At 43.5% G+C, this 53,105-nt stretch carries 45 protein-coding genes and 2 riboswitches; of the genes, 32 read left to right on the top strand and 13 right to left on the bottom strand.

Going from position 1 to position 53,105, the window contains the following annotated elements; all coding sequences use genetic code 11:
• Positions 1 to 728 precede the first annotated feature (728 nt).
• The gene (locus IEW67_RS08135; RefSeq protein ID WP_188632567.1) at positions 729 to 1,061 is read left to right on the top strand and encodes a hypothetical protein; all 333 of its coding nucleotides are present in this window, start codon (positions 729 to 731) and stop codon (positions 1,059 to 1,061) included.
• Between the two features lie 485 nt (positions 1,062 to 1,546).
• Here IEW67_RS08135 and IEW67_RS08130 read toward each other — a convergent pair whose 3' ends face one another.
• Positions 1,547 to 3,067, bottom strand: a complete 1,521-nt coding sequence (locus IEW67_RS08130; protein WP_188632566.1) for an AbgT family transporter — start codon at positions 3,065 to 3,067, stop codon at positions 1,547 to 1,549.
• Positions 3,068 to 3,262: 195 nt separating this feature from the next.
• Here IEW67_RS08130 and IEW67_RS18140 point away from each other — a divergent pair, with 195 nt between their 5' ends.
• Entirely contained in the window at positions 3,263 to 4,678 is a 1,416-nt protein-coding gene (locus IEW67_RS18140; protein ID WP_229671706.1) for an Rpn family recombination-promoting nuclease/putative transposase, read from the top strand.
• Positions 4,679 to 4,838: 160 nt separating this feature from the next.
• Here IEW67_RS18140 and IEW67_RS08120 read toward each other — a convergent pair whose 3' ends face one another.
• The gene (locus IEW67_RS08120; protein WP_188632565.1) at positions 4,839 to 5,891 is read right to left on the bottom strand and encodes a 2,3-butanediol dehydrogenase; all 1,053 of its coding nucleotides are present in this window, start codon (positions 5,889 to 5,891) and stop codon (positions 4,839 to 4,841) included.
• A 338-nt stretch (positions 5,892 to 6,229) separates the two neighbouring features.
• Between IEW67_RS08120 and IEW67_RS08115 the strand changes: the two genes are divergently transcribed.
• Entirely contained in the window at positions 6,230 to 7,636 is a 1,407-nt protein-coding gene (locus IEW67_RS08115; protein WP_188632564.1) for an MDR family MFS transporter, read from the top strand.
• A 52-nt stretch (positions 7,637 to 7,688) separates the two neighbouring features.
• Positions 7,689 to 8,297, top strand: a complete 609-nt coding sequence (locus IEW67_RS08110; RefSeq protein ID WP_188632563.1) for a phosphatase PAP2 family protein — start codon at positions 7,689 to 7,691, stop codon at positions 8,295 to 8,297.
• A 346-nt stretch (positions 8,298 to 8,643) separates the two neighbouring features.
• Here the strand turns inward: IEW67_RS08110 and chbG are convergent, their stop codons facing one another.
• Together chbG and IEW67_RS08100 are read right to left on the bottom strand one after the other, a co-directional pair.
• Entirely contained in the window at positions 8,644 to 9,351 is a 708-nt protein-coding gene (chbG, locus tag IEW67_RS08105; protein ID WP_188632562.1) for a chitin disaccharide deacetylase, read from the bottom strand.
• Positions 9,352 to 9,380: 29 nt separating this feature from the next.
• Positions 9,381 to 10,109 carry a GntR family transcriptional regulator gene (locus tag IEW67_RS08100; RefSeq protein WP_188632561.1) on the bottom strand — a complete coding sequence of 243 codons (729 nt, stop codon included), beginning with the start codon at positions 10,107 to 10,109 and terminating at the stop codon, positions 9,381 to 9,383.
• A gap of 393 nt (positions 10,110 to 10,502) precedes the next feature.
• On the opposite strand from IEW67_RS08100, the gene IEW67_RS08095 reads away from it, so the two are divergent.
• The 4 genes from IEW67_RS08095 to IEW67_RS08080 are packed head-to-tail and all read left to right on the top strand — an operon-like array spanning position 10,503 to position 13,790.
• Positions 10,503 to 11,819: a 6-phospho-beta-glucosidase gene (locus tag IEW67_RS08095; protein WP_188632560.1), complete on the top strand. Its 1,317-nt coding sequence runs from the start codon at positions 10,503 to 10,505 to the stop codon at positions 11,817 to 11,819.
• 29 nt (positions 11,820 to 11,848) lie between these two features.
• Entirely contained in the window at positions 11,849 to 12,160 is a 312-nt protein-coding gene (locus tag IEW67_RS08090) for a PTS sugar transporter subunit IIB (protein WP_188632559.1), read from the top strand.
• Between the two features lie 22 nt (positions 12,161 to 12,182).
• The gene (locus IEW67_RS08085; RefSeq protein ID WP_188632558.1) at positions 12,183 to 13,469 is read left to right on the top strand and encodes a PTS sugar transporter subunit IIC; all 1,287 of its coding nucleotides are present in this window, start codon (positions 12,183 to 12,185) and stop codon (positions 13,467 to 13,469) included.
• A gap of 18 nt (positions 13,470 to 13,487) precedes the next feature.
• Positions 13,488 to 13,790: a PTS lactose/cellobiose transporter subunit IIA gene (locus tag IEW67_RS08080; protein WP_188632557.1), complete on the top strand. Its 303-nt coding sequence runs from the start codon at positions 13,488 to 13,490 to the stop codon at positions 13,788 to 13,790.
• 143 nt (positions 13,791 to 13,933) lie between these two features.
• Here IEW67_RS08080 and IEW67_RS08075 read toward each other — a convergent pair whose 3' ends face one another.
• Complete coding sequence (locus IEW67_RS08075; protein WP_188632556.1) at positions 13,934 to 14,824, bottom strand: LysR family transcriptional regulator; 891 nt, start codon at positions 14,822 to 14,824, stop codon at positions 13,934 to 13,936.
• A 120-nt stretch (positions 14,825 to 14,944) separates the two neighbouring features.
• Between IEW67_RS08075 and hutG the strand changes: the two genes are divergently transcribed.
• The 3 genes from hutG (at position 14,945) to hutI (ending at position 19,078) form a co-directional block, all read left to right on the top strand.
• On the top strand, positions 14,945 to 15,907 hold the full coding sequence (gene hutG, locus IEW67_RS08070; RefSeq protein ID WP_188632555.1) for a formimidoylglutamase: 963 nt from the start codon (positions 14,945 to 14,947) through the stop codon (positions 15,905 to 15,907).
• A 44-nt stretch (positions 15,908 to 15,951) separates the two neighbouring features.
• Entirely contained in the window at positions 15,952 to 17,628 is a 1,677-nt protein-coding gene (gene hutU / locus IEW67_RS08065) for a urocanate hydratase (protein WP_188632554.1), read from the top strand.
• Between the two features lie 172 nt (positions 17,629 to 17,800).
• A complete protein-coding gene (gene hutI / locus IEW67_RS08060) occupies positions 17,801 to 19,078 on the top strand; it encodes an imidazolonepropionase (protein WP_188632553.1) in 1,278 nt (425 codons plus the stop codon).
• Positions 19,079 to 19,384: 306 nt separating this feature from the next.
• Here hutI and IEW67_RS08055 read toward each other — a convergent pair whose 3' ends face one another.
• Complete coding sequence (locus IEW67_RS08055) at positions 19,385 to 20,791, bottom strand: APC family permease (protein WP_188632552.1); 1,407 nt, start codon at positions 20,789 to 20,791, stop codon at positions 19,385 to 19,387.
• A gap of 718 nt (positions 20,792 to 21,509) precedes the next feature.
• Here IEW67_RS08055 and IEW67_RS18135 point away from each other — a divergent pair.
• The 9 genes from IEW67_RS18135 (at position 21,510) to IEW67_RS08015 (ending at position 30,088) form a co-directional block, all read left to right on the top strand.
• Positions 21,510 to 21,920, top strand: a complete 411-nt coding sequence (locus IEW67_RS18135) for a hypothetical protein (RefSeq protein WP_229671705.1) — start codon at positions 21,510 to 21,512, stop codon at positions 21,918 to 21,920.
• Complete coding sequence (locus IEW67_RS18130) at positions 21,917 to 22,642, top strand: aminotransferase-like domain-containing protein (protein ID WP_229671704.1); 726 nt, start codon at positions 21,917 to 21,919, stop codon at positions 22,640 to 22,642. The genes IEW67_RS18135 and IEW67_RS18130 overlap by 4 nt, the downstream gene beginning before the upstream one ends.
• 193 nt (positions 22,643 to 22,835) lie before the next feature.
• The gene (locus tag IEW67_RS08045; protein ID WP_188632551.1) at positions 22,836 to 23,660 is read left to right on the top strand and encodes a gluconate 2-dehydrogenase subunit 3 family protein; all 825 of its coding nucleotides are present in this window, start codon (positions 22,836 to 22,838) and stop codon (positions 23,658 to 23,660) included.
• A 15-nt stretch (positions 23,661 to 23,675) separates the two neighbouring features.
• Entirely contained in the window at positions 23,676 to 25,415 is a 1,740-nt protein-coding gene (locus IEW67_RS08040; RefSeq protein WP_188632550.1) for a GMC family oxidoreductase, read from the top strand.
• Between the two features lie 50 nt (positions 25,416 to 25,465).
• Entirely contained in the window at positions 25,466 to 25,660 is a 195-nt protein-coding gene (locus tag IEW67_RS08035; RefSeq protein ID WP_188632549.1) for a twin-arginine translocase TatA/TatE family subunit, read from the top strand.
• 226 nt (positions 25,661 to 25,886) lie between these two features.
• Positions 25,887 to 26,738 (top strand): sce7726 family protein, encoded by an 852-nt coding sequence (locus IEW67_RS08030; protein WP_188632548.1) that lies wholly within the window; start codon positions 25,887 to 25,889, stop codon positions 26,736 to 26,738.
• Positions 26,738 to 27,676, top strand: a complete 939-nt coding sequence (locus tag IEW67_RS08025; RefSeq protein WP_188632547.1) for a sce7725 family protein — start codon at positions 26,738 to 26,740, stop codon at positions 27,674 to 27,676. The genes IEW67_RS08030 and IEW67_RS08025 overlap by 1 nt, the downstream gene beginning before the upstream one ends.
• Entirely contained in the window at positions 27,676 to 28,752 is a 1,077-nt protein-coding gene (locus tag IEW67_RS08020; protein ID WP_188632546.1) for an RES family NAD+ phosphorylase, read from the top strand. The genes IEW67_RS08025 and IEW67_RS08020 overlap by 1 nt, the downstream gene beginning before the upstream one ends.
• A gap of 115 nt (positions 28,753 to 28,867) precedes the next feature.
• Positions 28,868 to 30,088 carry a threonine synthase gene (locus tag IEW67_RS08015; RefSeq protein ID WP_188632545.1) on the top strand — a complete coding sequence of 407 codons (1,221 nt, stop codon included), beginning with the start codon at positions 28,868 to 28,870 and terminating at the stop codon, positions 30,086 to 30,088.
• 77 nt (positions 30,089 to 30,165) lie between these two features.
• Here the strand turns inward: IEW67_RS08015 and IEW67_RS08010 are convergent, their stop codons facing one another.
• Positions 30,166 to 31,131 (bottom strand): LacI family DNA-binding transcriptional regulator, encoded by a 966-nt coding sequence (locus IEW67_RS08010; RefSeq protein ID WP_188632544.1) that lies wholly within the window; start codon positions 31,129 to 31,131, stop codon positions 30,166 to 30,168.
• 34 nt (positions 31,132 to 31,165) lie between these two features.
• On the bottom strand, positions 31,166 to 32,428 hold the full coding sequence (locus tag IEW67_RS08005) for a Gfo/Idh/MocA family protein (protein ID WP_188632569.1): 1,263 nt from the start codon (positions 32,426 to 32,428) through the stop codon (positions 31,166 to 31,168).
• Between the two features lie 206 nt (positions 32,429 to 32,634).
• On the opposite strand from IEW67_RS08005, the gene IEW67_RS08000 reads away from it, so the two are divergent.
• The 3 genes from IEW67_RS08000 to IEW67_RS07990 all read left to right on the top strand — a co-directional run bounded on the left by IEW67_RS08000 (position 32,635) and on the right by IEW67_RS07990 (position 36,730).
• Positions 32,635 to 34,311, top strand: coding sequence for a peptide ABC transporter substrate-binding protein (locus IEW67_RS08000; protein WP_188632543.1), 1,677 nt, complete (start codon positions 32,635 to 32,637; stop codon positions 34,309 to 34,311).
• A 342-nt stretch (positions 34,312 to 34,653) separates the two neighbouring features.
• A complete protein-coding gene (locus IEW67_RS07995) occupies positions 34,654 to 36,132 on the top strand; it encodes a peptide MFS transporter (protein ID WP_188632542.1) in 1,479 nt (492 codons plus the stop codon).
• An 82-nt stretch (positions 36,133 to 36,214) separates the two neighbouring features.
• A complete protein-coding gene (locus tag IEW67_RS07990) occupies positions 36,215 to 36,730 on the top strand; it encodes a superoxide dismutase family protein (RefSeq protein WP_188632541.1) in 516 nt (171 codons plus the stop codon).
• 301 nt (positions 36,731 to 37,031) lie between these two features.
• Here the strand turns inward: IEW67_RS07990 and ade are convergent, their stop codons facing one another.
• Together ade and IEW67_RS07980 are read right to left on the bottom strand one after the other, a co-directional pair.
• Positions 37,032 to 38,801: an adenine deaminase gene (ade, locus tag IEW67_RS07985; protein ID WP_188632540.1), complete on the bottom strand. Its 1,770-nt coding sequence runs from the start codon at positions 38,799 to 38,801 to the stop codon at positions 37,032 to 37,034.
• Between the two features lie 25 nt (positions 38,802 to 38,826).
• Complete coding sequence (locus tag IEW67_RS07980) at positions 38,827 to 40,149, bottom strand: NCS2 family permease (protein WP_188632539.1); 1,323 nt, start codon at positions 40,147 to 40,149, stop codon at positions 38,827 to 38,829.
• A gap of 189 nt (positions 40,150 to 40,338) precedes the next feature.
• Positions 40,339 to 40,442: riboswitch (purine riboswitch) on the bottom strand.
• A gap of 356 nt (positions 40,443 to 40,798) precedes the next feature.
• On the opposite strand from IEW67_RS07980, the gene IEW67_RS07975 reads away from it, so the two are divergent.
• Positions 40,799 to 41,449, top strand: coding sequence for a magnesium chelatase domain-containing protein (locus tag IEW67_RS07975; RefSeq protein ID WP_229671708.1), 651 nt, complete (start codon positions 40,799 to 40,801; stop codon positions 41,447 to 41,449).
• 68 nt (positions 41,450 to 41,517) lie between these two features.
• Positions 41,518 to 41,676, top strand: coding sequence for a hypothetical protein (locus IEW67_RS18125; protein WP_229671703.1), 159 nt, complete (start codon positions 41,518 to 41,520; stop codon positions 41,674 to 41,676).
• A 285-nt stretch (positions 41,677 to 41,961) separates the two neighbouring features.
• On the opposite strand, the gene IEW67_RS07965 is transcribed toward IEW67_RS18125, so the two are convergent.
• Positions 41,962 to 42,696, bottom strand: coding sequence for a glucose 1-dehydrogenase (locus IEW67_RS07965; RefSeq protein WP_188632537.1), 735 nt, complete (start codon positions 42,694 to 42,696; stop codon positions 41,962 to 41,964).
• Positions 42,697 to 43,209: 513 nt separating this feature from the next.
• Positions 43,210 to 44,259: a homocysteine S-methyltransferase family protein gene (locus IEW67_RS07960; protein ID WP_188632536.1), complete on the bottom strand. Its 1,050-nt coding sequence runs from the start codon at positions 44,257 to 44,259 to the stop codon at positions 43,210 to 43,212.
• 229 nt (positions 44,260 to 44,488) lie between these two features.
• A riboswitch (SAM riboswitch) is annotated at positions 44,489 to 44,585 on the bottom strand.
• A gap of 345 nt (positions 44,586 to 44,930) precedes the next feature.
• Here IEW67_RS07960 and IEW67_RS07955 point away from each other — a divergent pair.
• On the top strand, positions 44,931 to 45,503 hold the full coding sequence (locus IEW67_RS07955) for a YusW family protein (RefSeq protein WP_188632535.1): 573 nt from the start codon (positions 44,931 to 44,933) through the stop codon (positions 45,501 to 45,503).
• Between the two features lie 126 nt (positions 45,504 to 45,629).
• Here IEW67_RS07955 and IEW67_RS07950 read toward each other — a convergent pair whose 3' ends face one another.
• Positions 45,630 to 46,328, bottom strand: a complete 699-nt coding sequence (locus IEW67_RS07950) for a FadR/GntR family transcriptional regulator (RefSeq protein WP_188632534.1) — start codon at positions 46,326 to 46,328, stop codon at positions 45,630 to 45,632.
• A gap of 288 nt (positions 46,329 to 46,616) precedes the next feature.
• Here IEW67_RS07950 and IEW67_RS07945 point away from each other — a divergent pair, with 288 nt between their 5' ends.
• Genes IEW67_RS07945 through IEW67_RS07920 form a run of 6 tightly spaced genes read left to right on the top strand, consistent with a single transcriptional unit; the run spans position 46,617 to position 52,916 of the window.
• On the top strand, positions 46,617 to 46,913 hold the full coding sequence (locus IEW67_RS07945) for a YhdT family protein (protein ID WP_188632533.1): 297 nt from the start codon (positions 46,617 to 46,619) through the stop codon (positions 46,911 to 46,913).
• Positions 46,910 to 48,379 (top strand): sodium/pantothenate symporter, encoded by a 1,470-nt coding sequence (panF, locus tag IEW67_RS07940; RefSeq protein ID WP_188632532.1) that lies wholly within the window; start codon positions 46,910 to 46,912, stop codon positions 48,377 to 48,379. The genes IEW67_RS07945 and panF overlap by 4 nt, the downstream gene beginning before the upstream one ends.
• 13 nt (positions 48,380 to 48,392) lie before the next feature.
• The gene (locus tag IEW67_RS07935; protein ID WP_188632531.1) at positions 48,393 to 49,628 is read left to right on the top strand and encodes a M20 family metallopeptidase; all 1,236 of its coding nucleotides are present in this window, start codon (positions 48,393 to 48,395) and stop codon (positions 49,626 to 49,628) included.
• The gene (locus IEW67_RS07930; protein ID WP_268238654.1) at positions 49,618 to 50,697 is read left to right on the top strand and encodes a tartrate dehydrogenase; all 1,080 of its coding nucleotides are present in this window, start codon (positions 49,618 to 49,620) and stop codon (positions 50,695 to 50,697) included. The genes IEW67_RS07935 and IEW67_RS07930 overlap by 11 nt, the downstream gene beginning before the upstream one ends.
• Positions 50,694 to 51,443, top strand: a complete 750-nt coding sequence (locus tag IEW67_RS07925; RefSeq protein WP_188632529.1) for an SDR family NAD(P)-dependent oxidoreductase — start codon at positions 50,694 to 50,696, stop codon at positions 51,441 to 51,443. The genes IEW67_RS07930 and IEW67_RS07925 overlap by 4 nt, the downstream gene beginning before the upstream one ends.
• A gap of 30 nt (positions 51,444 to 51,473) precedes the next feature.
• Positions 51,474 to 52,916 carry an aldehyde dehydrogenase family protein gene (locus IEW67_RS07920; RefSeq protein WP_188632528.1) on the top strand — a complete coding sequence of 481 codons (1,443 nt, stop codon included), beginning with the start codon at positions 51,474 to 51,476 and terminating at the stop codon, positions 52,914 to 52,916.
• Positions 52,917 to 53,105: the final 189 nt, after the last annotated feature.

Below are 53,105 nucleotides of genomic sequence, written 5' to 3'. Positions count from 1 at the left end.
TGCTTGAACTGTGCATCAAATTGCTTCTTATTTTGTGCCATGTGATGATTCCTCCCAGTTTAATTATATTATACTAAACTAGGAAATCTCTCTGTTTGGGTTGTCCGATTATTATTCTATCATCAATTTTCTTCTGTTATTTGCTATTATTTCTTACTTTTATCCTGGACCATTCATGGAGGCAATGAATGGGTTAAACGTGATTTTTGCCTGATTTTCTTAGTGATTATTTAGATTCTGTTAGAGTAACGCCATCTCAACTGCAAAGTATATACTTTGTGTTATCAGTATTAATGTTGGGGTGCTTTCTATATTTTGGGATACAGACTAGAATTGGCTCTTACATTGTTTACACGAAACTTTTATTTGAAAAACTTACATTGACATGTGCATATTTTATATTGGTTAATGTAATTTTAGGCAATTTACAGTTGGCATCTTTCAATCCTTTGACATTAATTATTAATGAGGAATTTTATTCGGTGTATACAATAGTACCTATTATATCTACCTTCCTGGTAACGACTTTATTTGTAAATATTCTTGTGGTGACAGCTCTTAGGTTAATAGACCCCATTCGGTTTAGGGAATAATCTCTGACGACATATGTCAGGTTGGATGAATGCTCAAGGGACACTTTCGTCGTTTTGTCATAATTCTCCAGTATTTAAATGATTTTTGCTTGACGCAGCAAATTAGAAAAAACGATAAATAATAGGGAGGCCAAAATGGATATAGATGAAATTTATATTGACTATTCCCGGGAATATGACAAAGAACTGAATATGGTACATGGCTTTGGAAGTGTCAGTTCCTTTATGGAAGAGGGAATAAATGAACCAATCCACATTGGTAGTATCATATATAATTTTTATAACATGTTTAGTTTTAATCAGGAAAAGGATGCCTTGATTAGTGCCGATGCTGTATCTGGTGATGAGGAATACATCATGTCAACACTATTAAATAATGGTTTTGAATTTGAAGAAGGCGGAGCACTTATTACACTTGATAGAATTGTATTAAAGGAACAATGGGTCAACACCAAAATCTATGGTTGAAATGAATGAGTGAATATAATAGTGAAACTAGCTAGCGGAGGAAAAACACGGAGACTCCTGTGGGAATGCGCAGTGTGAAGACCCCGCAGAAAAAGCGACCTTCTTTTTCGAGGAGGCTGAAGACAAGCCCACGGAAAGCGTCGTGTTTTTCCGAAGCGACTGCTGACGTCAAAATGACATCTAATTTGTCAACCATAGATTTTGGTCAACAGCCGGAACAATATCAAATTGCGAAACTTAATAAGTTCCGACCGCTAACGTATTGTCACCACCCGAATTTTGTCGAATAAGGCACGTCTTCAATCTGGCTGGATGAAAACTGCTATTGAGGTTTTCAGGAAAATAAAAAAGCTGTCAAAGTAGGAACTAGGCTATTTTGTAACGTCAGAAAGTATAAAATATGGATGACTTTATAAGAAAAGCTTCGGCATTCGCTATAAGACGAGGCGAATGCCGAGTTTTTCTAATGACAGCTTTCTAATCTATCAATAATAAATTTCCGCCCCAGGGCCAACCGGAATACCAAGCAGCATCCAGACAAACAGCAAGATAACCCAGCTGATTAAAAATGCCACGGAATATGGAATCATCATCGAAATTAAAGTGCCAATTCCAATCGATTTATCATAGCGCTGTGCAAATGCGATAATCATTGGAAAATATAGTAACAGTGGCGTAATGATATTGGTGACCGAATCTGACAGGCGGTAAATCACAGTTGTGAATTCCGGTGAATAGCCAAGGTTCATCATAATGGGTACAAAAACCGGTGCCAGGATGACCCACTTGGCGGATGAACTGCCAATGAAAAAGTTGATTCCCATCGTAATAAAAATAAATACAAGTATCAATCCAAAACCGTCGAATCCTGTGTTGTTAAGGAATTCGGCCCCTCTAACGGCAAGCACTGTTCCCATGTTTGTTTCCCTGAAATAGGCGATGAACTGCCCTGCTGTAAAGGCGAGTGCAATATACCCGCTCATACTGGCCATTGTTTTTCCCAGGAACTGTGTCAGATCCTTGTCATTCCGGATAACTTTTGTGGTTATACCATAAATTAGTCCCGGAATAAAAAATAAAATGAAAATGACAAAAACAAGTGAATCAAAAAAGGGTGATTCAAGGTATTTTCCGTCGCCTCGCAGTGGTCCAGCTGATAAATAGGCCATGACAACAGCTGTAATCAGGAAGCCTATCCCGGCAAAGCGCATCCCCTTTTTCTCCTGCGCTGACAGTGTAGCGAGCTCCTCTTCCGCAATTTCTCCTTCATATGCCCCAAGTCGCGGTTCAACAATTTTCGTAGTTACCCATGTGCCGACAGCTGTAACCAGGATGATTGATACAGCTGCAAAAAACCAGTTCATGGATACTGCAATAGTTTCTGCATATGCAGGGTCAATCGTTGCCGCAGCCTCCGAAGTAAGTTCGGCCAGGATAGCGTCTGTTGAGGTTAAAAACAGATTTGCGCCAAATCCGCCAGACACCCCGGCAAATGCTGCGGTCAGTCCGGCAAGCGGATGTCTTCCCAGTCCGAGAAACAAAGCCGCACCAAGGGGGGGTAGTACAATATAGCCGGCGTTCACTGCAATACTGGACATTGCCCCAGCAAAAACCAAAGCAGCTGTTAATAGTTTAGCAGGGAAAGAGAATACAGTTCCTTTCAATGCTGCCTGAACCAGTCCTGTTTGTTCTGCTAGTCCAATCCCGAGCATAGTCACTAGCACCGCACCAAGTGGGGCAAAACCGATAAAGTTATCAACAGCATTCTGAAAAATATATTGCAGTCCATCAACTGAAAATAAATTTTGAACCTTGATTACTTCGTCTGATGTAGGATTGGTGACAGAAACCCCGGAGAACAGGGCCGATGCCAGAATAACCATCAGTGCTAATAGGGCAAAAAGTAATAATGGTGAAGGCAACTTATTCCCCAGCCACTCGATTCCATCCAATATGCGAAACAATATTTTTTTTGAACTGGATGTTTGTTCATGTTGAGTTGACATATGTCCCCTCCCTTAACACAAATAATATAATTGGTTATAAAACTACCAAACACCTTAATACCGGTCAATTATTTGGTTTGGGGACTTGTCATTTTTATAAAAAAGAACACTTGTTCTATTACGAAAGTTATGATATAATAGATTCAGAAAAGCATCCCTGTCAAACCTTCATATCATATAAAAGGAAGCGTTGCCATGATACTGACCGAACGTTGTAATAAGAGAGCCCTAAATCACAACGCAATGATTCAAGTTATGGAAGGTCAAGGTGAATACTCAAGGGATAAGAGTGCAAATGACGAAAGCAAACACTCAAAAGTCTCCAAACGTATCTCCTTGGAAAAACTTATGGATTTGAAAGTGGATTATGCCTTCAAGCAATTGTTTGGTAGTGAAAAGAATAAAGAAATGACCGTCATATTTTTAAATGCTATCCTGCAAAAGACTGGCAGAAACCTAGTCAGGGACATTTCATTTGAAAATACAGAACTCGGTGGGGAGTATAGGGATGATAAGCAATCGAGACTGGATCTGTTAGTCGTAACCGATGCTGACGAATGGATTAATATAGAAATTCAATTTACAAACAAATACGATATGATGAAACGCTCCTTGTATTATTGGTCCAAGGCATATGCACATCCACTTGGAAAAGGAATGGCGTATTCTGAGTTGCGACCGGTCATTGCCATCAATATTTTGAATTTTAGCCTTTTCAATGAAACGGAACGCTTCCACAGCTCGTATCATTTATACGACGATGAGAGTCAAGCCAAACTGACGAATGTGATGGAATTTCATTTTATTGAGATATCTAAGTTAATGAAAGACTGGAAACGTGATAAACTGGACCCATGGAATAGCGTGTTAGCAAGATGGTTGCTGTTGCTTGGTATGGTCGATCATAGAAATGGGAAAATCTATCGTGATGTCTATAAAGAACTGGAGGTGATTTCCATGAAAGACGAATCGTTGCGTAAAACCTTTAAAAACTGGGAAGAACTGAGCACGACACAGGAACAGCGATTGATTTACGATTCACGTTTGAAGCAAATCATGGATGAGGAAGCATTCAAACGGAGGATGGAATTGCAAAAGCAAGCGATAGAGCAAGGAGAGCAAAAATTAGAGCAAGGAGAGCAAGAATTAGAGCAAGGAAGGCAAGAATTAGAGCGAGGAAAGCAAGAGTTGGAGCAAAGAAAGCAAGAGTTGGATCAAGGAAAGGGAGAATTAGAGCAAGGAAAGCAAGAATTAGAGCGAGGAGAGCAGGAATTAGAGCAAGGAAAGCAAGAGTTGGATCAAGGAAAGCAAGAATTAGAGCGAGAAAAGCAAGAATTGGAGCAAAGAAAGCAAGCGATAGCGCAAGAAAAGCAAAAAGTGGAACAAAGGAAAAAGGAGCAACAAACGGCAACGGAAACGGAACAAAAGTCGAAAAGAACGGAGCAAAGGTTTAAAGAGGCAGAACAAAAGGAAAAGCGGGCGGAACAAAGCACAAAAGTGGCAATTGCCCGCAATCTTCTGCAAAATGGTATGGAAATGGCGCTTGTTGCAGAATCTACAGGTTTGACTATGGCTGAAGTTACGGACATCCAGCGTGAAGCACATGAATAGGCTGTAGGTTTGGCTGGCTGTCACGTTACGAATTTTGATGAATATTGTCGAATACAACATTTTCGGGTCGTCTTGACTAGATGATGACTATTAAAACAGCATCTGCCATTGAATTCCTGGAACAGAGTAAATGGCAGATGCTGTTTTTACGGGCTATTTATTATGTCTCTCCGCTTAATTTCACCAGTATTTTTGCCTGGGATTTATCACTGAGGAGCGCATCAAATCCTTTGGAAACAATGTCGTCAAGCTCGATATGGTCCGTGATAACAGGGGTGGGATCGATTTGACCGGTCCCCATGAGTGTTATGGTATTTTTGAACACGTCAGGTTCGTACGCCAAAGAGGAAGCCAGGTGAACGCCGCTTCCGGTCAATTGCATCGGTTCAAACTGTATCGGTTTCTCGTAAAGGGCCACAATGGTCATCATACCTCTTGGGCGGGTGACTTCAATTGCCTGATTAAAAGTAGGTTCAACGCCGGCAACTTCAAAAGCCACGTCGACGCCATCGGGATATAGATTGTGTATATAGTCAACAGGGTCCTGTTCGCTTGAATTAACAGTGTGGGTAGCCCCGACTTCTTGTGCTTTTTGCAGGCGTGCATCAGATAAATCAAACGCAAATACTTCTTTGGCACCGGCAGCTTTTGCGGCAATTATGGTTAATAATCCGATTGGTCCGGCTCCAAATACTGCGGCTGTGTCACCGAATCTCATATCGGATTCTTTAATCGCTTGAACAGCTACTGCGGTAGGCTCGACCAATGCCGCATGTTCTAAGGACATGCCTTGTGGCAGTTTAATCGCATGTTTAGCATCAACGACTGCGTGTTTGGCAAATCCACCGTCCGAAGTTAGTCCGATAAACCCAAAACCTTCGTACATATCGACTAATGGATCAGGGTGGTCGCCTTTAGTAATTAACGGGTTGATAGCGACGCGATCGCCTTTTTCAATGTCCTTTACATGGGCGCCTACTTCTTCTATGATACCGGAAAATTCATGTCCCATCGTTAATGGCGCTTGTTTACCTGTCAGTGGATCCGGCTCATTTTCCGGTATCAGGCTTGCTCCAGCGCTATATTCGTGCAAGTCGCTGCCGCAAATACCCGTCCAGGCCACTTTTACTTTCACTTGGTTATCGGCAATGTTAGGCACTGCGCGTTCTTCCACGCGAATATCTTGTTTCCCATGCCATACTGCTGCTTTCATAGAAAAAACCTCCTTGGATGTTTAGTAAATTCCCTCACGTTGCTCTATACCCTTTTTTAGCTTTGGGTACACCAAGGTGCCTATTACCGTATGAATAGTGTCATGTTTTTTCAGTCTGGCTTTACTATTATAATCGAATCGGGAACATAAAACATGTCGCGTGCAGTTTCAACATGGCACTTTTTCTGCTCAGTTCCTGATTATAGTAAAAAGAGCTTTACAGTGATATGATTGAAAAGGTCATTTATTTGTATTCAATTGTTGAAACATCCTGTGGACATATAATATGGTGTCGAGATAAACATATCAAGCGTTAAAAATAAAGGAGGACAGATAAGATGAATGCGACGAATTTATCACGTTTTCATAGAAGATTGATTGTGGCGATTACGTTATCGGCCTCCTTTTTATCTGTTTTGACACAGTTTCTGCTCATCACAGCTTTTCCAAAAATCATGAACGAGTTTGCGATCAACTCGACTGATGTGCAATGGCTGACAACCGGTTATATGTTAACAATCGCCGTTTTGATCCCGATAACGGCTTATTTTATTGATACGTTTAAAACTCGGAATCTGATGATGAGTGCTATGTTGTTATTTTTAATCGGTACATTGATTTGTCTAGTGGCACCTTCTTTCCCCATCCTGCTTGTAGGTCGGATTTTTCAGGGGATGGGTTCAGGCATTATGATACCGCTCATGCAAACGATTTTGTTTCTGATGTATCCCAGGGAAAAAAGAGGATTTGCAATGGGGCTTGCCGGGCTTGTCATTAATGTTGCGCCCGCGGTTGGCCCGCCAATATCCGGTGTCTTGGTCAATTATTTCGACTGGCGTGCTTTATTCCTGTTAACTCTGCCGATTGCAGCGTGTATTCTGCTTTTGGTTTATCTGTATATGCGCAATGTTACAGAACAGCAACCAACGAACATTGATCTGTTATCCATTTTACTGTCATCCGTTGGTTTTGGCGGATTGCTTTATGCTTTCAATCAGGTGGAGGGGAGCGGATTCACTGACCCAGCAACACTTGCCGGTCTGACCGCCGGTGCCGTGGCGCTGGCTTTATTTGTGATTCGGCAGCTGCGGCTTCAGGTACCTATTTTGGAACTGCGCGTACTTAAAGTGCCTGTTTTTGCTCTTGTTGCGTTCATATCCATTCTGGCATTCAGTTTGCTCATATCGACTGAGACCATGCTGCCGATGTATGTGCAAAACGCTCAGCAGCATTCAGCCTTTCTCGGTGGTCTGATTGTGATGCCCGGAGCTTTGACACTCGCTGTCATGTCGTTGTTCGCCGGAAACTTGTTTGATAAATACGGCGGAAAAATCATTGCGCTAATTGGCTTTGTTTTGCTCAGCATAAGCACGCTCGGGTTTCATTTTATTCTTAGTCTTGATACGCCGTTTATTATAACGATGGTATTGTTCATGATGGCTATGGCCGGTGTAGGATTGATCAATATGCCGATTATGACCGCCGGCATCAATGCGTTACCTGATAAACTAATTCCGCATGGGACGGCGGTCATCAATACGGCTCGTCAATTTGGAGGATCGCTGGGATTAACATTCATTATCTCATTTATCAGCAGTGCCGCGGCGGGAGCTGAGACTATGCAGCCCGCTAATTATTTGACCGGCGTGAAAACCGCCTTTTTCGTCGCTTTTTTGTTTGCTATAACGGGCTTGTTTCTCGCTTTATTTTTAGAAAAGAAGAAGCAATCTGCTGGAAATAGATGATTAATATAATGTGGGAAATAGATTATTTTCCCGGAAAGTTGGTGGGGAAGCCATGAATGTTTTTGACAAAACAATCTACCAGTTGATAAATAGTCTATCAGGCCATGTGTTGTGGATCGATTACGTGATGATGTTCATGTCACAGCACGCTATAGAAATATATGCGCTCCTATTTGTGCTGTTTTGGTTTGTGCTTCCACGGTCAAAGCCGCAATCCAGGCATACGCTGGTTATTGCTTTTTTCTCCGGTGTTCTTGCTATTGCCATTAACTTTATAATCGCTCATGTTTGGTTTCGCGAGCGTCCGTTTGTCACATTACCGCCGGATAGTTATGATCAATTGATTCCGCATGAAGCGGATGCGTCTTTTCCAAGTAACCATACATCGGGAAGTTTTGGCTTTGCGGCAGCCTCCTGGGGACAGAATAAATGGATCAGCCGAAGTTTTACGGCCATTGCCATTCTCGTTATGTTTTCCAGAGTTTATACCGGTGTTCACTGGCCGACGGATATTTTAGGCAGCCTTGTTATTGGGACGGTAGCCGCCTTGTTAATGAGAAAGTGCTCAAGGCTTCTGTATCCGCTGACCCGTTTAGGTTTAAAAATTTTTCGTTTGCAGCCGGGAGAAGTTGCTAAGCGTCAGCGTCGTGCAGCACGATGAAACGTAATATGAACGGTCGTAACGTGTGAAATGGTTGATGAACCGGCTGAAGGAAAGGGTATACTTCCTTCAGCCGGTAAATTTTTGTCTTTGAAAGAACGAGCTTAGTGGGCGAGGATGGACATGGGCGCGAGAGCGCAAACATGTTCCCGAGAGCGCAAACATGTTCCGGAGAGCGCAAACATGTTCCGGAGGGCGCAAACATGTTCCCGAGAGCGCAAACATGTTCCGGAGAGCGCAAACATGTTCCCGAGACGACAAACATGGGCGTGATATCGTAAAATATTAGCCCGAAACCCCAACATATGTCGGCTGGGTTTGCCAAATAAAGTGTGTAAGTTAATGGTTACTCACTGTCGGCTAATTCCACCCAATCCGGTACTTTTAATCTGCACAATATGTTCAATTCTTCCTGCCGTTTTTCTGCATAGGAACTTACCGCTTTTAATTCCTTATCCACAAATGCGGGATGTGTCATCACCTCAACGGATGGTGCGTCGATTTTCTTCAATTCATCAAACACATTTTCACCTACACCATCCCCATAAAAATCCAGCCATAATTTGTCAGTTAGAAGGATCCCGGGGTGGGATTGCAGTGAATCAACACGGCGTACAGGCACACCGTATTCGGTTGCGAGCTTTCTGACTGTTTCGTTTAACGGTTCCCAGCCGTGTATATGGTGGTGGCTGTCGATGTGGTGGAGAGGTAGTCCTTTTTGCAAAAATGCCTCGATCTGTGCGCGCCACTCTTTTTCCACGTCGTCAGGGTCTGGTGGTTCCATTTCCCTAAATGTATTCGTGTATTTAAAATACCCATCACGGTCAAGTAATCCCGAGACGGAGTTACTTATGGGCTTTCCCCATGTTAGGACAAGGTGCACCCCGACGTTTAAATTTGGAAGCTTTTTTGCTTGCTGAACGGCATAATCTACTGCACGCCCGTTCATCATCATGGTTGTGGATTGTACAACGCCATGCAAATGGGATTTTATAATGCCGTCGGTTATTCCCTTTGTTAATCCAAAGTCGTCAGCGTTAAATAAAACTTTCATGCCTTACCTCCTCCTGTGGTGTCATTTGTTCATATGGTTGACGGATAATTCCGCTCAATCACAAAGTTCGTTTTATCCCCTCTGAAGTAAGAACGCGAAAATTCAACTTTATTTTCGCTATCATCTTCTGCAATGGTTTCAATGTAAAAACATGGTAGGCCGGGGTCACATTCCAGATAGGTGCTCAAATGTTCATCAGCCAACGTTATTTCGATATGTTCAGTTGTTTTATCAACATGGATGCCGTAGTTTTCTTTTAAAGACCGGTATAATGACGTTTCGGCATGATGCTTTGTGATTCCCGGCGCCATGTTCCATGGGATATAAGCAATTTCATATTGTGTTGGCTGTCCGTTTGCCTTGCGCACTCGCTCAATGCGCTGGATTGGGTCATCCGGATTGACTGTAAGCTCTTGTTGCAGTACGTCATCTGCCGGGACGACTTTTATATCGATTAGGGTTATGTCGGGTTTTTTCCCCTGCACCTTTACCTGATCATTAAAATGATGGACGGTGTTGGAGAGGGTTTGCTGTAACTTTTTGTCAGCAACGAACGTTCCACTTCCCTGCCGTCTGGTTAAGTATCCTTCCATCGTCAGTTGATTAAGTGCCGCTCGGATAGTGGTCCTGCTTGTATTAAACGTTTCACAAAGTTTGACCTCAGTGGGAATTCTTTCGCCTACTTTGTAGTCACCAGCTTTAATTTTATTGAGTATATCACTTTTTATATACGCGTAAAGCGATTGTTTTTTATCCATAATAATCCCCTCAGTTCTTATAGAGGTTGTTCAAAAATTCCGGTAACCATGACACTTCGAATTTCTTCGTTGGCTTGTTTCTCCGTTCCTCGGAAAAGAAAAACACTTTTCCTACGTGCGAAGCGGATTCAGGGCGGCATTATTTGTGTTCATGTATCCAAAGGCATACCCTTTCGCTACTCGAAACTGCGCCGTCTTAAACGTCTTTTTATCCTCCTTTTTGAACACGCATTTATAGCCTGAATTTTACAATACAAATCACATAATAACAACTCACAAAATTGTAATTACAAATTAAAATATTGTATAGACATATTTAGTATTGTATGATACATTTTAAATAATCAAATATTGAAAGCGCTTTTCTAACTTAGAGTAGGGAGATGAAAAAATATGTCGTTAAAAGTAGCCATTATCGGGGGTGGATCAAGCTATACACCAGAGATTATCGAGGGTATTTTAAATCGTTATGACTCTTTTCCCGTGACTGACATTGCACTGGTTGACATAGAGCCCGGCCAGGAAAAGCTCAATATTGTCGGAGAACTGGCTAAAAGAATGATTCAAAAGGCTGGTAAGTCTATTAATCTCACATGTACGCTTGATCGCAGAAAGGCGTTGAAAGGTGCGGATTTTGTTTCCACACAAATTCGTGTTGGCGGTTTGAATGCCCGTGAAAAAGATGAACGTATCCCGCTTCGTCATGGGTATGTTGGGCAGGAGACTAATGGAGCAGGGGGTATTTTTAAAGCTTTTCGAACGATTCCGGTATTACTTGATCTTGCTGAGGATGTTCAGGAAATTTGTCCAAATGCGTGGATCATTAATTTTACAAATCCCGCCGGAATGGTTACCGAAGCGGTTCTCAGACACTCAGCACACAAAAAGGTGATTGGTGTTTGCAACATTCCGTTCAACATGCGTCATTCCGTGGCGGAAATTCTTGAAGTGCCGCCTGAGACTGTGAAAATCGAATTTGTCGGTTTGAACCATTTTGTATTCGGTAAAAAAATTTACGCAGAAGGGATTGACCGGACACAAGAAGTGCTGCAGAAATTAGCAGGCGAAGAACTGGATTATTCACCTGCCAACATTGTTAGTCTCGGATGGTCAAAAACATTCATTGAAGCTATGAATCTTTTACCCAATCCATATCATCAATATTACTTCCAGACACGTGAAGTGCTTGAAAAAGATATACAGGCATTTAGAGAAAATGGAACCCGTGCGGAGAAAGTACACACATTGGAAAAGTCATTATTTGAGTTGTATAAAAATCCGGATTTACAAGAGAAGCCCAAGGAACTGGAAAAAAGAGGAGGTGCTTACTATAGTGATGTGGCCTGTAGTCTGATGGATTCCATTTATAATAACAAAGAGGATATACAGACGGTAAATACTCTCAATAATGGTGCTATACCTGATTTGCCGGATGATTGTGTGATTGAAGTGAACAGTGTCATTACGAAACACGGTCCGCGTCCGATTGCATCAGGCCCGCTGCCATCGACCATACAAGGAAGCATAAGTCAAATGAAAGCATTTGAAGAATTGGTGATTCAAGCAGCTGTAACCGGCAATTATTATGATGCGTACACATCTATGCTTATGAATCCACTGGTAGCTGATGAAAAAGGTAGTAAATTGTTGCTTGATGAGTTGCTGAAGGCGCATAAAGAATATCTACCGCAATTTACGCAAGTTTCGTAGTCTTTAATTTTAAAAAGGGGTGCTGGAAAATGAAAAACATCATGTTAGTTTGCTCAGCAGGAATGTCAACAAGTCTATTGGTGACAAAAATGGAAAAAGCCGCAGAGGAAAAAGGGGAAGAAGTGACTATTTTTGCAGTATCGGAAGCTGAGGCGAGTGATCACTTTGAGGAAATCGATATGTTGTTGCTTGGACCGCAAGTGCGTTTTTTGAAAGATAAACTGGAGAAGAAGCTCGACGCGTACCACGTTCCGGTACAGGTGATTGCAAGTGTTGACTATGGGATGGTGAACGGAGAGAAAGTGCTGGAAAGTGCATTGGAGGAACTGTCCGACTACTAATTTATAGAAGGGGATGCATCATATGAATCGTTTTATCGAATTTATGGAAAAATATTTTGTTCCCATTGCATCCAGGATTGGTTCACAAAGGCATCTCGTTGCGATTCGTGATGGATTCGTAACGATTATGCCGCTTATGATTTTGGGTTCAATGGCGGTACTGATTAATAATTTACCAATTGGACCTTATCAAGATTTTTTGACTAATATTTTCGGCGGAGATGTGTGGAAGCAGTTTGGCGGTAATCTATGGGAAGGCACGTTCCAGATTATATCCATTTTAGTTGCATTTACGATTGCTTATCAGTTGGCGAAATCTTATGACAAAGATGTCCTTTCATCGGGCATTGTCTCGGTTGCATCACTGATTATCATGATGCGGCCCATAGCAGAAGGGGCAGGTCTGCCTATTTCCTGGTCCGGTGCTCAAGGGTTATTCATTGCGATTATAGTGGCCCTTGTATCAACCGAAATTTTCACACGGCTGTTAGGGAATGAGCGTCTGCAGATCAAGATGCCGGAAGGGGTACCACCGGCTGTTTCAAAGTCATTTTCGTCTCTTTTCCCTTCTATGATAACGCTGTCAATCTTTGCGTTGGTTGAAGCGATCTTAATTGGGCTGAATACGCCAGCCGTTCATCAATGGTTTTTTAATCTTATTCAGGCGCCGATATCCCATTTATCCAATACGTTATTCGCGGCGATACTGATTGCTTTGTTAATTCACTTATTGTGGTTCTTTGGTCTGCACGGGTCAAATATGATGGAGCCAATCATGCAGGCAGTTTATTTACCGGCTATTGAGGCAAATGCTGAAGCGTTTAAATCAGGAGCAGAAGTTCCGTACATTGTCACCAAGCCATTTTTTGATGCATTTATGTATTTGGGTGGTACAGGGGCTACACTTGCCTTGATAACAGCTGTCTTGATTGCTGCCAGAAATCACAAACATTATTATCAGGTCTCAAAGTTATCAGCTGCACCTGGACTTTTTAATATTAACGAACCTATTTTATTTGGATATCCGGTTGTGTTAAACCCGATTTTATTCTTGCCATTTCTGCTTACCCCCGTTATTTTAACGGTATTCAGTTATACGATGATATCGATAGGGATCGTACCTAAAACGGTTGCATTTATACCATGGACAACTCCACCTGTGATAGGCGGATTTTTAGCGACGGGATCATGGCGCGGCGGAGCACTTGCAGCGATAAACTTTGTCATTGCAGTTGTCATATACTTGCCATTTGTGAAAATTGCGGCAAGAAACTATCTCCAAAAACAAAACGAAAAGGAATCTGATTAATAACCAGGAGGAATAACGATGGACATGGAACAAGTTATCATGGGAATCATTATGAATAGCGGTGATGCTAAGAGCGATGCCATGGAGGCGATTCAACATGCTAAAAAAAAGGAAGTGGACCGGGCCAATCAATTAATTGAGAGTGCTGAAAACGAATTGAAGGAAGCCCATTCCAAACAGACTGAAATGATACAGGACGAAGCACGTGGTGAGAAGACAGAACTTTCACTGCTTCTGGTTCATGCACAGGATCATCTGATGACGGCAACAACGTTCAAGGATCTGGCAAAAGAATTTGTTGACTTGTATGAGCAGATATAAGACATCGTTCAGTGGGGCATCGATTATGTCGATGCCTTTTTATTATAACGTCAGAAAGTATAAATTATGGATGACCTTATAAAAAGCTTCGGCATTCGCTATAAGGCGAGGCGAATGCAGAGTTTTTCTAACGCCTTACCTTATCATTGTGATGAAGCAAAAAATTTCTTGATTAATTCGATCAAATGCACCACAATCGGTGGCTGGTACCGATTCTTATCATAGGCAAGGTAAACAATCCGTGAAATACCGGTGCCACTAATGCGCTTTATCGTGCAGTCCGTTTGCCTCGCGTACGAGACATAGTTTTCCGGGACTATGGTAATGCCCAGTCCGTCCTCTACAAGGCGGCATCCCGTTTCGAACCGTTCAATTTCATATTGAATATTTGGTTTGACGCTTGCTTTGCTGAAGGCATTCAGAGTGTCCTGTCGTGTTTGAAACCCCTCTTTGCAGACGATGAAATTTTCCCCCTCTAAATCTTGCATGTTTAGCATATCCCGTTGGCCCAAGGCATGACCGGGCGGAAGGAGTGCTACTAAATTTTCCTCATAAATAGGGATAGTTTCGATGGCTTCCTGATGAATGTACTGGTTGGTAATAGCCAGGTGTATCTCAAAATTATTGAGTGCTTTTTCGACATCATCCAGGCTCAGTGTTTCAATCAGGCTAATACGAACATTTTCGTGTGATTGTTTAAATTGTGTCAGAACATCGGGGATAAAAAACATTGATGATTCAATCAGCCCGATAGCCAGTTCAAGCGGTCCCTGCTGTTTGAGGCGATCCATCTCACATGAGACGTGTTCATAGTGGTGAAGCAGTTTTTGAGCCTCTTGATAGAGCGTTTGTCCCTCTCTGGTCAGCCGAAGCTCGCGTTCTGACCGGTCAATGAGTATCAGACCAAGTTCTTCCTCGAGTTTTTTAACCGAAGCGCTCAGGGAAGGCTGTGAAATATGCAGGTTGTTGGCCGCACGTGTATAGTTCTTTTCATCGGCTATTGTGATAAAATACGTTAACTGCCGGATATCCACTGTTTTCTCCTCCATAGACAAAAGCTATCAAACAATAAAAACTGAGTATTAGAAATTATACCATAAATGAATTACACTATTAACGAAAGGTGTTATTTTCAGAATAATTGAAGCAGAGTAATGAGGTGGTTCGTCATTTATACATTAACAGATCAACAGCTTTGGACCGGCAGGGTGGACGATGCCTCTAACCCGGCACAATTCCGTTTTCATCAGGTCGTTTCGGTGAAGGATTTGGATGATTTGGAGGCAGGTTACTATAGATTTGGCATTATCGGTTTTGTCAGTGATGAAGGGGTCAGGAGAAATAAAGGTCGGCAAGGTGCAGCTCAAGGGCCTGATTCCATTCGTGAGCAATTAGCGAAATTGCCCTATCATCTGGGTGAAGGGATCACATCCGTTGATACCGGCAATGTGCATTGTGAAGGTCGCGCGCTTGAAGAAGCACAGGTGCAGCTGGGCCAGCATACAGCACACATATTAAATAAACATACGACACCGATCATACTTGGCGGCGGGCACGAAACGCTGTATGGGCATTATCTTGGAGTTAGGGAATATATGGGCCCGGACAAAACGATCGGAATCATTAACATTGATGCGCATTTTGACATGCGGGATGACCCGGAGCCATCATCCGGTACGATGTTTAAACAGATTTTGGAAACGGATGACCAGGCTGGTTATCTGTGTCTGGGTATTCAGGAATTCGGCAATACGCAAGCCTTGTTTACAACAGCCCGTGAACTTGGGTGTGACTATATTTTGGAACAAGATATCGATGCCAATGATTATCAGGATACATTTGCAATGATTGATGTGTTCTCCAAGCGGCATGACGCGATCATTATGACACTCTGTACCGACTCGATTGCAGCATATGCGGCACCGGGTGTGAGTGCGCCGTCGCCGTTGGGCTTGGACCCGAAAACGGTGAAAAGCCTATTAACCTATGTGGCGGGTAAACGCAATGTCATCAGTTTTGATATTTCAGAGGTGAATCCGCTTGTTGATGAAAGTCACAAGACCGTTAAACTTGCTGCCAACCTTGTTGCCGAAACCATGCGGGCACTTCATCAATAGTTACTATTTGAAAGCGTTTTAATAATTTTGAAGGGGATGATGACATGACGGGAAAAACAAAAGGGCCGGTCGAACAATATCACGGGACAGAATTGCATACAAAAGGATGGCTGCAGGAAGCGGCGCTCAGGATGCTGCACAATAATCTCAATCCGGAAGTAGCGGAAAATCCGGATGAACTCGTCGTATATGGCGGTATTGGAAAAGCGGCACGCAACTGGGAAAGCTATGAAGCTATTGTCAGGGAACTGAAGCGCCTGGAACATGACGAGACCCTCCTTGTGCAATCAGGTAAACCAGTGGCGGTGTTCCGCTCGCATGAGGATGCGCCGAAAGTGTTGATTGCCAATTCCAATTTGGTCCCGGCATGGGCGAACTGGGATCATTTCAATGAGCTTGATCAGAAAGGGCTGATGATGTATGGACAGATGACAGCTGGCAGCTGGATCTATATTGGCAGTCAGGGCATTGTGCAGGGAACATATGAAACGTTTGCCGAATGTGCCCGGCAGCATTTTGACGGCAGTTTGAAAGGTACGATCACGCTGACAGCAGGACTCGGTGGCATGGGTGGTGCGCAGCCGCTCGCGGTAACGCTGAATGAGGGTGTCTGTATCGCGGTGGAAGTGGATCAGCATCGGATTAATCGCCGCCTGGAAACAAACTACCTGGATACGCAAGCGGATGATCTGGACCACGCACTGCAACTGGCACGGGAGGCGCGTGATGCAGGCACCGTTCTCTCAATCGGACTGCTCGGCAATGCATCGGAAATGTTGCCGGACATGATTGCCAGAGAATTCATCCCGGATGTGTTGACCGATCAGACATCAGCTCATGATCCGAAGAACGGTTACGTGCCCATCGATATGACATTAGAAGGGGCGGCAACATTACGGAAAAAAGACGCAGCCAATTATACCGCATTGTCGCGTAAAAGTATCGCCCGGCACGTGGAAGCGATGCTCACCATGCAGGAAAAGGGTGCTATTACATTTGACTATGGCAACAATATTCGTCAAATTGCCAAGGATGAAGGCGTCACCAACGCATTTGATTTCCCCGGATTTGTTCCGGCATATATCCGACCACAATTTTGCGAAGGCAAGGGGCCGTTCCGCTGGGTTGCTCTATCCGGTGACCCGGAAGATATTTATAAGACAGATGATGTGATTTTGCGTGAGTTCAGCTATAATGAATCACTCTGCAATTGGATCCGCATGGCACGGGATAAAATCAGTTTTCAAGGTCTGCCGTCCCGGATTTGCTGGCTTGGTTACGGCGAACGTGCGCACTTTGGGAAAATCATCAATAATATGGTCGCAAGCGGTGAATTAAAAGCACCGATTGTCATCGGGCGCGATCACTTGGATTCGGGATCGGTTGCCTCGCCAAACCGGGAAACGGAAGGCATGAAGGATGGTAGTGATGCAGTAGCGGATTGGCCGATTTTAAATGCTCTTATCAACAGTGTTGGCGGCGCCAGCTGGGTAAGTGTTCATCATGGCGGTGGTGTCGGCATGGGCTATTCGCTGCACGTCGGAATGGTCATCGTGGCAGACGGCACAAAAGATGCAGAAGTCCGCCTGGAAAGAGTTTTGACAACCGATCCGGGTATGGGAGTAGCCCGGCATGTGGATGCAGGTTATGAACTGGCAGAGGAAACAGCACGCACAAAAGGCGTCCGGATTCCAATGCTGAATAATAAAGCGGAGCGGTAAGACGTGGTTGCTGCTGCTAGGATGAGAATAGAATCGCTGTAGATTGGCTGAGAATCGCTGTAGTATACACAAAAATCGCTGTAGTTAGAGCGGGAATCGCTATAGATAGACATTCGTTAAAATAACCACCCGGCAGCAAATTAAGTATGGAGCAAAAGAAGGAGGTAGAACTATGGCATCATCGTTACTCATTAAAAACGCATCCCAGGTTGTGACGATGGCTGGCAAAACAGAAAAGCCGGCCCGACAAAATGCGATGCAGCAATTGAACGTGATAGAGAATGGCAGTGTACTTGTGGTGGACGGCAAAATCAAGGGGGTCGGGAAGCTGGAAGAACTAAAACAGCGATACAAAGACGATAGTGCCGCTGCTGAGGTTGTGGATGCCACGGGTAAGACAGTCACACCGGGCCTTATTGACCCGCATACGCATCTGGTCCATGCGGGCACTCGGGAAAATGAATATGCGATGCGGTTGAAAGGTCAGTCGTATATGGAAATTATGAATGCTGGCGGCGGTATCCATGCGACCACAAGGGCAACACGGGAAGCCGGTTTTGATCAGCTGCATGAAGAATCCAAGCAACGTCTTGATACCTTTTTCCAATACGGCGTAACAACTGTGGAAGCTAAAAGCGGATATGGTTTGTCACTGGAGCATGAATTGAAACAATTGGAAGTTGCCGCTAAGCTGAACGAGGATCATGCGATGGACATTGTTTCCACATTTATGGGAGCACATGCCGTTCCTGTTGATGAAAAAGAGAATCCGGAGCCATTTGTCAGCCGGGTAATTGAGGAGATGATTCCGGAAGTGGCGCGGCGCAAATTGGCTGACTTTAATGATGTCTTTTGCGAGCGCGGGGTTTTTACGCCAGATCAGTCACGACGGATTTTGGAAGCCGGTAAAGCGCATGGGCTCGTACCGAAAATTCACGCTGATGAAATTGAACCGTATGGCGGTGCTGAACTGGCTGCGGAAGTTGGAGCTATTTCGGCAGATCATCTGTTGAAGGCTTCTGAGGAAGGTATCGGCAAAATGGCCGGAAATAATGTCATAGGTGTGTTGCTGCCTGGTACGGCATTTTTCTTAATGGCCGAGTATGCCAATGCGCGAAAAATGATTGACAGCGGTGTGCCGGTCGCCTTGTCCACCGATGCCAATCCAGGTTCGTCCCCGACGTTGTCATTGCAGTTCATTATGAATTTGGGTTGTTTGAAAATGGGCATGACTCCCGAAGAAGTGCTGAGTGCAACAACAATCAATGCCGCCCATGCGATTAACCGTGCCGACACAATCGGCAGCTTGGAGGTAGGAAAACAAGCGGATATCGCCATTTTTGATGTGCCGAACTACTTAATGCTGTCGTATAATTATGGCATGAACCATATTGATGGGGTTGTGAAAAGAGGGCAATTCGTAGTCGCTGGAGGACAATTGGAAAACTAAACGCTTGGGAGGGCTGATCTGAAAAACGAAAACATGGGCGCGCGAACGGGAATTATGTTCCGGAGAGTTGAAACATGGGCGCGCGAACGGAAACATGTTCCCGAGAGCCGAAACATGGGCGCGCGAACGGGAATATGTTCCGGAGAGCTGAAACATGGGCGCGCGAATGGAAACATGTTCCCGAAATTCCAATCTATCCAGCGCTGCTACTATAATGCCTGAAACTACCATAATCCAAAGAAACAGCAGTTCCTCATCAGGAAATGCTGTTTCAAGTTTTATAGAGAGATAGGCGGTATTTCCTATCTAAGCAATTCGGTCGATTTCCTCTTTCATCCGTTTATTCGCATGCTGGGCGCCATATTTCCCCATGGACACTTTGTACAGGACAAAGCCTAGTATGGCCCACAGACCAATAATTGCCCATTCGTACGGCCAAACAAGTGCTGATGGCATGCCCGGCATATATAGAATGCCAATACCGATTGACATGACGACGGCAATCCAGCCGATGGAGGTGCCGCCGGAGAGTCTGAACGGACGCTTCATCTCTGGATCTTTTTTGCGCAGAATAATAAACGAGAGGGCAACCATCATCCATGCAACAACGAGACCAAGTCCACCTGCATTAACGAACCACTCAAGTGCAGGACGTCCCAGAAGCGGAGAAGCGGTGGACAGAACAGCGATCAGTATAATAGCTTTGTGCGGTGTATTGTATTTTGGGTGCAGTTCACCTAATGATTTAGGAAGCATACCTGCTCTGGCAAGTGCATATATGGCGCGGCTGCCTCCGACGTAAAAGCCAAGCCAGCTTGTTAATATACCGCCTATGCCGCCTAATACGAGAAAGTTACCCATCAGTCGGCTGTCGCTAAATGCTTTCGCCATGGCATCAGCGGTTACCAGATTCGATTCGTTCAGTTCGGCCGCACTCAGCATCCGGGATACGCCAAAAATAACGGCCACATACCATAGTACAGCAAGAAGCACCGAGAAAATCAGCAGCTGTCCGATTCGTTTCTGCGGGACATTGATTTCTTCGGCTGCCTGCGGGATGACATCAAATCCAACAAACATAAATGGTGTCATGATAATGACTGTCATAATGCCTGCTGAGCCTGCTGCAACAAACGGCTCCATAGTTTCCACGCTGCCGCTCGCCGTGCCGCCGGTGATCAGCAGAACACCGGCAGCAAGAATCAGCCCCGTTAAAATCACTGTAATCGATGACGTCAGTTTAATTCCCCGGTAATTGACCCATGCAACGATAATAGACCCAATAATGCCGACTCCAGCCCACGTAACCGTGACATCCCAACCTGCCAGTGTATACAAATAACCTTGACTGTAATTTGGCGTTAGATATTCGAAGACGGTGGGCAATGCAACGGCTTCAAATGCTATAACCGATACATAACCGAGTATGACGGCCCATGTTGCAATGAACGAGGCTGTCCGTCCCATCGCTTTAAATGAATAGACAAGTTCCCCGCCGGCAAGCGGCAGGGCAGAGGCTAATTCAGCATATGTCAGTCCAATTAGCACAACAAGCAAACCACCAATCAGAAATGCCAGGATCGCACCAAGAGATCCGGCTTCCGTCACCCATAAACCGGCTGTGACCACCCATCCCCAGCCAATCATAGCGCCAAAAGCAAGCGCAATAACATCTTTATTGCCCAGAATCTTCAGCAGTTTTCGGTCTTTCATTGTAATCCTCCTCATCTTTGACTCATCCATGTAAAAAGGTGATCAATGCACTGTAAGACGGTGGAGTCATTGATCCAATTTGGGCACGTTTTTTGTCGTCATCACGATAATCGTTCCCTCCTAAAAGTAATCGCTTTCAACAGTCCGTACACAAGGGTCGCTGAACGTTTTCTTTAAGTGTTCAGGCAGTTCGCGTTTCTTTGCAGAAGAATCACTGATAAAATGCGAAATAGCCTAGATGAAATAGCTTTTCCGCTCGACCGTATAAATGTAGTCTTCCGCAAAGCGGCTGCATGGGCCAACTCCCTTTTAGACGGTAGCTTACTATCCACAGAAACATTGTGTTCCAATATAAAGTGCTTTACTGTTTCATAAATTTGCTTATAAATATAATCGGCATTTTGTCGTTTATCAATATGAAATGTAATCAAATACCATTACTCTGGTCGTTATTTATTTGAATTCTGGTACTTTTCATTATACCAATCAGGTTTCATACTAGTCTATAAATTCACATAATACAGTATAAAGGCTGTTAAGAGATGGTTATCTTTTTCGCATATTGAAACCGATGTTTCCAAATTTCCGTTTCATGAATGGACAAAAAGCCAGCAAACAGCCATCAAATATCATAAACAGGCGTTATCTGAGATAGCGCATTCCCAAGGGTCTTATACCGTCCGAAAGGCCATTTCCGATCTAATCGCTCTAACGCGCGGTGTCATTTGCGAACCTGAACAAATCGTCATCAACTCAGGGACGCAGCCACGGCAGAAGCGCCCGAACATCGGCAGAAGAGCGGGAACATCAGCAGAAGAGCGGGAACATCAGCAGAAGAGCGGGAACATCGGCAGAAGAGCGGGAACATCGGCAGAAGAGCGGCAACATCGGCAGAAGAGCGGGAACATCGGCAGAAGAGCGGGAACATCAGCAGAAGAGCGGCAACATCAGCAGAAGCGCGGCAACATCAGCAGAAGCGCCCGAACATCGGCAGAAGCGCGGGAACATCAGCAGAAGCGCGGGAACATCGGCAGAAGAGCGGGAACATCGGCAGAAGCGCGGGAACATCGGCAGAAGCGCGGCAACATCGGCAGAAGCGCTATCGAGCTGGATAAAGAAGGGATTGTGATCAATGACATAGAAGCAGCGGATCCTGAATTTCTGTTTATCACTCCTTCACACCAGTTTCCAACTGGTAATATCATGCCGATATCCAGACGAATTGAATTGTTAAATTGGGCTGCCACCGGTAAGAATCGCTATATTATAGAAGATGATTATGACAGTGAATTCAAATATGGCACAGATAATATTCCATCCTTGCAGAGCCTCGACCGAACTCAGCGTGTCATCTACTTCGGTGCTTTTTCTAAAACATTGCTGCCAAGCTTTCGAATCAGTTATATGGTCTTGCCGCCTGACCTACTTGAATTATATCAACATAACTATTCCGACCGGATACAAGGATGCAGTTCGCTTCAATTATATACGCTGCATTATTTTATTGAGAGTGGTGACTATGCCAAACACATTAAGCGGATGAATCAGCATTATAATAAGAAGCGAAAACAATTAGTAAATGAGCTCCATTTAAGGTTTCAGCACAAGGTGAGAATTCAGGATGTGCCGGCCGGTCTTCATTTTCTGGCTGAGTTTGATACAGATAAAAGCTATAACGCCATAAGAACAAAGGCAATAGAGGAAAAGCTTGAAATCTATACGCTCGAACACTTTTTACTGAAGAAAGATGACAGACACCCGGAATATAACCAAATCGTTATGGGCTTTGCAAATATTCAGGAAGACGACATAAGCGAGGCAGTCGATCGTTTATACCGGGGGGTTTGTTAGGATTTGCCGCTTTTCGCACTATTGAGTTGAATATGGTTGGAACGGCGGCTTGGTGATTGGATGAAGAGAGAAGGCGCGTGCCTCATTTTGAGCGACACGCGCCTTCTTTTTTTCTGTATTGTTTTGGAAAACCTGGACAAAATATAGATATTAATGGAACTTTTATATCGATGATGGTTAGGAGGAAGATGATATGGCAGATGACGGTCAGGAAAAAACCGATGAAAGCCGACGCAGATTTATTAAGAATACAGGGATGGTAGCTGGAGGTGTTGTTGGTGGTTCGTTATTTGGCGGTCTTTTAACAAGCCAATTTCAGGATGATTCTGATACGCAAACCAAGAATAAGGAAGCTACCCAATCTTTACAGGAAGCGCGAACATTTTTCAGTCGTAAAGAAGACTTTGAAACATTGGCAGCCGCGACGGAACGTATTCTTCCCAAAGACGACGAAGGTCCGGGTGCGATTGAGTTAGGAGTTCCATATTTCATTGATAAGCAATTGAGTGGATCTTGGGGAACCAATGCGAAAGCTTACATGAAAGATCCCTTTTATCAAAATAGACAGACGCAAAAATATCAGCATATGGATACCAAACAGGATAAGTCAGGGCCCAATACAAGTACGCAAGCGCCGTCACGCACCCCGAGATACCAAACAAGACTGAACAGGGGTGATATTTACATTCAGGGGCTTAGACGAATGAATGAAGTCAGTCAGAAAAAATTCGATAACAAATTTACTGATCTTGAAGTTGACCAGCAGGATGACGTACTGCAGGCGTTTGATAATGGGGAAATTGATATGAAAGGCGTGGCGGGCATCACGTTTTTCAATCTTCTGCGGCAAATGACGCTGGAAGGCGCCTTTTCTGATCCGGTATATGGCGGCAATCGAAATATGATGGGCTGGAAAATGAAGGAATATCCAGGACCGCGCATGAGTTATACGAAGCAAGTGACAAGTGATGAATTTGTCAAAATGGAACCTAAAAGCTTGCGGGATTATCAATCATGATAGGAGGTAGCAGACATGGCGAAAAAACTGGATAAAGTGGATGTCGTTGTCGTTGGAACAGGCTGGGCAGGTGGTGTCATATCTGCTGAACTGGCCAAAGCCGGTAAGAAAGTGGTAGCCATGGAACGAGGGGACAAGAAAAATATAGAGGATTATACAGGTGTTAAAGATGAACTGCGCTTTATGAATCGCTATCAAATGATGCAGGATTTGTCACATGAAACCATTACGTCCCGCAACACCATGGATGAACAAGCATTACCGGTCAGAACCCGGGATGAAATGATGGCGGGAACCGATACCGGCGGGGGCGGCGTCCACTGGGCAGGAGCCGTTTACCGCTATACACCATATGATTTTGAAATATACAGCAAGACGGTGGATCGTTACGGAAAGGACAAAATACCGGACGGCATGACGATTCAGGACTGGGGAATTACGTATGATGAAATGGAGACATACTATGATCGCTTTGAAAAGACGGCCGGTATTTCAGGAGAAGCGGATCCATTGGGACCGGAGCGCTCGAATGAGTACCCGAATCCACCGTTGAAAGAATCACGGCCTGTCCGGCTGTTCAAGGATGCCGCGAAGGAATTAGGCTATCATCCCTATCAGGTCGCATCGGCTAACGTCTCACAGCAATACGAAAATCCTGATGGCGAAACACTTAATGCTTGTATGTATTGCGCTTTTTGCCATTATTATGGTTGTGACTTTGGTGCTAAATCGGATCCGCTGATGACTGTCATCCCGACCGCTCAAAAACACGATAATTTCGAACTGCGGACGCAAGCCTACGTTCGCCGCGTGCTTTATGATGGCGGCAATAAAGCAAAAGGTGTGATGTATGTCGATACAGAAACCGGTCAGGAATTTGAACAGCCGGCCGATGTCGTTGTCTTGGCCGCATTCACTTTCACCAATAATCGTCTGTTAATGTTGTCGGAGATAGGCAAACCGTATAACCCGGAATCCCGAACAGGGGTTATCGGCAAAAATTTCAATGGGCAGATGAATATTACCTTTCTGGGAGCCAGAGGCTTTTTCAAAGATAAGAAATTCAATCTCTACGGGGGCGCGGGCGCACTCGGCGGAACCATGAGCGATTTTGCCGCTGATAATTTTGACCATTCGGATGTCGATTTCATTAATGGTGGTGCCATTGAACTCAGACAGTATGGAGAAGGGGCTATCACAAGCAACCGTGTTCCAAAAGACACCCCTAATTGGGGATCTGAATTCAAGAAAAATGCGAACTTTTATGCATACCGGAACCTGACAACCTGGTATACATCAGCGATCATGTCATGGTGGCATAATTATATGGACTTGGATCCGACCTATAAAGATGATTTCGGTGATCCGTTGCTCCGTGTAACCAATAAATATACTGACCAGGATCGGAACATCGCCAAATTCGGTATCGAAAAATGCACGGAAATTATGGAAAAAATGGGTGCAGATATAATTGATAAGGATGACATTCCGAAAGAGTTTGATCATATATACCAAGGTGGCCATTATGCAGGTGGTGTCATTATGGGTGATGATCCGGAAACGTCCGCTGTCAACAATTATCTGCAAATGTGGGATGTGGACAACCTTTTTGTGGTCGGCGGATCGGCATTTCCGCACTTTCCGGGACACCACCCGACGGTCACGATCGGGTCACTCGCATACCGGGCAGCTGAGGGCATTGAAAAATATCTCAAAAACGGCGGTCAGCTCGTAAAAGGAAAACAGAACGCCTAAGATTTGGCCGCTGAACCGGGGAATATCTTATGTATAGATGAGGTGACGTGATGGGAATAGCGAATATTGGGATACCGGGTTTGATTTTAATCGTGACATTGGCTCTGATCATTTTCGGTCCGAAAAAACTGCCTGAAATCGGTAAGGCAACCGGACAAACATTGCGGGAGTTCAAAAGCTCGGCCAATGATCTGATGACGGATAGCGATGAATCAGCGCGTGATTCCGATGAAAAAGAGCGGTGACGGTGAATGCTATAAGGTTAGAAATGCAAAGGAAGCATGGAGTGTTCTGAATTCAGGAGGAGCCCCATGCTTCTTTTAATGGTTCATCTTACAGTAAGAATGTTTAAAATAAAAATTTTTGGGAGTTAAAATCAAATACTCAAATTGGGAACATTTTTGTGGTTTTCTCGCTGCAATATGCTATGATGAACATATCATAACTAACTTGAGCGAAAAGGTGATTGTTATGACATCTAATCATGTCTTACTGAACAGGGTATTTAACCATAGAACTTTTCACGGTCTTATTAATGGGAAAACGAATAAAGTATTTACTGCATGCCTTCAACGATATGTAAATAAAAGCCGTCCCGCAAAAAATATTGAATTAATAAGTAACCTTTATCGTTATCTGGCTAAGCATTACAGAAATGAGTATTTTTACAAAAATACCTTGCTTAATAAACTGTTGCTCGGCCGTCACAATATGAATACAACAACGGCATTGGCTGAGCTCCCAATCAATACGTCAAAAGCTGATTTTGTTCTGATTAATGGTTATGCAACTGTTTATGAAATAAAGACGGATTTGGATTCCTTCGATCGACTGGAGACCCAGTTGAATGATTATTACCACGCATTTAATAAGGTGTTTGTTGTGACATCCGAATCGAACGTGGATAGACTGACTAATATATTAAAAGACACAAGCACCGGAATATGCGTACTTACAAGCCGGAATACAATCAGTGAAAGAAAACCAGCCATAACAGATAACCGATTTTTGCATCACGCTTCCATGTTTAAAGTACTTCGTAAATATGAGTATGAATCCATTCTCCACTCCCATTACGGATATTTACCGACTACCACTCAGGTGAAGTATTATAAAGAGTGTTTCAATCTTTTTGAACAAATCAATATAAACATAGCTTATTGCTACATGTTAAACGAATTAAAGAAAAGGAATATTAAAGAGAAAGAACAATTTAGAAACGTTCCGTATGAGTTAAAATATTTAGCTTATTTTTCCGGATTTAAAGCTAGTGATTATGGTAAATTACATGATTTTTTAAATAAAACGAGGGGGATCTGCTAATGTATTTCCCATATCTCAGGGGACGACAATTTGAGCTTATAGCTGTTAGAGAACTTGCTGAAAAAGGACTAATTAATGATAATGTGATTCCTATAATCGAACCAATCAAACCAACATCGACATTACTGAAGACATTAAAGACATTTAATAACTGTAATAAGGCAATTGGGGTGATTGGCAATCCGCAAGTTGGAAATTTTAAAGACGAATTGGACAATCTTAACAATAATAGTTATAAGCAGGAGTATATGGAGCAGTTAAATAAGGAGCATGTTATTAGAGGCCACATTCTGAATGCGGATAGCCGTACCGAAATTAATGAACTCTCCTTAAATGGGGTGAAGCCAGAAGAGTTGCTACTTGTTCATAATAGATCGGAATTTATTGCAAGCTATCAGGAATTCTTCCACGATAATCCGCCAACGTATAATTTAATCCCATATGATATTACGTTTAAACGAAAAATAAGGACCAACAAGGTTTTATTTGCTGACCGGTTCCCTAAAAAGGCAAGAAATGTCGACTATCTAAATGAAAAGGATCGAAGCTTTTCAGAAGATCATTTGTTCTATATGGAAGAAGGGTTTCAAGGGTTTTCTGATTTTACAATTGTTGGGTCCGAGTTTTCTGAATCTGGGTTTGCGCCGATGGCCGTCGCAATTCATATTGTTTACTTGGATGGGGAGGACTCTTTGAGGATTCACCATTTTGTTTCGAATTCTAATGATGATATTAGGGACCCTGCTCGTAAATTTTATGAAGCGCTGGATAAATTAATGGCTTGGAATGAGTCCCAGCAACTAGACACCAATGCTATAAACGAACTTCGGAAACATTATGCAAACGAAACTTATCCTGGTTTAGGCTCTTTGAAGAAACTTGCCATTATGCATCACATTGAACTTATAAATGGATTTCTGAATAGGAGCCGTGTCTAATGATTTGTTGTGAAAACTGTTTTAATGACCTGGAAGCTAAAGCCATTATTTCCGGTACAGTGAAAGTCAAAGGCGACTGTGGTGTATGTGAAAGCACCAACGTTTATATTTATGATACGGACAAAAATGATGATTTAGAAAATAGTTTTAATTATTTATTAGAAATATACACTCCCTTGGACAGCCTTCCAGAGACTTTTCCTAAACAGTATCTTACAACATTGGAATTTGAGTTAAAACACAAGTGGGGAATTTTTGCAAATGCTAAAGAAAAAGGCCTGGAGTTAATAAAAGCAATATGCCCAGAAAAGTTTAAAGAAACACCCAGACTTTTTAATGGTGACATCGGAATTTACAATTTGAACGAAGAAGACTATTTAAGGAACAATTCATTGCTTCAAATTTATTACTGGCCGGATTTTGTTAATGAAATCAAAAAGGTTAACCGTTTTCATTCAAATATAATGAACGTGCAAATATTGGCAGAGTTTTGTCGACATTCTGAAATAAATTTGAAAGAAGATATGTTGTTTTATAGGGCAAGAATTTCGGAGAAGAACGGTTATGAAAAAACAGACATGGGTGCTCCACCGATGCATAAAGTAAAAGATGGCAGAGCTAATCCAATTGGTATACCGTGTCTGTATTTATCAAATAATGAAAAGACAACACTTCATGAAATAAGAGCAGGGGCTTTTGATTATGTAACAATGGGAGAGTTTCAAGCATTAAATAATATCTCAGTCGTGGATTTCACCATGCTCGATCAGACGAGCCCGCTTATGGTTGATGATATTAAGCGTTATGCTGTTAATAAGTCTCATCTTAAAGATATAAGTAGTGAAATTGCCAGACCCCTTCGCAGTACGGACGGTCCACTGGATTACTTACCATCACAATATATCATAGATTTCATTAAAAATAGAGGATATCAAGGCGTTAAGTATAAGAGTACTGTTAGTGATTCGGGATTTAACTTGGCAGTATTCGATGAGAAATTATTCGATTGTATAGATACCAAAATTTATATGATTGAAAATATAGATTATAAGTATAGTAAGGTTGAAAAACGGTGACCATCATAATTTCCTTTTCTTTCGTTACATTACCAAAACAAGCTGCCGACGTGAATCAAGTCTATGGGTTTTTAATAAATTGTAAAACGATTTAATTTCCAGGGAGGTCTGTATTATGTCATTCAGTTATGTCTCGCATTTGTATTGTCCGCAATGCCGTGAAACATATCATGTTGAAGGGAAAAACCAGTTATGTGTATGCGGGTCACCGCTTCTTGTAGCTTATAAGATGGACGAATTGAAAGAGAATGTCAAACCTGAAAGCCTGGTGGGGAGACAAGCGGATTTATGGCGTTATCATGAACTGCTTCCTGTGCAAAATGCTGAGAATGTCGTCACATTGGGGGAAGGGTTTACACCTCTTTTTCAGATGAAAAAAACCGGGCAAAATATGAATATTCCTAATTTATATATGAAAGACGAGGGGTTAATCCCGACAGGCTCTTTTAAATCGCGTGGTGCGGCGGTTGGTGTATCGAAAGCAAAAGAAGTCGGTGTGGAGGAGCTGGCGATGCCGACAAACGGAAATGCCGGAGCCGCCTGGTCACTATATTGTGCACAAGCCGGTGTAACAGCGACGATTGTCATGCCGGTCGACGCACCTGAAATTACACGAAAGGAATGTACAGCAGCTGGTGCATCTTTATGCCTTGTTAATGGTTTAATAGGGGATGCAGGTAAAATTGTCGCACAAGCGGTAAAAGACTATCAATTGTTCGATGCATCTACGTTGAAAGAGCCATATCGGATTGAAGGCAAGAAAACGATGGGGCTTGAAATAGCAGAACAATTCAACTGGGAAGTGCCCGATGTGATTCTTTATCCAACAGGCGGTGGTGTAGGCCTGATCGGTATCTATAAAGCATTGCAGGAATTGCAGGAACTTGGATGGATTGCTGAAGACAAAATGCCACGTTTAGTTGCCGTTCAGGCTGAAGGATGTGCACCAATTGTGAAAGCGTGGGAAGAAGGCAAAACATCAGCTGAGCCTTGGCAAAATGCTGAAACAGTTGCGTTTGGAATTAATGTAGCAAAGGCCTTGGGAGATTTCTTAATTCTGGATGCAATCAGACAAACAAAAGGGTGTGCAATTTCAGTCAGTGATGAAACATTACTGGAAGAATTAAATACGGTTGCTTCTGCCGATGGCGCTTTTGTTTGCCCTGAAGGTGCTGCAGCATTTGCAGCAGCCCGTAAACTGCGTGAAGCGAATTGGATTAAAGAAGATGATCATGTCGTCGTATTAAATACCGGTGCCGGCATTAAATATCCAAACACAGTGGAGGTGGATGCACCGATACTGGAAAAAGACGCTAAAATTGTGAGAGATGCATGAGCGGATGCGGTCTTCCCGGGGCTCAAGGGGAGGCTGCATCCAAGTTCACTCGTTTGTTTGGTGCAGGCACGGCTGGATCACAATTCGATGGTGCTCTTACGTATGATCAACTCAGTTGAAATAACGATTTTTTTTGCAATTTCTCTACCTTCCAAACGTTCCAGTAACGTATCCACTGCTGTTTCTCCCATATTTTCGGTAAAAACTCTTATGGTGCTCAGGGGCGGGTAGAGATGCTTGGAAACGGAAATGTCATTAATACTGAAAATACTAACCCGGTCAGGGATAGCGATTCCTTCTTCATGAAGTGCCCGCATAGCACCAATTGCCATGACATCACTGCTGACACAGAAAGCTGTCGGCAAATTTCCGCCGGTTTCGTTAATAGCTTTTTTCATCAGACGGTAGCCTTCATCGACTGAAAAAGCACCTACAAACATAAAACATTCATTGTAGAGAGCTTTTTTGTGCATATAGTCAGCGAAGGCTTTTTCTCTTATGTGTTCTTTGCCGCCAATGAAACCGATGTACCGGTGACGGGTTGCGATAAAATGGTCACAAATCTTTCGTGTCGCTTTTTCAAAATCGACCACGACGGAATCATGTGTATCTTCATCAGGTGACTGATCCACAAAAACGATAGCGGGCGAAATGTGGGTTAATTCATTGATCTGTTTGGCATTAAATTTTCCGATCGCAATAATTCCTTCAATGTCAGCTGGGTTTATAGCGTCTATATGATCAAAAAAGTAGACTTCAGGATGCATGCCATGTTGTTTACAGCGCTGTTCGGCGCCCAGTCTGATTGATAAATAATAGAGATCATTGAGCTCTTCTTTCTCCGTGTACCAATGGACGATGGCGATTTTCCGACCGACGTGTTTTTTTACCTCCCGCTTTCGATAGGACAATTCTTCAGCGGCTTCAAAAATGCGCTTTTTCGTTTCATCGGCTACAGATAATGTGGCATCATAATTCAGGACACGGGAGACCGTGGCAGTTGATACATCCGCTTTGTTCGCTATATCTTTAATAGTTGCCAAATACAATCACCTTTTCCGGCAGTCAAACCTGATTTTATACATACGTTAAACGGTTATAATAGTCATCCAATTCGATTGACTCTCCTCGATTAAGTCTGGATTCCTCAGCCGCAAACGCCATTAAATGACTTCGTAGCGACGTTTCGGCAGAAGACAGGCTGGTGTTGTCTTCGTAATGGTCTATGTCACGCAAGAATGTCCGGACGATGCTGTCGTCACCGCCGCCATGGCCGCTCATCGGATGATCGAATTTAATGACTGTTTCATGTTTGGTCAAAAAATCAAAAATGGAAATGCTATTGTCTTCCATATTACCACGTATCTCACCTTTTGTTCCCATAATTTGCACCATACGTGTCTGCTCTCTGGTAAAGCCGCACATACTGAATGTTGCCGTTGCGCCGCTTGTGAATTCCATATTGACGACTTGGTGGTCGACTACATTGTTGTCTGATTGATACACACATCTGCCGTAAGATGTTTCCTGCAATGCTTGAATGATACCCTCCCTTGAATGGTCTTCTGTAAATTTTTTCGCCCAATTTCTTCCTTCACCAAGGTAATATCTTCCGGCATGGAATGGGCAGGCAAATTCAGCAGGGCAGCCGTCCAAACACCGCTCAGGCGCATTTTTGGGCGCATTTTCTTTTCTAAAATGCATCAAGGATCCATAAGAACTGATGCGTTCACATTTTTCATCAATAATGTAACGGATGATATCCATATCATGACATGATTTTTGCAGGATCATGGGACTTGATTTCTCTTTATTATTCCAATTGCCTCGAACAAAACTGTGGGCCATATGCATGACTTCCACATTTTCATTAAGCTGAATGGAAGCGATTTTCCCGATTTGACCTTCTGATACAACACGCTTAATGGTGGACCAAAATTCCGTGTAACGTAAGACATGGCAGATGGTCAGCTGCCGATTATATTGCTTGGCGGCACGTTCCATCTCAATGCATTCAATTGGATCAGGAGACATCGGTTTTTCCAGAAGGACATGGTAACCTAATGCTAAAGCTTGCATTGTCGGTTCGAAATGCTGCTGATCCATTGTGGTAATAATCGCGATGTCAGCAACTTTCCCCATGGAAAAGATTTCACTCCATGAGGAAAAACAATTTTCCCGGGAAAGCTGATGTGCAAGCCTGATTTTGTCTCTTCTTTCATCATTCGGCTCGGCTACAGCCTTAATTTTCAGCTCATTGGGATGTTCCAGTGCATAGGGAGCATAAGCCCTGGCTCCCCGATCTCCGGCCCCGATTAAAATCGCAGTAGTTGGTTCCATCATAATAGGCTCCTTTAATTGTTTAGTAAACTATTTATTCAACATAAATGTATTAGATAACGCATATATAGCGTTTATGCTAATACTATAAAACTATAAATTGTACGTATTGTCAAATTTTAAATAAATTTGAAAACATTTTTTAATTAATGTACAATACGTAATTAGTAAATGTTTAGTAAATAATTTATGAAGGGGAAGAATTTATGGGGAAATTATTTAGGTTGATTACATTGATGATGATGGGGTTCGGGCTGATTCTGGTTATATCGGCCTGTACTGGGGACGAGACCAACCAAGAGTCTGCGGCGGAAGAAACTGATCAAGTATTGAATCTGACTCGAAAAAGTCAAATAACGACGATGGACTCTTCAATGGCAACAGATGAAGTGTCGTTTCAGATGCTCGGCGCAACGATGGAAGGTTTATACCGTTTGGATGAAAACGCTAAACCGACTGAGGCCATTGCGACCAATCATGAAGTAAGTGACGATGGTATGCAATGGACTTTCGATTTGAGAGAGGATGCTGAATGGTCAAATGGTGACCCGGTGACAGCAGAAGATTTTGTTTATGCATGGAGACGGGCTGTTGATCCCGCCACAGGCTCTGAATACGGCCCGTACATGATGGAAGGCGTTATTAAAAACGCTGGAGCGATTAGCAATGGTGACAAAAATGTTGAGACATTAGGTGTTACTGCAAAGGATGCCCATACATTGGTTGTTGAACTGGTTAAACCGGTCCCTTATTTTGAATCGTTAATGACATTTGGCACGTTCCTGCCTTTGAATAAAGGTTTTGTTGAAGAGCAAGGTGAGGATTATGCGCAGAGTGCTGATAATCTGCTGTTTAACGGTCCATTTGTGTTGAAAAATTGGAAAAGCACAAGTGATTCCTGGAAACTGGTTAAAAACGATAGCTATTGGGATGCCGAGGAAGTTGACTTAGAAAAATTGACGTATAAAGTGGTTAAAGATGCACAAACAGCTGTTGATTTATATGAAAGTGGTGATGTGGACAGAGCACAATTAACGTCTGATTTAGTTGATAAGTATTCGACTCATGAAGATTATAGTACACGATCGAAACCAGTGGTGTACTACTTAAAGATGAACCAAACTCGAAATGAAGCACTTGCAAATGAGAATATCCGTGCTGCCATCAGCCGGGCATTCGACAAAGAAGCGATAGCAAACGAAATTTTGAATGACGGATCTACTGCAGCTAATGCGTTAGTACCCAAAGATTTTGCGCCTCTACCTGAAGGAATGGATGTAGAGGGCGACGAATTTAGAGATGTTAACGGCGATCTGGTTAAATATGATGTGGAAAAGGCACAAGCATATTGGAAAAAGGGTTTAGAGGAATTGGGCAAAGATTCCATTGAGCTTGAATTCCTTGGCGGTGACAGTGAAACGTCAAAGGTCATGCAGGAGTATCTTGTGAATCAGCTCGAGTCAAATCTGGAGGGACTGGATTTGACATTAAAACAAGTGCCGGGAGAGCAGAAACTGGATTTAGATGCAGACATGGATTATGATATTCAGATTTCAGCATGGGGACCGGATTATCTGGATCCATATTCGTTCTTAGGTCTATTTGAAACAGATGGCGCTTACAATAAAATGGGTTATTCAAATGAAAAATACGATAAACTCTTAGCAGAGGCTCAAAACGAACTTGCAACGCCAGACAAAGCAGCAGAACGCTATCAAAATTTCATTGAAGCTGAAAAAATATTATTTGAAGATGCAGCGATTGCACCGGTATACCAGGAATATGTCTCGCTTCTCGTATCTGAGGAAGTTCAGGGTGTCATTACGAACCCGATTGGCCCAACGTATGAATATAAATGGGCTGAAATGGTCAAAGGCAAATAACGACGATTAATGCCGATGCAACGATGTAACAATGCAACAATCGAATATAGACGTATTAACCCCCGGCTGTTCTGCAGTCGGGGGTTAATACGTGGATTTAATAGCGTCAGAAGCAGTACATTATGATGATCTTACATGATAAAACAATGTTATTTCCCGGGGAATAACGTCGAAATGCGGTAGCAAAACACGTTAAGTCTGAACATTAATAATAAACTCTATTTTTTGCGTCTGAGCAATAATTCTTGACCTTAATAGAGTTATAGATGATATTCTAATACTATAAAAAGTAATTAACGTTATTTTTAGCAATTTTGCAAAAATAAAAAAGGAGTTTTACCATTGTCCTCGAAGCAGCAAGAAACAAAGCAAAAAGGATTTTTCGGACACCCCCGTGCTATGTTCACGTTATTTAACATGGAATTGTGGGAGCGGTTTTCATACTATGGTATGAAAGCGCTTGTTATCTATTATATGTACTATGAAGTGTCACAAGGCGGACTTGGTTTATCGAAGGATTTAGCTTCCTCCATTATGTCGGTATATGGCTCGCTTGTATTTATTTCGGGTATTATTGGCGGTTGGGTTGCTGATAGGGTTTTTGGCAACCGAAACACCCTTTTCTGGGGCGCTATCATTATTATGCTCGGCCATATTACACTTTCTTTTCCCGGTGGTGTAGGGCCATTGTTTATTGGTATGCTTTTTATAATCCTGGGATCCGGGTTGATGAAACCCAACATTTCCAATATTGTCGGCGATTTATACAGTCCGACAAGCGAACGGCGTGATGCTGCTTTCAGTCTATTCTATATGGCTGTCAATATCGGTGCCTTTGTGTCTCCACTGATTGTTGGACCTGTCGGACGCAATGTCAACTTTCACTTAGGATTCAGCCTGGCTGCCATTGGTATGGCAATCGGACTTATTATTTATGTCGCAACAAGCCGCAAATACATAGGAGAATTGGGAAAACAGGTCAGAAATCCTCTGCAAACAGGGGAACGCAAAACGATGGCTAAAAGAATTTTGCTGGGCGTCGTTGCCTTTCTTATTCTGTTAATGATTGCGGTGTGGACAGACAACTTGACAGTGCAGATGTTCATTAATTTCATCAGTGTTTTAGGTTTGCTTATTCCAGCTTGTTATTTTACGGTGATGATGACCAGCAAAAAGACGACATCAATTGAGCGGTCACGTATTATGGCTTATATTCCGATGTTTGTTGGCGCGATGATTTTTTGGGCCATACAGGAGCAAGGTGCTGTTATTATGGCTAGATTCGCCGACCAACGAACACAATTGGAATTTCTGAATTTGCCGATTGATCCGGCATGGTTTCAATCGGTTAACCCCTTGTTTATCATCATGTTTGCACCGGTGTTTGCTGCTCTTTGGACAAAATTAGGGAGCAGACAGCCGTCAACACCGCATAAATTTACAATAGGTTTGTTTTTAGCAGGTTTGTCCTTTTTGCTTATGACACTGCCGGGGCTTCTTCATGGAACAAACTCGCTGGTTAGTCCGCTGTGGCTTGTCGGTTTCTTTTTCCTTGTTACTATGGGGGAATTGTGTTTATCCCCTGTTGGACTTTCGGCTACGACAAAACTGGCTCCAAAGGCATTTGCTGCCCAAACGATGAGTGTCTGGGGCCTCGCAAATGCAGCCGGACAGGGCATCAACGCGCAAATCACGCCATTGTATGGGGCAAATACCGAAATTGCTTACTTTGGCATAATTGGCGTGGTCAGTTTGGTTGCTGCTCTTATTCTATTAATCCTTTCGCCTAAGATCAGTTCGTATATGCGCGGTTTGCATTAAGTGCGTCTTGTATCTGCCGGTCATAAACAGCACACATCATAGCACTGGGCATACTATGGAAGTGTGAGGAGGTAGAGGTGACATGTATCCATATGACTACTATTTACCGTACCATTATTATCCGGGACGGCGTGACCCGGAAAGCGCATATGCCCAAATTAGCGGAAGTAAACTGGCACCGTACTTGCAAGGGTATGTCCTGTTTAAAGACGTACCCAATGGGGCGGAAGTGACAGTGGAAGTGATAGGCTTACCGAAATACCGGCCGGCACATGGCGATGTGGCACCGATTGGTCCGCATGGTTTCCATATACATGAAAACGGCGATTGTGCGATGGGAGATGAAACAGATCCATTTCAACAGGCAGGCGGTCATTGGAATCCGTACAACCAGCCGCATGGCCATCACCCCGGGGACTTCCCGGTTTTGTTTTCCAATGACGGCTATGCCAGAATGTCCTTTTTTACCAACCGATTTAAAAGTAAAGACATCATTGGCAAAGCGATCATCATCCATCAAAACCCGGATGACTATCGCTCCCAGCCGTCAGGAGACGCCGGGAAACGGATTGGTTGTGGTGTTATTAGAGCATATTGAGGGCAACCATCCCATTTATTGACAGCCCTCGCTCGTGTGAGGGTTGCTGCTATTAAGGCTTATCTCACTAAAAGCCATTCTCTTCACACCATTGGGTAAACAGCATAGTGGTTACATCATAATAAAATAAGAAGATGCTGCCCCGATAAAATTGAAAAGGGTATGAAAGTCGTCTATAACATCCCATTCATTTGATAAAGATTAAACCCCCGAAAATACGCTGCCATTAATTTAGCTGCGGTCAGAAAATCTTTCTCTGACCGCAGCTAATACTCTCGGGAACCTATTCTTGCTCGCTTTTTTACTTACTCATATCAAACAATGGTAAAAAGTCCTGTTTGTTCACGTCGACCAGCCCAAGGTCGGTTATGCGAATCTCCGGTATGACAGATAGTGTCAGTGAGGAAAAGGCCATGGACGGGGAGCGCTTGCCGACCTGTACGCCCATGTTTTTAGCAGTGCTATTAAAGTGCTCAACTTTTTGAGCTAGTTCGTCAACAGGCTCTGCCGCCATCAAGCCGGCGATTGGCAAATCTATTTGTGATTTGATCTCACCGTTTTCTATTAGGACAAGCCCGCCGCCCGCTTGTTCAAGTTTTTGTGCGGCAAGAAGCATGTCCTGGGCATTGGTGCCGGCGACAACTAAATTATGACTGTCGTGTGCCACGGTTGTCCCGTAAGCACCTTTTTTTAGCCCGGAATTTTTCAGTATGCCTACAAATGGCTTTTGTTTCTGGCCGTGGCGTCCAGTGACGGAAACAAATACGTAATCTTCCGGTAAAGTTGGCATCACACCGTCATTAACTCCCAACTCCAAGGTGCCTTTTTGGGTGGTGCCGATTGAAGTCATTTCCATGGTATTAATTGCGACAGTGCCGTGTTCGATCGGTGGGTGAATCTTAAAATCCACCTCAGTCAGTTTCGGCAAATGCATGGTGTTTCGGTTCAAGGGTGGGGCGCTGCTTTGGATGTCGGCTGTGACTTGTCCGTTTTCAACCATTTGTTCACCCTGGATAAAGACATCTTTCACGTCCATCGTTTTCAGCGATGACACTAATGAAAAATCTGCCATATAGCCTGAAGCAATAGCGCCGCGGTCACGCAAACCGTAACGAACAGCACCGTTCAATGATGCGTAGCGAATGGCGAGTGGTGCCGGAATGCCTTCCTCTATACAACGGCGGACAACCCGGTTCATTTGACCGTTTTGCAGCATGTCATTCGGTTCCACATCATCGGTGCACATGGCAATGTTGGAGACATGCGGAACAGCCGACCATGCTTTCGCAGCGATATCAGCAAACTGGCTGACGCTTGACTCACGGATATAGACCAACATACCTGCTCGCAATTTCTCGATGATTTCTTCTTTCGTACGACTTTCATGATCTGAATTTACCCCGGCGGCAAGGTACGCATGTAGATCCCGTCCGGTCACTCTAGGTAGATGTCCTTCATTAAGCATATCTTTATCAAGACCTTGTTGCACGATACCAGCCATGCGCGGATCTTGTCTGATGACCCCAACATAGTCCATCAGTTCAGCGACTCCCACGACATCATCCATATTAAGCAAGGAGGCAATATCTTCCGGGCCAAATGTCGCGCCGGATGTTTCCATTCCCGGAACGGCAGGCACGCAGGAAGGAATTGTGGTCAAAATTTGTACGGGCAGCCCTTTACTGGCATGGACCATATATTGTACCCCTTCTGCTCCCATTACATTGCCGATTTCATGCGGGTCTATGACTGCGGTCGTTGTCCCGTGACGCAACACTTCACGGGCGAACATATCCGGGGTGACCATGGTGCTTTCGATATGGACGTGACAGTCGATGAGTCCGGGTATGGCATATTTCCCTTTTCCGCTGATTTCCGTAGAACCTTCGATATGGAATGAAGGCTCTCCGTCTTCGTGAGCAGCGATGGCACTGAAACGGTTTTCTTTGATACCTATATCAGCTGTATAGATTTCGGCGGTAAATACATTGACAAGCTGAACCTCACGGATAACGGTATCCATTTGTTCGTCGCCGCGTGCAGCTGCCACGATGTGTTTACGTGTGTACATTTATTCATGACTCCTTTCTAATCCTTTATTGCTGTGCCAGTGTAACAAAATAAATAACTAACGGAATGAGCAAAATGTATAATCCCGGATGAACTTCTTTATATCGGCCGGACAGGCTTTTTACGACGACATAGATGATGATTCCGGCGGCAATGCCAGTTCCAAAGTTGAATGTAAAAATCGTTACGACAACCGTCATGAAAGCCGGCAGTGATTCGGTGGTATCAGCAAAGTTTATATTTTGTACGGAAGCAAGCATTGTTAGTCCAACCAGTATTAGGGCCGGTGCTGTGGCTTCCGTCGGGATGATCAGAATCAACGGCGTTATAAACAAGGTGAGCAAGAATAAAAAACCTGTTGTGACAGCGGTAAGTCCCGTACGTCCCCCGGCTTCCACTCCCGTTGCCGATTCGACATAGGTCGTCATAACGGGGACCGAAAAAAGTGATCCTACTGTAGTACCGCCGGCATCAACCAGAAATGGCCGATCAATATGCGGAAGATTACCATTTTTATCCAGCATATTGCCTTTACCGGCGACCCCAAGCATTGTTCCCAGACTTGAGAAAAAATCCGGTACGAAAAAAGCGAGCAAAAAAGGGATATAAGTAATATTAAATGCTTCCAAAATATCCAATTGAAATAATACCGGACCAGGGCTTTCAGGGAGTGAAAAAATTGAATCCGGCAGCTGGGTAACGCCCATTGGGATGCCGATAATCGTAACCGCTGCGATGCCAATTAAGAGATGCCCCCTTACATTTCTGGCCAATAGGACACTCATGATGAAGAAACCAATTAAGGCAAGCACCGCACTGGATGAACCGATATCTCCAAGCTGAAGTGAGTTTGCATCTTCACTCGCTACGACCAGTCCGGCATTACGGAAACCAATCAGAGCAATAAATAAGCCCACCCCTGCACCAATTGACAATTTGATTGCAGACGGAATAAGCCGGACAATCAATTGTCGCAGTCCGAAAACCGTAAATAAAATAAATAGAATACCGGAAATGAAGACCATCCCTGTCGCTGTCTGCCAGGGGATCCCTTCCGCTACAACGAGCGTTACAGATAGAAAAGCAACAGACCCAAGGCCCGGGGCCAGTGCAAATGGGCGATTGCTGTATAATCCCATAATGATAGTGACCAAACCTGTCATGAGAATCACCGCAACGGTTATCGGGCTTTTAGGCATCCCGGCCTCTTCCAGCATGCCTGGTACAACAATCAGTACATACAGCATTGTCATGAAAACGGTTAGTCCAGCTGTTATTTCTGTCTGGACATTCGAGTTGTGATCGGATAACTTGAAAAACTTATCCAGTTTCTGAAGGTAATGACGCATGTTGTCAGAGCTCCTTTGTTTGAAAGTAAACATGGTTGCGTTCCAGACCGTCATTGCTAACCGCAAGCCCGGATGAAAATAAAAAATCCGGAATACAGCAGAATCATTCTGGCTTCCGGACACATGAGTTAAATCAGCAGGGCAGGGCGCGCTAACGGAAGTTCATTGACGTCAGTAATACACACCGGGCACTGCTATAATTTAAATCGTAGTCCGGTTCTTACGATGGGAGCCGGGTAGAAACGTTCAGACCATATTTCTGAGGATATACGAATACTATTATTCAATTATTTTATTCTGATAATATAACAGATTCCCGCGTGTCTGTCACGCCCGATTTTTCTGGGTGCCTGTCACTTCCCGAATTTTGTCGAATCGTGCCGATGGAAGTGTTGTGAGTTTGCTTTGTTTTGTGAGTGTGAAAAAAATATGCCGCTCGTTAAAATGAATTTCAGTTATTATTAAGCTTCCATAATTCTTTTTTAGTTACCTTTTGCGTGAACAAATGTTCTTAACCTTTCACGAAATATAGCTTATCTTATATCTAATCAATGACTAATAAAAGGTGTGAGATCATGGCTATAGTTGTGTCGAGTATTGGTTTGAAAGGGATTGAAGGATATCGTGTCGAGGTGAAGTCTTGCCGGGAGTGGAAGGGGTCAATATTGTCGGTTTGCCGGATGCTTCGGTTAAGGAGTCAAAAGACCGTGTGATGGCTGCTTTGTATGCGAACAATTGTGAGGTGCCGGATAAGAAAATCGTCATCAATTTATCCCCTGCTGAACAAAAGAAGAATAGCCCGATATTTGATTTTGCGATGGCGATTGGGGTTATGAAGGAATCAGGTGATTTAAAGGAGACAATTCCGGATGATGCTGCTTTTCTTGGTGTTTTATCGCTGGGTAGTACGATTAAACCTGTTGATGGGATGCTTCCGGCGATTGTTGCTGCCAAAAAAGAAGGCGTCAATCACTTGTGCTTGACGCCTATGAAAGATACGCCCTTCCCCCAAATAGACGGCATGGACTACTGTTTTGTTGAGACATTACATGATGTTGTTGCCTCTTTTTCCGGTCAGCTTTCTTCATTTGCGATAACTTCTATAACTTCTTCTGAAGCAAAAAATCCTCCAGAGCCAGTAACTTATAATAAAGACTTTCAGCATATACTTGGTCACAAGCAAGCAAAACGGGCGCTGGAAATTACTGCTGTGTGCGGCCATAACGTATTAATGACAGGTCCCCTGGAGGTGGGAAAAGTTTACTGGCCGAAACGTTTCCATCGATTCTGCCTCTCTTAAGCGAAAATCACCAATTCGATGTCATGAGCATCTATCAGTTAATTTGTCAATGCGGGAGCGAAATGAAAATGCGTTTTAATAGACATAATAATACTGCATTCTTTGGTTGTAGCAATTATCCTGCGTGTAATAAGTCTTTAGATTTTGTAGCAGGCTTGCAAGAATACAATCATTTAAACAAAATAGATTTAAATGGTGAAGAATTTGAAGATACAGAATGGTTTTAGTTGAGCATTTTGGTTTGAAGTTGGGGACCTGTTACCACCCGGATTTTGCCATTGTATATCGAATGATATTATGTAGAAGTTGCTGGTTTAGATAGCGCTGGAATATGAAAATTTATCTGTTTACTCAAAATAGCGTTTTCTCCCGCTCGTTTTCATTAATTTTAGAAATTTCCTTGCGACGTTTTCTGAAATAAATGGAGAGCGGGGCGACATGCAAGGTGCGACGATTTTGATGAGGGACGTCTGGGGGGGGGCGAGGAATCCCCCTACCTCCTCAGTGTCCCATTACTGTGCGGTCAGACCGCCGTCGATAACAAATTCGGAACCGGTGCTGTAGCTTGATTCGTCGGATGCAAGGAACAATACCATGTTGGAAACTTCTTCCGGTTTGGCAATTCGGCGATTCGGGATATGTTTCGCGAATTCTTCAACCGCATCTTTGGTGTCGCCTTGGGTAAGCATAGGTGTCTCAATCACGCCGGGATGGACGGAATTGACGCGGATACCATCTGGTGCCAAGCTGAGTGCAGCTGCTTTGGTCATGCCGCGCACAGCGAATTTGGTATCTGTATATCCGATCGCACCGCCAACAAGGCCGTTCATAGAGGAAATATTTACAATCGATCCATTATCTGTCTTTTTCATAGATGGTGAAACAGTTTTTATGCCCAGAAAGACGGATAGTTGGTTGATGTTAAAGACCTTGTGGTAATCATCTACTGTTATGTCTTCAATCGATTTGTTCAAGGTGATGCCGGCATTATTGACCAGCACACTTATAGGTCCAAATGTTTCCTCGGTATCAGCTACAACTCTTTCCCAATCCTCAGCGTTCGTGACGTCAAGTTTCATGAAAATAGCGTTCTCGCCAAGTTCATCTGCCAAATCTTGGCTTTGTTCTTCCATAATGTCAGCGAGCACAACTTTTGCGCCCTCATCAATAAACTTCCGAGCGTGGGATGCTCCCATTCCACCTGCTGCTCCGGTAATAATAGCAACTTTTCCGTTTAATCTGCCCATTTTGAATTCCTCCTTGTTTCAAGTAGATGATGCAGTTTATGAGGCTGAAATCTTTTGACCTAAATACTTAAAACAGTTTAGTACTAAACTATATAAATTAAGTTTAACACTAAACTATTTAGCATTGAAGTTATTTGCACCTGGCTATAGCATACAAATAAACATATCAAATAAAAATGCCCGTCCATCTACCGAGGTTGCACTCCAAAACTAAAGGGCCTTCCAAAGAAGAAAGAAGGCCCTAGGAGTCTTGGACATAATTAAGATATACAATACTAAAGAAGAACGATACTCCGTTTTAGCGTAGGAAATATACGCAGACTCCTACGGGAGGACAGGCATAGGTGTGACCCCACAGTGCTCAGCACGAGGAGGCTCACCAGCCGCCCGTGGAAAGCGACGTATATTTCCGGAGCGGTGTATACGCTCTAACTCGTTCGGATTTTTCCTTAATAAAACCACTTTTGTCCAAGCCTCCTAGTATATGAAGTCTATCTTATGTTCCAGTTTTTATTATGCTTTCAACCGATAATTCAGATTATGTTCTTTAAGCGTTTCATCTTTTCCAAACAAAAAGTGTTTCGCCATATCGGGAGAATACGTCGAGTTGATCGCTTCAACACCGGCTGCTTCAGCAACAGCACGCAGCATGGCAGGTGATGCCCCGCAGCATAAACCAATATAGTTGATGCCCACATTCTTTGCTTCTTTTGCCCATGCCGCTAACTCATAACGATTGTGGTAAAGTGGATCCAATGCGGTCGGAAAGGTCGTCTCCAACGGCAAATGGCAGCTGCAGCCTCCATCAGGCAAATTAAAGAATGTCGGGTGCTCGTTTGTTGTGCGATAAGGTATCGGTAATCCACCAACATATCCCTCCACGTTTTCCCGTATGGCTTCGAGGTATGGCTGCATGGTGTCAGGCCCGCGAAAGCAATTCATGCCAACAACCAGTGCGCCTTCTTCGGAGAGTATGCGGCAGGACTCTTCAACCGTATAGCCGTCCCGTAATATATTTTCTCCCATCAGCCCTAGCGTAATGACTGCCGGCAGTTCTTGTTTGCGAATTTCTTCCAGTGCGATTTGGGCCTCTTCATGGTAATAGAATGTTTCCCCATTTATGAAGTCAACACCTTCTTCTTTGCACCATGTCACCATTTCGGCAAAGATATTCCGTACGCGCTCTTTTGACTGTTCATCTTCCGGGTCAAACAGATTGGTATTGGAGATATTCCCGGCAACTAATGCCTCTTCTGTCGGGTGTTCCCGGGCGATTTCTCTTGCCAGTCGAATCGCATTTCTGTTCAATGGCTCCAGCAATTCTTCTTTACCGATGATGCGCATTTTCTCACGATGGGCATTATACGTGAAAGCTAATACGACATCTGATCCGGCATTCATATAATCCCTATATGTCTGTTTAAGTGCCTCAGGATTGTCCAATGCCACTTCCGGCACAAATGAGCCTGCCTGTAAATAGCCTCTGCGTTCCAGCTCAAATAAGTACCCTTCTCCTGCAATGACTGTTCCTTCCTGTAAACGTTGTTCTAAACTGCGCTTCATATTGTTGTCCTCCTTCTGCATAATATGGCTTCCTTGCAAACACGCCTGAAGTTCATCAGCATGATTTTTACTGACATGATTGGAAAAATCCAGACCTAGCCTCGTTTTATAGCGGGTGCCGACATTTTTCTCATAAGGTCTTCCATCATTTATACTTTCTGACGTTACATGAAAAAACCCCCTTCTTAAAATAGATAAGAAGAGGGTACGCTACCGAAATTGGGGATTCTTCTCATCTTCAGCATGACGCTTCTGGAATTAGCACAGAACAAATGTCTGTTGCTGAGGTTTCGAAGGGCCAGTCCCTCCACCTCTCTGGATAAGAAAATGATATATTTAATTATTGTCATTCACAATACAGCTGTTTTAAGCACATGTCAAGATATTTTTTCAAAAAATCAGAAAGACACTTGTGTGCCAGACTCTTGTGTGTCTGAGGCATCAGATATAATGATGGACATCACCCCGAGAACGGCGATATCACCCGGGGAACGGCAATATCGTCTCGAGAGCGAGGACATCCCCCCGAGGGTGGAATTGATTTTTTTCAAATAAGAGAAACAGCATGGTGTTTGGTGTATATCCGGTCACCGGCATGTGTTTCCTGCAATGGTTTAAAATGAGTTCATTTGGGAATATTGAATGAGTGAATATTCCAGGAGGTGGCTAAGATGAAACGAATAATAGCAATTGGTGCGTCATTGTTGCTGGCTGTTATGCTGACAGCTTGTGGACAAAGCGATAATCAATCCAATGGTAATTCCGATAGTTCGTCCGAGACAGATAATTCCCAGCAAGAAGATATGAGCCAAAACGGCAATGACGATGAAAAGAACACTGAAGATAACAACACTGGCAGTAATGATTCTGCCGCTAAATCAACCGAGAAAGCAAAAAATCAGGATGATATGAAAGCAACGCTGGACAAGCTGGATTTTAATGAAATTGAAGTCGAAGTTTCGTATGGGAAAGACAAGGAATACGAAGCGGAAATCGAACATCATGAAAATGGTGCTGTTGAAGCAGAAGTAGAAGATGAATTGGACGGCACGACGATTGATGATGATTTAAAGGCTTTCAACAACCTCTATCCAAAGGTAAGCAAGCTGCAACTCGGTAAAAATATTGACAAACAAGACGCTATAGACCAGGTACTTAAAGCTTTTGATTTGCAATCGGACTACGAAAAATTTGAAGTTGAAATAACGTTCAAAGACGGAACGAAACTGTCGTTTGAAGACTGATATAAGAGCATAATTAAATGTTGGATACACGAAATCGGAAAGTATTTAAATAGAAGAGGCGCCCTGATTTCACCGATGCTTTGTCGTTCCGATGAAATCAGGGTGTGCAAAAACAACGGTTCACTTCTATTCATTTACCATTTCTTCATTATTTTTAATCATGTGCTGGACTATGGTGCTGGAGTTAAATTCATGTTTGCCGCTGATTAAGTCCAAATAATATTTATGTGTAGCTAGTGTACGTTCAATGTTTTGAGAATTTTTAAAGTGTATCATTTTTGGCTTGATTATTTCATAAATTGTTTTACCGATTTCGATGACAAAAGGATTGTTGGTTGCTTCCAGTACAGCATAATGAAATTCCAGGTCGATCTCAACCAGTTCTTCAGGGCTTAATTCAGGCTGCATTCGTTCGGTTTGAGATTGATATACTTTCTCAATGGGATGGATATCCGTCTGTTTTTGGGTAATAATCATGTTCATCAGAAGGACCTCAAAATGCTGTCTGAACTTAATCATTTCTTCCATGTCATGACTATGCATGATTAAACTGAAGATTAAAGGGTTTAACGTAAAATGCGATACATTATTCGTGATAAACATGCCTTCTCCGCGCTTGATTTGTATGACCCCAATAGCTTCCAAAGTCTTTACTGCTTCTCTTACTGGCGTCCGGCTGACGCCTATTTGCTCCATCAATTCTTTTTCTGTAGGCAGTTTATCACCAGGCTTTAAGGTTCCATTGAGAAGGTTATCTTTAATCATCCTGACGATTTCAGATGAAATGGTACCGTTAACATTCATTTTGTCGATTGATAACCCCATAATCTGCATTCCTCATTTCTGTTAACCTAAATTTCAGTACGTTTGATTTACAAAGTGTTCTGAATTTGATAACGTATATATTATATATAACGTATGACATCATACGTATGATGTCATAGCTATAAATTTACTATACTATGAATCTTAGCGTTTGCAAAGTGTCCTGAATAGGGAATTCCACTAACCTCTGTAAGCGCTGGCACAAAGATTTGTATTAACCCGCACCGATTAAACGGAAACTGAAAAATACTTAATGGGGTTCATTCCCAAAATGAAAGGGGATAAAGCATGAAGGGTAGCGATTTTAATGAAGATTGGCGGTTTAAGGCGGCGAACCGTGAAGCGATAGTCGGCTGTGTTCTGGCTGCTGTCAATATTCTATGGTGGTTTGGTTTTGCTTATGGTTTGGGATCTAAGCCTCCAGAAGAATACACCTATGTATTAGGTTTTCCGGCATGGTTCTTCTGGAGCTGCATTGTCGGATATCTGGTTATGGTCGTTTTGGTATTCATTGTCGTTAAGTTTGTATTGAAAGAAATGCCATTGGAAGATGAAGACGAGAGTGAAGAGGAGGATTCGGCATGAACTGGGGCGTTGTGACACCATTACTGATATTTCTCCTGTTCATTTTTTTGATAGGGATCTGGTCAAACAGGAAGATGGCATCATCAAAATCTTTTTTGGCAGATTATTTCCTTGGGAGCCGTGAATTTGGCGGGATGGTTCTCGCCATGACAATGGTTGCTACGTACGGAAGCGCATCAAGCTTTTTAGGCGGCCCGGGTGCTGCGTACTCAATTGGCTTTGGCTGGGTGCTCCTGGCGATGACCCAAGTGGCTACCGGCTATTTTGTCCTGCTGGTCCTTGGCAAAAAATTTGCGATTGTTACAAGACGGTATCATGCAGTTACGCTTATTGATTTTTTGAAGGAGCGATATCGAAGTACGTCTGTTGTGTTACTATCGGCATTCAGTATCATTGTCTTTCTGTTCTCTGCGATGGCTGCCCAGTGGGTCGGCGGCGCATACTTAATTCAATCGTTAACAGGCATGTCTTATACAGCAGCCCTGTTTATTTTTACATTGTCCGTTTTGATTTACGTCATTATTGGCGGTTTCCGAGCTGTTGCGATGACCGATACTATCCAGGGCATTGTGATGTTCTTAGGTACATTTGTCCTGTTGGTTGCTGTTGTGATAGCGGGTGGCGGACTGCCCACTATTTTCGCTGAACTGATTGCCGAAAATCCTAACTTTGTTACACCATATGGACAGGATGGACAACTGTCTGCCGCGTATATTTCGTCTTACTGGATTCTTGTTGGTGTCGGTGTGATTGCTTTGCCTCAGGTTACCGTCAGGGCAATGTCTTACCGCAATGCTAAATCCATGCACAGGGCTATTTTGATTGGTACGGTCGTGGTTGGATTCATCATGCTCAATATGCACCTGATTGGTGTTTTTGCCAGACCTGTATTGCCGGGAATTGAAGTGGCCGATCAAGTCATCCCGTTAATCGCATTGGATGTCCTTCCGCCATGGCTTGCAGGCATTGTGCTGGCAGCTCCCTTGGCTGCCATGATGTCAACTGTTGACTCACTCTTGCTTCTTGTTAGTTCGTCGGTCGTTAAAGACGTTTATATCAACTATTTTAAGCCTGAAGCATCCTTTCAACACGTTAAGAAAGTGAGTATGGGTGTCACAGCAGTGATTGGAATTATCGCGTTTTTGTTATCTATCAATCCGCCTGAACTGCTTATATTCTTGAACCTGTTCGCATTTGGCGGACTGGAAGCAGCGTTCATTTGGCCAATTGTACTGGGACTATATTGGAAAACAGCTAACAAATCAGGAGCCATTGCTTCGATGATAACCGGTATTGTTTCCTATATAGGCATTCATTTCTACAATGAAGCGTATGGCGATTTATTTGGTGTTCACACGGTAACAGTACCTGTTCTCTTGTCCCTGTTGGCCTTTGTTGTGTTTAGCCTTTTATTAAAAGAGTCCGCATATGAATTTCCAAAAACCACAATGAAAAAAGATGCATAAGGAGTGTACTGTCATGAACTTAACAAAAACTGACCAGCTTAAAAGGGATCATGAAAGAGCTGTTTCTTTAACTCAGCAGCTGGTTCAAATACCGAGTGTTTACCGACCGGAAGAGCCGGATGGCAACGAAGAGAAAGTTGCCCATTTTACAGCCGATTATTTGCGTGATTTGGGCATCGATGTATATGTCGAAGAGGTTGAACCCGGCAGACCGAATGTCATTGGTGTGATTGATTCCGGCAAGCCGGGTAAAACGCTTTTGTTCGAAGGTCATACCGATGTTGTAACAGAAGGTGATCGGGAAAGCTGGAAGTATGATCCTTTTGCGGCGCAGATCGTTGATGGGCGGATGTATGGCAGAGGAACCAATGATACAAAAGGCAATCTGGCATGTATGATCACAGCTGTCCAGTCAATTTTGGAGGATACCGAAACGTTCACGGGTAAAATTGTCCTGTGCATTCCCGTTGATGAAGAAAGAATGATGATCGGTATCAAGCATTTTATTAAGCAAGGCTGGGCGGATGACGTTGACGGGGCCATCATTTGTGAACCGGAAGAAAACCAAATTTGTGTTGCACAGCGCGGGGCCTTACGAATCCGTATCACTGTTAACGGGAAGATGGCTCATGGCGCCATCTCCTGGAGCGGTATTAATCCGAACTGGCGCATGGCTAAAATCATCACGGCGCTTGAAGCATTGGAAAAAGAAGAACAGGAGATGCACGGCGAACATCCTTATTTAAAATGGCCGAGCATTACGCCGACGATTGTCCAAGCACCGGCAACAGGCGATGCGCAGATTAATGTCATTCCGGAAAAAGCGATGACGACACTGGATATCAGAACCATCCCTTCGCAGGATCATGACAACATCATTCAAAAGATTGAAGCTATTTTTAAGAAATTAAAAATAGCTGATGATGACTTTGATGCGGACTACGAGATTATTGAAAATCGCCCTGCCACAGAAACAGATCAGGCAAACCCGGTTGTGTCAGCTGTTCACGATGCAGTGAAGGCGACGCTGGATAAGGAACCGGACTATAACGGGGTTCCGGGTGCAACCGATGGCACCTTTCTGCATATCCACGGTGTGCCAATTGTCACAACCGGTGCGGGCGACCGCGAAGTGCCGCATCAAATTAATGAGTATGTGGATCTAAACGAACTGGGCGAGACGACGGAAATTTACCGGCAAGCCGCTTTAAATTTTTTAAATGAGGATGATAAGAACCGTGGCTCATAAAATTGCAATCATACCGGGAGATGGAATCGGAGCAGAAGTGATGAACGAAGCTATGAAAGTATTGAATGTGCTCGAAAACCACTATTCACTGGATATGAATTATGATGTGTTTGATTGGAACAGTGATTATTATATGAAGCATCAGCGCATGTTGCCAGAGGATGGTCTTGAAAAACTGAAACACTATGATGCTATTTTGTTCGGGGCGATTGGTGATAATCGTGTTCCGGATGATGTCACGGTATGGGAATTGATTATGCCGATCCGAAAAGCGTTCCAGCAATATGTCAATTTTCGACCGGTTAAGCAGTTAAAGGGCATCGAGAGTCCGCTGGATAACTCCCATAGAGGACAGATTGATTTTGTCATTATGCGTGAGAATTCAGAAGGGGAATATTCTGATTCAGGCGGTTTAATGTTTCAAAATCAGGAAAAAGAAATGGCCATTCAAAATTCTATTTTCACAAAGCAGGGGATTAACAATATTGCCGGGTTCGCTTTTGACTACGCCACTAAACATCATTACAGCAAAGTGACCAGCGCGACAAAATCCAACGCCATCACCCACACGATGAAATTTTGGGATAGGGAAGTTGGAAAAATTGCTGACGCGTATCGCGATATAGACTATGAAAAAATTTACGTCGATGCGTTAGCCGCGAAGTTTGTCCAGCAGCCGGAGGAATTTCAGGTGGTACTGGCTTCGAACTTGTTCGGAGATATTCTGTCGGACTTGGGTTCAGCTGTTGCCGGAGGGCTTGGTATTTCCCCCTCAGCAAACATCAATCCAAGCGGTGCGTTTCCATCCATGTTTGAACCGGTTCATGGCTCAGCACCCGACATTGCCGGCAAAGGATCAGCCAACCCAATTGCTCAAGTATGGTCGCTTGCGCTCTTGCTTGAACACTTGGGGAAGGAAGATTTACACGATCATATTCTTCAAGCGATTGAAGAATTGTTATCTGATAAAACCAAGGTAACAAAAGATATCGGCGGTACCGCCAGTACTTCTGAAACTGGGGATGAACTGGTAAAAATTTTACGTGATAATAAGGTGGGTTTTAAATGACGTTAAAAGATAAAACCATTGTCGTTGCCGGTGCCGGCGGCGGAATGGGCAAAGCGGTCGTAAAGACACTCCTCGAGGAAAAAGCTAATGTTGTCGGTTGTGATTTGAATATCGCCACACTTGAGGAGTTCAAGGACGTTGATGCGTTCCTTGGGATAGAAGGGGATTTGCTGAATGAACAACACGTTGCACATGTTTTCAGCAAAGGAAACGAAACATTTGCAAGTATTGACGGGCTTGTCAATGCTGCCGGCAGTGCTCAACACTCAACACCGATTGAACAGGTTGATTTGCAGGAATGGTATAAACTCATGGATCTCAATGCAACGATGACGTTTCTAACGTGTCGGGAAGCTGCCCGTTATATGAAAGAGCAGGAACGTGGTGCGATCGTCAACATCGGCTCGGTTGCGACTACCCGGCCAAGACCCGGTCTGCAGGCGTATGTTGCTTCAAAAGGGGCCGTTGAATCATTTTCGAAAGCATTGGCCTTAGAACTGGCAGACAGCCAAATAAACGTGAACGTTCTTCACCCGGGTCCAAGTGATACCAACATGCTATGTCAATTTGCTCAGGAGGGTGCCGACGTAGAAAAAATGAAAGAAACGGTATTCAAGGACAGCGTTCCGATGGGCAGACTTGTGAAGCCTCAGGATATTGCAAATTCGGTCAGATTCTTATTATCTGCTGATGCCGGTATGGTAACCGGAAGTGTCTTTCACGTTGATGGCGGCAGAAATATTTGATAACAGCAAATGATTTGAGGAGGTGGTTTGATGGAAGCGTTACAAATGTATGTGAACGGCAAATGGGAGGACAGCAGCAACAAAGAGGTTATTAACGTTACGAATCCATCCACAGGGAAGGTCATGGCGACTATACCGCGGGGGGATCATGGTGAAGTTGACAGAGCAGTAAACGCGGCAAAAGATTCATTTGTCAGTGAAGAATGGCGGCGCTTCAAGCCGTTTGAGCGAGGCCGGCTGTTATATGACGTAGCTGGGAAGCTAAAGGAAAATCGGGATGAACTGGCAAGACTGGAAACAATGGATGTCGGCAAACCTTTGAGTCAAGGTTATGCTGATATCGATGCTGCCATAAGATATTTTGAATTTTATGGCGGTGCGGCGGATAAAGTGATGGGAGACACGATCCCGATTGAAGACGGTCTCATTGATTATGTAATCCGTGAACCAATCGGTGTGACGGCCCATATTGTACCGTGGAATTATCCGATTCAAATCTTGTCGCGGAGTGTGGCCGCAGCGATTGCGATGGGTAATACAGTCGTTGTTAAAAGTGCAGAGGATACCCCCCTGACAGCATCACGGATCGCCGAGTACTTTGATCAGACTGACTTGCCAAAAGGTGTCTTTAATCATATCACAGGGTACGGCCATGAAGCAGGTGCCGCTTTATCATCGCACCCGTTGATCAATCATTTAACCTTTACAGGATCGGTAGGAACGGGAACAGCCGTTGCAACTGCCGCGACATCGAATGTGGTGCCTGTCACGCTGGAGCTTGGCGGTAAGTCGCCTAACATCGTTTTTTCGGATTGTGATATCGATAAGGCGGTCGAAGGCGTTGTTAAAGCAATTATTCAAAATGCCGGCCAAACATGTTCGGCGGGTTCAAGGTTATTGGTTGAAGAATCATTTAAGGAAACCTTTCTGAATAAACTGGTTGATCGGTTTAACACATTGTCGGTTGGCCCCGCTCTGGATGATTACGACGTGGGCCCGATATTAAATCAGAAACAATTTGATCGGATTCAGGACTTTATGGCATTGGCTGAGCAGGAAGGCACCGTGCTGACCGGCGGCAAACGAATCAACTATGAAAAATATGAGAATGCGTGCTATATGGCACCAACTATTATCGATGATCTTTCACTTAACAGCAAACTCGCACAAGAGGAAATTTTTGGCCCGGTCCTGTCCGTGTTTACGTTTAAGAATGAACAGGAAGCGATTGAAATGGCCAACAGCACCGACTACGGTCTCGTTACAGGCATCTGGACAAGAGACATCAATAAGGCTCATCTATTAATGAGCCGAATTGATTCAGGCCAGGTATTCATTAATAATTACGGTGCCGGTGGCGGAATACAAATGCCATTCGGCGGATATAAAAAAAGTGGTTTTGGCCGGGAAAAAGGGTGGATAGCTTTATATAATTATACGCAAGTGAAGAATGTGGCGATTAAGTTTGATTAGAATAAGTGGATCCTGGAAATCATAGATTATGATTTCCAGGATATTTTTTATAACGTCAGAAAGTATAAATTATGGATGACCTTATAAGAAACGAACATGGCTACGCCTTCTCGTAGCCACCATCTACCATGAAAATGAATGTCTGCACCAACTATAGTATAGCTCGTTCATACATGGTGAATGATGTAA

This window comes from Lentibacillus kapialis, from assembly GCF_014646635.1.
Lineage (GTDB): Bacteria > Bacillota > Bacilli > Bacillales > Amphibacillaceae > Lentibacillus > Lentibacillus kapialis.
The sequence above is the reverse complement of the archived record's forward strand: the minus strand, read 5'-3'. Positions and strand labels throughout refer to the sequence as shown.

Coding starts and splice junctions, on each gene's coding strand:
- IEW67_RS08135 (WP_188632567.1), top strand. CDS start 729: ATGGATATAGATGAAATTTATATTGACTATTCCCGGGAATATGACAAA.
- IEW67_RS08130 (WP_188632566.1), bottom strand. CDS start 3,067: ATGTCAACTCAACATGAACAAACATCCAGTTCAAAAAAAATATTGTTT.
- IEW67_RS18140 (WP_229671706.1), top strand. CDS start 3,263: ATGATACTGACCGAACGTTGTAATAAGAGAGCCCTAAATCACAACGCA.
- IEW67_RS08120 (WP_188632565.1), bottom strand. CDS start 5,891: ATGAAAGCAGCAGTATGGCATGGGAAACAAGATATTCGCGTGGAAGAA.
- IEW67_RS08115 (WP_188632564.1), top strand. CDS start 6,230: ATGAATGCGACGAATTTATCACGTTTTCATAGAAGATTGATTGTGGCG.
- IEW67_RS08110 (WP_188632563.1), top strand. CDS start 7,689: ATGAATGTTTTTGACAAAACAATCTACCAGTTGATAAATAGTCTATCA.
- chbG (WP_188632562.1), bottom strand. CDS start 9,351: ATGAAAGTTTTATTTAACGCTGACGACTTTGGATTAACAAAGGGAATA.
- IEW67_RS08100 (WP_188632561.1), bottom strand. CDS start 10,109: ATGGATAAAAAACAATCGCTTTACGCGTATATAAAAAGTGATATACTC.
- IEW67_RS08095 (WP_188632560.1), top strand. CDS start 10,503: ATGTCGTTAAAAGTAGCCATTATCGGGGGTGGATCAAGCTATACACCA.
- IEW67_RS08090 (WP_188632559.1), top strand. CDS start 11,849: ATGAAAAACATCATGTTAGTTTGCTCAGCAGGAATGTCAACAAGTCTA.
- IEW67_RS08085 (WP_188632558.1), top strand. CDS start 12,183: ATGAATCGTTTTATCGAATTTATGGAAAAATATTTTGTTCCCATTGCA.
- IEW67_RS08080 (WP_188632557.1), top strand. CDS start 13,488: ATGGACATGGAACAAGTTATCATGGGAATCATTATGAATAGCGGTGAT.
- hutG (WP_188632555.1), top strand. CDS start 14,945: ATGAGGTGGTTCGTCATTTATACATTAACAGATCAACAGCTTTGGACC.
- hutU (WP_188632554.1), top strand. CDS start 15,952: ATGACGGGAAAAACAAAAGGGCCGGTCGAACAATATCACGGGACAGAA.
- hutI (WP_188632553.1), top strand. CDS start 17,801: ATGGCATCATCGTTACTCATTAAAAACGCATCCCAGGTTGTGACGATG.
- IEW67_RS08055 (WP_188632552.1), bottom strand. CDS start 20,791: ATGAAAGACCGAAAACTGCTGAAGATTCTGGGCAATAAAGATGTTATT.
- IEW67_RS08045 (WP_188632551.1), top strand. CDS start 22,836: ATGGCAGATGACGGTCAGGAAAAAACCGATGAAAGCCGACGCAGATTT.
- IEW67_RS08040 (WP_188632550.1), top strand. CDS start 23,676: ATGGCGAAAAAACTGGATAAAGTGGATGTCGTTGTCGTTGGAACAGGC.
- IEW67_RS08035 (WP_188632549.1), top strand. CDS start 25,466: ATGGGAATAGCGAATATTGGGATACCGGGTTTGATTTTAATCGTGACA.
- IEW67_RS08030 (WP_188632548.1), top strand. CDS start 25,887: ATGACATCTAATCATGTCTTACTGAACAGGGTATTTAACCATAGAACT.
- IEW67_RS08025 (WP_188632547.1), top strand. CDS start 26,738: ATGTATTTCCCATATCTCAGGGGACGACAATTTGAGCTTATAGCTGTT.
- IEW67_RS08020 (WP_188632546.1), top strand. CDS start 27,676: ATGATTTGTTGTGAAAACTGTTTTAATGACCTGGAAGCTAAAGCCATT.
- IEW67_RS08015 (WP_188632545.1), top strand. CDS start 28,868: ATGTCATTCAGTTATGTCTCGCATTTGTATTGTCCGCAATGCCGTGAA.
- IEW67_RS08005 (WP_188632569.1), bottom strand. CDS start 32,428: ATGGAACCAACTACTGCGATTTTAATCGGGGCCGGAGATCGGGGAGCC.
- IEW67_RS08000 (WP_188632543.1), top strand. CDS start 32,635: ATGGGGAAATTATTTAGGTTGATTACATTGATGATGATGGGGTTCGGG.
- IEW67_RS07990 (WP_188632541.1), top strand. CDS start 36,215: ATGTATCCATATGACTACTATTTACCGTACCATTATTATCCGGGACGG.
- ade (WP_188632540.1), bottom strand. CDS start 38,801: ATGTACACACGTAAACACATCGTGGCAGCTGCACGCGGCGACGAACAA.
- IEW67_RS07980 (WP_188632539.1), bottom strand. CDS start 40,149: ATGCGTCATTACCTTCAGAAACTGGATAAGTTTTTCAAGTTATCCGAT.
- IEW67_RS18125 (WP_229671703.1), top strand. CDS start 41,518: ATGCGTTTTAATAGACATAATAATACTGCATTCTTTGGTTGTAGCAAT.
- IEW67_RS07965 (WP_188632537.1), bottom strand. CDS start 42,696: ATGGGCAGATTAAACGGAAAAGTTGCTATTATTACCGGAGCAGCAGGT.
- IEW67_RS07960 (WP_188632536.1), bottom strand. CDS start 44,259: ATGAAGCGCAGTTTAGAACAACGTTTACAGGAAGGAACAGTCATTGCA.
- IEW67_RS07955 (WP_188632535.1), top strand. CDS start 44,931: ATGAAACGAATAATAGCAATTGGTGCGTCATTGTTGCTGGCTGTTATG.
- IEW67_RS07950 (WP_188632534.1), bottom strand. CDS start 46,328: ATGGGGTTATCAATCGACAAAATGAATGTTAACGGTACCATTTCATCT.
- IEW67_RS07945 (WP_188632533.1), top strand. CDS start 46,617: ATGAAGGGTAGCGATTTTAATGAAGATTGGCGGTTTAAGGCGGCGAAC.
- panF (WP_188632532.1), top strand. CDS start 46,910: ATGAACTGGGGCGTTGTGACACCATTACTGATATTTCTCCTGTTCATT.
- IEW67_RS07935 (WP_188632531.1), top strand. CDS start 48,393: ATGAACTTAACAAAAACTGACCAGCTTAAAAGGGATCATGAAAGAGCT.
- IEW67_RS07925 (WP_188632529.1), top strand. CDS start 50,694: ATGACGTTAAAAGATAAAACCATTGTCGTTGCCGGTGCCGGCGGCGGA.
- IEW67_RS07920 (WP_188632528.1), top strand. CDS start 51,474: ATGGAAGCGTTACAAATGTATGTGAACGGCAAATGGGAGGACAGCAGC.